We start from the raw sequence: 40,818 nt of genomic DNA, 5'->3' as shown, positions 1-40,818 counted from the left end.
GTCAACGCATACAACGACAGAGCCGAGCCCTTCGTCTGGACCAAGAAAAAGGTCCGTCAACGCCGTTTCAAAGGCCGCCGTATCACTCAGCTCTGATTCCGGGTACTAGTTCGGCCGCACCGACATTTCCGGCATCGGCTGGATCAGCGCTTCGCCGAGCAGGCTCTGCTCGGCTTTCGGGATCGAGAAGCGCACCTTGAAGCCGTCCTCGGTCTGAAGCGTGATGATGCGCTGGGTCGTATCGGTCGCCTGCTCGATCGCCCAGGACGCCAGCGGATAGGCGTAGCGCAGGCTCTGGTCGCCGTAGCGGGTCTTCAGCGCCGCCTCGAGCAGCCCGGGCAGCGTCATGATGAGGGCGCCGACCTGGTTGAGCGAGACGCTGACCGCGGCGGGGTTGCCCGCCAGATCCTCGAAGCCCAGCGAGATCGCACCGCCGTCGGACGCCACCTCGCAGGTCGTGAGCTGCCTCACCTTGATTTCCATCGTCAGTCCCGGAACACGGTTCGCTATATTCATAACGATATATCGATATGTCCACCCACGTCCAGCCCTGCTTTTCTGGAATTGATCGAACCGGCCGCCATGGTCGGCCCGGCGAAGTCGTGATATATAGTTCGATATAACGAGGCCCCGAACGGCCCGTTTCTGCAAGGGAGCGCAAAGCCAATGAGTGACTACAATCTTCTCATCGACGGCAAGATGGTGCCCGGCGACCAGACCATGCCGGTTCTCAATCCCGCGACCGAAGAGGTGCTGGCGCAGTGTCCGCGTGCCTCGAAGGCGCAGCTTGATGCCGCCGTCGCCGCGGCGAAGGCCGCCTTCCCGGCCTGGGCCGCGACCCCGATGGCGGAACGCCGCAAGCTCGTGAACAGGATGGCCGACGTCATCGAGGCGAATTCGGGCGAGCTCGCCCACATCCTCACCAGCGAGCAAGGCAAGCCGCTTGGCGACGCCACCGGCGAGGTCCTCGGCATGGCCGCGTTCTTCCGCTACCTCAGCTCGCTCGAACTGCCGATGAAGGTGATCGAGGATTCCGGTGACCGCAAGGTGGAAGCCTATCGCCGCCCGCTCGGCGTCGTCGGCGCCATCATTCCCTGGAACTATCCGCTGCTGATCCTCAGCTTCAAGCTGCCGTCGGCCCTGCTCGCCGGCAACACGCTGGTGGTGAAGCCGGCGCCGACCACGCCGCTCGCGACGCTGCGCTTCGCCGAGCTGATCAAGGATGTCCTGCCGAAGGGCGTTCTCAACTTCATCACCGACGCCAACGATCTCGGCGGCGAGATGACCAAGCATCCCGATATCCGCAAGATCTCCTTCACCGGCTCCTCCGCCACGGGGCAGAAGGTGATGGCGAGCGCGGCGCAGACGCTCAAGCGCATCACGCTGGAGCTCGGCGGCAACGACGCCGGTATCGTGCTCGACGATGTTGACCCGAAGAAGGTCGCTCCCGGCATCTTCGAAGGCGCGTTCCAGAACTCCGGCCAGGTCTGCCTCGCCATCAAGCGACTCTACGTCCACGAGTCCGTCTATGACGAGCTCTGCAACGAGCTGGTCGCGATCGCCAAGAGCACGGTGGTGGACGACGGCGCCAAGCAGGGCACCAAGCTCGGGCCGCTGCAGAACAGGATGCAGTACGAGAAGGTGAAGACGTTCCTCGAAGACGCGCGCAAGAACGGCAAGGTGGTCGCCGGCGGTTCGGCGATGGACCGTCCCGGCTATTTCATCGAGCCGACCATCGTGCGCGACATCCAGGAAGGCTCCAAGCTGGTCGACGAGGAGCAGTTCGGCCCCGTGCTGCCGCTGATCAAGTACTCCGACAAGAACGACGCGATCCGCCGCGCCAACGCCACCACCTACGGCCTCGGCGCGTCGGTCTGGTCGTCCGACATCAAGCGCGCACACGAGGTCGCAACGCAGCTCGAGTCCGGCACGGTCTGGATCAACAAGCACCTCGACATGGCTCCGCACATCCCGTTCGGCGGCGCCAAGCAGTCGGGCATCGGCACCGAATTCGCCGAGGAAGGTCTCGCCGAGTTCACCCAGCTGCAGATCATCAACGGCCCGCCGGCGGCCTGATCGGAAAACCGGGGCCGCGGCGGAAGCGTCGCGGCCCCAATCCTCTGCCGTCAAACGGAGGCGGACCATGTTCGATGCGCAATGCGACCTCGCCGCCCTCGTCTACGAGGCGCATCAGGACCCCGACGCGGTCCTGCGCAGCTTCGCGGCGGATCTGAATGCGCGTGGCTGTCGCGTCGTCGGCATGGTTCAGGCCGGCCAATGCGCGGATTCGAGCCTGTCGGCGGTGCTGCTTCACAGCGGCGAGACGCTTCTGCTCGCGCAGGATTTCGATCCGGCCGCGCGCGGCTGCCGTCTCGATCTCGCGCGGCTGCAAAATGCGGGGATGCGGATCGCGGACGCCCTCTCGCATGGTGCCGATCTCGTCATCATCAATCGCTTCGGCAAGCGCGAGCGCGATGGCAAGGGCCTGTCCCATCTGATCGGACGCGCGCTCGACGCCGACATTCCCCTGGTGATCGCGGTCGGCAAGGACCATTTCGCCGACTGGATCAAGTTCGCCGGCGGCATGAGCGTCAGGCTCGGCTGCGAGCGCAACGCGTTGGAAGCGTGGTGGCAGGGCATCTCCACAAGTAACGCGCGGCTTGACGACGGATCACATCCTACGGTGTGCGAAATTCTGAAGTGAACGATCTGAGCCTGCCGGACTCGCGTACTTCGCCGCCGTGCAGGCAGTAGTTTACCGGAATATGGCCGACGGTCGGGCCTCTGATACGCTCGTGCGGATTAAACCCCCTCACCCCGACATGCCCTGGGTTCCCGAAATGCCGGTCCGTCGGCTAAAACCATCGCGCGTCCTCGGCGTCGAGCGCTTCTCGGATTTCGACGAATTTCGCGCCAACGAGGTGCTCGGTCTCGGCACCAGCACGCCGCTCCGTCCGCGGGAATTCTCGCTGTCTCGCGCCATCCTGCCGCTCCGCGACGGGCTCTTCGTGCTCCAGCGCTCCTTTGCACGGCGGTATGAGGCCGAGATCGGTACGGACAACGGCGTCGGCCTCGTTGTTCCCCTCACCTTTCACTCCATCGCCAATGGCCGCGAGGTCGATAGTTCGATGATCGCCGTCATGCGCGGCAAAGCCCCCGTTCTGATGCTGCGCTTCAACTCGGACATGCGCCATCGCGGCTGGGCGGATTTCGACACCGTCCTCTCCTATGTGCGCACGCAGGACGATCCGATGGCGCGCCTGCGCGCGGCCATCGTGGAGATGTTCTCGCTGGCGTCGGCATGCAACGATCCCCGGCAACTCGAGGCGCTCTACCGCCCGATCCAGGAAACGCTGCTCGCCGGCCTCGACGCCACCCTGCTGCCGGCAGGCGCACGCACCGCCCGCCCCGGTTCATTCGACAAGCACCGCAAGCTGATCGCGCATCTCGACGACGTCGTTGCGCTGTTCGGCAGCAAGCCGCTCTACAGCGACGACCTCGCCGCCGCGCTCGGCGTGTCCGTGCGTACGCTCCAGGTCGCGACGCACGCGGTGCACGGCGTGAGCCTGCACCATTATCTGCGCCTCAAGCGGTTGTGGGCCGTTCGCGTTCAGCTCATGACCGGGGGCGATGGCTTGACCGTCAAGGCCGCCGCGCTCGGCAACGGCTTCTGGCACCTGGGCGACTTCTCAAGGAGCTACAGACTGGTCTTCGGCGAAGCGCCGTCCGAGACGCTGGCGCGCGGACGGCGTCCGTTGCATCTGGCCATCGACGCCTGAGAGAGCGGATCGCCCCTCAGGCGTGACCATTCTCCTTGCGGTGCCCGCTGTCGCTGAGCCGGTCGACCCATGCGATACCGACCGCGGAAATGATGAAGGTCAGGTGGATCAGGACCTGCCACATCACCCCGGACTCGGTGAAATTGCTGCGCGTGGTGCCGAGATTGCCGGCCTCGATGAAGGTCCTGAGCAGCGAGATCGAGGAAATGCCGATGATCGCCATCGCGAGCTTGATCTTCAGCACGCTGGCATTGACGTGGCTCAGCCATTCCGGCTCGTCCGGATGGCCGTTCAGGTTCAGGCGCGAGACGAAGGTCTCGTAGCCGCCGACGATCACCATCACCAGCAGGTTCGAGATCATGACGACGTCGATCAGTCCGAGCACGACCAGCATGATCTGCTGCTCGCTGGCGTCGAACGAGTGCGCGACCAGGTGCCAGAGCTCTTTCAGGAACAGGAGCACATAGACGCCCTGCGCGACGATGAGGCCGACATAGAGCGGCACCTGCAGCCAGCGCGAGCCGAAGATGAGTTGGGCGAACGGGCCGATTTTCGGTCGCGGCCCGGCGTGCGCCGAAGGTGCTTTGCGTTCAGACGTCATGGATCACTCCGGATTGCAGGCAGGAATTGTCGCCTCAGAGACTCGCGATGACCGGCGCGAGCTCGAGCGAACCGCGATAGATCATCTCGAAGGCGACGTAAACGATGATGGCGAGACCGACATAGGCGATCCAGCGCTGCTTCTGCAACACCCGGCCGAGTAGATCGGCGGCGACGCCCATCATCGCGACCGACAGCAACAGTCCGAACGCGAGGATGTAGGGATGCTCGCGCGCGGCACCTGCGACCGCGAGCACGTTGTCGAGCGACATCGAGACGTCGGCGGCGACGATCTGCAACGCCGCCTGCCCGAAGGTCTTGCGCGGCACCGCTACGCTGCCCGCGCTGCCGCCATGGCTTAACGAGAGCTCGGTGTGCGCGGACTGCTCGCGCAGCTCGCGCCACATCTTCCAGCACACCCACAGCAGCAGCACGCCGCCGGCGAGCAGCAGGCCGATCACCTGCAGGAGCTGGGTCGCGACGCCGGCGAAGACGATACGCAAGGCTGTCGCGGCGACGATGCCGACGACAATGGCGCGGCGGCGCTGCTCGGCCGGCAGGCCGGCGGCGGCAAGGCCGATGACGACGGCATTGTCGCCGGCGAGCACGAGGTCGATCAGGATGACCTGGAGCAGCGCGGTCAGCGCGTCGGCGGTGATGAATTCAGTCATGATTGATCATTTTCGATGCAGACGGATCGAGCCATTGCGGCTTCTTCCGCTCGACCCAATCCAGGACCTTGGAGCGCGAGGCGCGCAACGCCGGGACGTCTTCGGCGAGCAGTGCGAGGCCGAGCGGCAGCATCCAGACTCCGAGCACCGGCAGGAAGGAGAGCACGCCGCCAACGATGAGCAGCGCGCCCGACGGGATCCTCACCCAGCGGCTGGACGGTTTCAGCAGATAGGCGACGGTATCGCCCATGCGCGGCGGCAGGCGGCGGACGAGCTTGTCGAGACGCGGGTCGCCACCGGCCATCTGGCCGGTGGTGACCAGGTTCCCTGTCGTACGCTCGTCCGATGCTGTGCTCATGCTCACTCCTGCGTGGCGGCGCGCCGTTCAGTGCCTGCGCTGCCCGGCGCCACCGGCTTTGCGCGCGGCAGCACCAGCGTCAGCAGGCGCAACAGCTTGATCGCCTGCACCTCATGGGGATCCACGTCCTCGTCCGCAGCCGCGACGCGCTCCGACAATTCCATCAAATGGGCCGACAGCGGCAGGTCCGAGACCGGACGCAACGTGTCGATCACCACATTGGCAAAGTCGGGCTCCTCGAGTCGTTCCGCCAGTTCGTCGAATATCGCAAACAGCCGGTCGTCGCTCATGTGCGGCGCCAGTCCGCGATCCCTGATGAAGCGGATCACCTCGTCGCGCTCGACCGGCGAAACGCGCCGATCGGCGACGGCGACGAGCGCACCGGCAATGACCAACGCGACCGCGGCCTGCTCGTTCAGCCTGGACGGTTCCGTGATCTCGATTTCGATCGGATTGGAAGTGGCGGCGTCAGACATCGTAGCTCCCTTACGTTGCGAAATGACCGCGCGGAGCTGCGATGGGGACGATTGGTCGGAGAGAACTCGAGAAGGCCCGACGATCGGCCGATCCATCGCATTCGCGCGGGACAGGTCATCCGACATCGCGAGGTTTTGCCGACAACGTCAGCGTCCTCGCCAGAGGGGCCCGGATTCTTGTTCGCTCCAGACATAAAGATGGGTGGGCCGGAATCAAGGCGAACGGAGTGCGACCAGCCGCCGCATCGGGTTCCGTGTTGCTGAATGTGGCTAAGCAGCTGTGCGGGCTACGCGCCTGCGATTATCCTCGCTGTCATCGCCCGCGCAGGCGGGCGATCCAGTACTCCGAGACGTCCGTGGTTCATCGAGAAGCCGCGGCGTACTGGATTCCCCGCCTTCGCGGGGAATGACAGCGGAGTGTGGAGCGCGCAACTCACCTCACGACCTCCACCAGATGCGCGCGCGACGGCGCCGGATCGAACCTCTCACCGAAATATTGCGTCTCCTGCGCCACCAGTCCTTCGCGAAATTCCATGATGCTGACGACATAGGACGGCACCCCGTCATAGGTCAGCACGAACTCGCTCACCCAGAGATCGCCGCCGCCGACGATCCGGCGGACCGTGAAGCGCTTCTTGTTGGGCTGCACGAACCGGCTTTCCTGAATCGTCCTGCGGCCCCGGATGCGCTCACCGGACTGCGGATAGTCGAGCACGGCGTCCTCGCGATAGATGTCATGCTCAGCCTCGAAATCATTCGCGTCCGACGCAGCCCAATGGCGCTGAAGGGCCGCCAGTATCGCCTGATCATCCATCGCGCTCTCCCGTCTTGCGGTGTCTGCTCCCCAGATCGGGGCGCAGACAGCCGGCGACAAGACGGGCTAGCAACGTCTAACAACGACTAACGGGCCAAAAATCCGACAAGGATGCAGATTGGCATTGCAGCGACCTGGAATCCGCCAGAGCCGCGCCTGTCACGCCGGGGAACCCCCATGACCCGCTTGCTCTCCCTCAATGTCGGCCTGCCACGCGACATCGCGTGGCAAGGCAGGACCGTGCATACCGGAATCTGGAAGGCACCCGTCAGTGGTCCGCGCAGGGTGCGCCGGCTCAACATCGACGGCGATGGCCAGGGCGATACCGCCGGTCATGGCGGCGAGCAGCGCGCTGTCTACGTCTACCAGCAGGACTCCTATCAATATTGGCAGGAGCATCTCGGTCGAGCGAACCTCGTCCACGGTCAATTCGGCGAGAATTTTACCGTCGAGGGCCTCGCCGACAAGGACGTCCGCATCGGAGACCGTTACAAGATCGGCACTGCGCTGTTCGAGGTGACGCAGCCGCGCGTCACCTGCTACCGGCTGGGCATTCGCATGGAGGAGCCGGACATGGCCGCGCTGCTCGTCAGGCACGGCCGGCCCGGCTTCTATTTTCGTGTAATCGAGGAAGGCGACGTCGAGGCCGGCGACGAGATCGTCCGGGTCGCTGATGGCCCCGAACACATGAGCGTGTCCGAGATCAATGCGCTGCTCTATCTGCCCCCTCACCCGCGCGACCGCCTGGAGCGCGCGCTGAAAATTCCGGCGCTGAGTGGCGGCTGGCGTCATTCCTTCGAGGCGCTGCTCGAGCAGCACCGCAAGGACACGGCGGCGGGAAACGCCGGGCTCGGCCCGGCGTCGAGCCCGCCTCCGGCCTGGCGCGGCTTCCGGCCGTTTCGCGTCGCGCGCAAGATCGCCGAGAGCGGCAACGTGACGTCGCTGATCCTCGAACCCACGGACGGACATCCCGTCGCCGCCGCCTTGCCCGGGCAGTTCGTCATCGTGCGGCTCGGCGCCTCCACGGCACCGGCGATGACGCGCAGCTATTCGCTGTCCAGCTGCTCCGATGCCGCGTCCTGGCGCATCAGCATCAAGCGGGAAACCCACGGCGCGGCGAGCCAATATGTCGCCGACGAGGTCAAGATTGGTGACGCCGTGCAGATCGGCGCGCCACGCGGAAGTTTCACGCTGCGGCAATATCCACGGCCCGTCGTCTTGCTGAGTGCCGGCATCGGCGTGACGCCGGTGCTTGCGATGCTGCACGCGCTCGCTGCGGAAGCATCGACGCGAGAGGTCTGGTGGCTGCACGGCGCTCGCAACGGTCGCGAACATGCGTTCGCCGCCGAGGTGCGCGGGCTGTTGGCTGGGCTGGCCCACCATCACAGCCATGTCTGCTACAGCGCGCCCGACCCGGGCGATCGTCTCGACGTGGATTTCGACTCGATCGGACATCTGGACCTCCGGGTGCTTCAAACCCTCGGCGTCCCATCGGACGGCGATTTCTATCTGTGCGGGCCGGCACCGTTCATGACCGATCTCTCGCGCGGGCTTACCGCATTCGGTGTCGCACCGGATCGCGTTCACACCGAGATGTTCGGCGCCGGACCGCCCCTGACACCCGGCATAGCGGCCTCCCCACAGACGCGGGCGCATTTGCCGGCCGGCACAACCGGCCCGGGCCCGATGGTCTCGTTCGCCCGCAGCGGCCTCAATGTCTGCTGGGGACCGTCATATGCCAGCCTGCTCGAGCTGGCCGAAGCCTGCGACGTTCCCGTGCGCTGGTCGTGCCGCACTGGGGTCTGCCACAACTGCGAGAGCGGGCTCGTGGCCGGATCTGTCAGCTACGCGCCGGACCCACTCGACGCACCCGCGGACGGCAATGTCCTGATCTGCTGTTCAAGGCCCCAGGGCGACGTCGTGATCGATCTGTGAGTGTCGGCACCCACGCCGGACATGCGAGAGTTCGAAGACATGGGAGAGTTCAATGCGACCTGACATGATGCCGGGAGTAACCTTCCCCGATTACGAGCTCAGGGACCACACCGGCAAGCACCGAAAGCTCTCCGAGCTGCAGGGTGGCGATCCGATGGTGCTCGTTCTCGGCCGCGGCGGCTTCTGCCCGAAGGATCGCCGCCAGGCCGAAGGCCTGCTGCAACTCCATCGCGAGATGGAGGTCGGCTATTGCCGGCTGGTCACGATCACCACCGACAACATCACCCAGACCAGCGAATATCGCAGCGGCGTCGGGGCGCACTGGCCTTTCCTGTCGGATTCGCGGCGGATCGTTCAGAAGGATCTCGACATCGCCGAATACACCGATCCCGTCCACAATCCGATGATCCCGCACGTCATCGTGCTGGAGCCCGGCCTGCGCGTTCACAAGATCTATAACGGCTACTGGTTCTTCGGACGCCCGACCGTCGAAGAGCTGCGCCAGGATCTCCGGGCCGTCAGCATGAATTGCCGTCCGGACTGGGACATCACCGCGCCTGGGCTGAAGGCCCTCTGGGATCAGGGCCACAAGGAGCATTTTTACCCCTACGGCAAGGCTTACGTCGAAACTCTCGGCGAACGGGATTAGAACCACATTCCGGCATCATCCGTTCGGACGAATGCCGAGCCAGGAATGTGGATGATCCAGATGAAGACGACTCCCGGCGATCGCGCCGGCCGCATGGGTGCGCGCCAGATCTACGAAGCCCTGAGGGATCAAATTCTGACGCCGGTCTACGGCATCGACGGCCTGCTGCCGTCGTCGCGGGCGCTTGCCGGCGAGATGGGCGTGGCGCGCTCGACCGTGACCGTCGCCTATGAGCAGCTCGCTGCCGAAGGTTTCATCGAGACTCGCCATGGCGCGCGGCCGCGCGTTGCCCGCGCCGTCGTCGAACGCGGACGCGCGCGCGCCGCATCGCGACCCTCGGCGCGCAAGCCGCTTCTGTCGGCCTTCGGCGAGCGGCTGCGGTCGGACCCGCCGCGCTGGAACGAGCCGCCGCGGGGGCTCATCGCCAACTTCCGCTATGGCGAGCTCTCGCCGTCGGATTTCCCGGTGCTGGCATGGAAGAAGGCCGTGACGGCGGCGATGGCGCGCAAGCCCGAGCGGCTGGCCTATGACGACCCCTGCGGCGCGCTGCGGCTGCGGACCGCGCTTCAGGGCTATCTGTGGCGATCGCGAAGCGTCCGCTGCGAGGTCGATCAGATCGTTGTCGTGAACGGCTCGCAGCAGGGCCTCGACATCTGCGCGCGCCTCCTGCTCGACGCCGGCGACCGCTTCGTGATGGAGGATCCCGGCTACCAGATGGCGCGGCACACGCTCGCGGCGACGGGCGCCGAAACGGTGCCGATCCCCGTTGACGCGGACGGACTGGAGACAGCGCGGCTCGACGGCATCGAGGCCCGGCTCGCCTATGTGACGCCGTCGCATCAATATCCGCTCGGCGGCGTCATGCCGATCGGACGCCGGCACCAATTGCTTGCCTGGGCACGCAAGCACGACGCCTACGTGATCGAGGATGACTACGACAGCGAGTATCGCTACGACACCAAGCCGATCCCGCCGCTGCATGCGCTGGAGGGCAGCGACAACGTGATCTATCTCGGCACCGTCTCCAAGACGCTCTCCCCGACCTTACGGATCGGCTACCTGGTCGTGCCCGCCGGGCTGCGATCCCTGTTCGCCGCCGCCAAGCAGATCATGGACCGGCACACGCCGCTGATCGAACAGCACGCGCTCGCTTCGATGCTCGAAAGCGGCGCCTATGACAGCCACGTCAGGCGCGTGCGCCGGCGCAACGCCGAGCGCCAGCAGGCACTGATCGGCGCGTTGCGCCGCCGGTTCGGAGATCGTGTCCGGATCGAGGGCACGGCTGCGGGCCTGCACGTGGTGGCGTGGCTCGACGATCTGCCGCAGAAGCACGAGGACGCATTGATCCGGGCGGCGCGCGCGAAAGGCGTCGGCATCTATCCCGTCTCGGCGTTGTTGGTCGGCCCAATCCGGACGCCGAGCCGGACGCGGAAGACCGTCGGTCTCGTCATGGGCTATTCGGCGCTGGAGATCGCGCAGATCGAGAGAGGCTGCAAGCTCCTCGCCCAGGCCGCCGCCGAACTGGACTGATCAATTCACGTGAAACTGGCCGTTTCGTACAGGCCAGATTCCGGCTATCTCCGCATCGAGAACGGAGACACGCCATGTACATCCCGCCCGCCTTCAAGGACGAAGACATCGAGAGCATCCGCGCGACCATCCGCGGTGCGCGCCTCGCCAGCCTGGTGACGGCCACCGCCGAGGGCCCGGTCGCCACGCCCCTGCCGCTCTTCCTCGACGAGAGCGAAGGCGAGCACGGCGTGCTCTATGGGCATGTCGCCAGGGCCAACCCGCAATGGAAGCTGCCGCCGATCGGCGATGCGCTCGCCATCTTCAACGGCCCCGACGCCTATGTGACGCCGTCCTGGTACGCGACCAAGCAGGAGACCGGCAAGGTGGTGCCGACCTGGAATTACGTCACCGTGCATGCCTACGGCCCGGTCGAATTCTTCCAGGAGCCGGAGCGCCTGCTCGACGCCGTGACGCGGCTGACCAACAGGCACGAAGGCGCGCGCGCCAAGCCGTGGGTCGTCAGCGATGCCCCCGCCGATTTCATCGCCGCGCAGTTGCGAGGGATCGTCGGCGTGCGCATTCCCGTGGTGCGGTTCGAGGGCAAGCGCAAGATGAGCCAGAACCGCCCTGAAGCTGATCGGGTCGGCGTCGCGCAAGGGCTTGCGGCAAGCGTGGACGCGCATGATCGCGAGGTCGCGGCGCTGATCCCGCTGCCAACCTGAGTCAGCTTGCGCAGGAATGCGCGACGACGCGCTCGCCCCTCACAACGGCTTCCGCCAGTTTGCGCCCGACGTCACCGAAATCTGATAGGGCAAGATAGCCTTGCGCGTAGGCTTCCTGGGTCAGGCGTTCGAAGCGCTTGTCGTCTCCGGTCGACCATTGCTTGGTGATGTAGTCTGCCCCGGCTTTCCCGAAAATCTTGGGGTAGTGTTCCATGTCGTTCTGACGTCGATAATAGTAGTAGTCGATATGGGCGACGAATTGCTTCCGCCCCTCTCCCACGCAACGCGATCCATAAGGGCGCTCGAACGCCAGAGCGGTCTCGCGGCGTAAGCCTGCGCGACCGTTCACGAAGATCTCTTCGTTGGAGCCATAACCCGGACCATCGACCGGTGCTGCTGGTTGCTGGGCTGTCTTCTGCGGAGCGAATGCCCAGGCGGCGACCTGCCAGATGACAAGCGCCCAGACGATGAACCAGGCGCGGCTCATTTGAAGCTCGCCGACGCCTGCTGCCGTGGCAGGCATACCGGAGACGGATCAAACAACATACCAGGCCCGCTGAACCAGAGAACGACGTCGCGGATATCCTCCGGGAAGTCTTCCTTGACGATGCCCTTTTGTTTGAACGCCTCGGCCAGTTGCGCCTTGACGCGAACGTCCAGCGGCGTGGAATACGCGGCGTTCGCCCGATCGCGCTTCTCTTCACTGCAGAACATGCCCATTCTCGGATTTGGGCATTCGTAGATCTTCACCCAGCCCCGCGCATAGGCCTCCGTAGCTGCCCTCAGGTTCGCCTTCATGGTGTCGTCGCACGGCGACATCGCGTAAGCGGTGCTTGCCTGCAATGCGTCCATCCGCAGTGCGTCTTGCTTAGGGTCCTTGTCGCTTTGCAGGGTGTGCTCCGCTTCCCAATCCTTCCGCTGCTTGGCCTTTGAATGCTCATCGCCGAACGAGGAACTGAGCGTGGGCCTCAATTCACCGACCGGCGAAACGTGCGACACCGGAAATCCGCGCATCGCCCAGGAGACGCCCACGAACGTGGAGACGAACGCCATGCAGGTGAAAAGAACAAATCGGCTCATGATGCGCACTCAAAATTCGCGCGCAACCTAACCGTGTCGGCGTTAAGAGATGTATTAATGCGCTGGTTCCCGCAATGCAGGGTAAATGAACGTCTAAAACACGCCGCAGAAATGATCCGGACTTTGCAGAACACATCGCCGGGAACCCAACACAGGCGATCTTGTTGGTGAACCTTACGCCACATCCTCACAGGAAGGCCGCATGTGCCGCTGGATCGCATACCGGGGCGAGACGACCTCGTTCGAACCTTATGTCACCGAGCCCGAGCATTCGCTGATCGCGCAAAGCATCCGCTCGCTGCAGTCGACGGCCGGCTCGAACGGCGACGGCTTTGGACTCGGCTGGTATGGCGAGCATCCGGAACCCGGCCTTTACCGCGAGACCCGTCCGGCCTGGTCCGACGAAAACCTGCGCTACCTCTGCCGCCATCTGCGCTCGCATCTGTTCTTCGCCCATGTGCGTGCCGCTACCGGCACGGCGGTGACGCGGCAGAATTGTCATCCGTTCGCCTGCGGCCAGTGGATGTTCATGCACAACGGCTTCGTCGGCAGCTGGAATCGCCTGCGGCGCAGGATCGAGGCGCTGATCCCCGATGCCTACTATCCCTCGCGGCTGGGCACGACCGATTCGGAAGCCGTGTTCCTCGCCATGATGGGCGCGGGTCTCGACGGCGATCCACTTGGCGCAACGCGAGCCGTGCTGCAATCGCTGGTCGGCCTGGTCAACGAGGGCGAGCTTCGTGAGCGCCTGCGCTTCACCAGCGCGATCGCAAACGGCCGGGATCTCTATGCATTTCGCGTCGCGGCCAACGATGCCGCCAACACGCTCTATTATCGCGAGGCCGGCGGCGGCCAGGTCGTCGTCGTGTCCGAGCCATTCGATAAGGAAACGGACTGGACGGAAGTTCCCCCGAACCACGCGCTGGTCGCGCGTGCGTCCGAAACCGTGAAGATTGTTCCGTTCGACCTTGCAATTTCCGGTGAGGCCGACGCGGAACCGGCCCGCGTCAGGCGGATTATTGCCCGCAGGTAGTACCACTGCCGGGTGGCCCTATGACATTTGCTTCAGACGTTTTGAAACTGCTGCGCCTCGATTCCTCCGATGACAGGCAGCACCTCGTCATCCGCGCTGCCGGCGGACGGGGCAAGGCGGCTGAATATTCCTTCGGCATCGAGGAGGAATACTTCCTCGCCGATCGCCGCAGCCTCGAGGTCGCGATCGAAACCCCCAATGCGCTGTTCGAGTCAGTGAACTGGTCCACCGGCGGCCAGGCGATGCGGGAGATGCTGCAATCCCAGCTCGAGGTTGCCACCAACGTTCACGTCGATGTCAATGACGCCCGGGAAGAGCTGCGATTCCTCCGCCGCGAGGTCGCCAACGTCGCCGCGCAATACGGCTTCGTCATCATGGCCTGCGGCACGCATCCGACCGCGGTCTGGCGCATGTCGCAGCCGAGTCCGAAGCCGCGCTACGAGGAGATGATCGAGGATCTGCGCAGCATCGGTCACCGCAACATGATGTGCGGCATGCATGTGCACGTCCAGCTGCCCGATCCCGAGAAGCGGATGGCGGTGATGCGGGCGATGCTGCCGCATCTGCCGCTGTTCATCGCGCTGTCGGCCTCCTCCCCGTTCTGGAATTCCCACAAGACCGGGCTGAAGGGCTACCGGCTTGCCGCCTATTCCGAGCTGCCGCGCACCGGCTTGCCCGAACTGTTCGAAACCAGGCACGACTACGACGAATATGTCGGCGCGCTGCAACGCTCCGGCGTGATTCCCGACCAGAGCCATATCTGGTGGGCGATGCGGCCGTCCATGAGGCATCCGACCCTCGAGCTTCGCGCGCCCGACACCTGCACCTTCATCGACGACGCCGTTGCCATCGCCTCGCTCTATCGCTGCCTGACGCGCCATCTTTATCTGCGGCCGCATCGGTCGAAGGAGGTCACGGTGGTCGAGCGCGCGATTGCGGTCGAGAACAAATGGCGGGCCCAGCGCTACGGCACCGATTGCATCTTTGCCTCGAAGGACGGGCCGGTCACCATCTCGGAGCTGCTCGCCCGAATCATCGACGACGTCGCCGGGGACGCAGCCGCGCTGAACTGCGCCGCCGAGGTCGAGCACTGCCGGACCATCGTGGAGCGTGGCAGCTCGGCGGAATTCCAGCTTCGCGCCTATCGCGAGAATGCGGAGGACATCGGAGCGGTCTCGCGCTGGATCGCAGCCTCGACGATCTCGGGCGCGAGCGCGCCGATCGGAAGCGTTCGTGCGCCTTCATAGCGCCCGCACAAGCTTGGCGAACGACAATGTCGCTCCTGAATTCGGTGATCGTGGAGGAACGCGTGAATCGCGTCACGTCTTGCGCTGGCTGCGGCCACGGACTTGTACCGCTGCTTTCGGCCAAGGGCCGCGCGGAGCTCAGCTGCCTCTGGTGCGAAGGCATCGACGCGCGAACGGTGGACATGGCGAAGTGGGCGGACAGCCCGATCGGCAAGCCCGAGCGGATCACCCGTCAATCGTTCGAATGAGCGGTTTCGCATGCCCGGCCGCCGGCCTTTGCTGATCGACGCAACCTGCGCGGCTGCACGCCCGCGCCGGGGCTTGCCGACAAATTAGACAAACCGCACCCCGTCGTCGGGGGTGCGGGCTCGGCGATGAGGCCCAGGCAAGCCAGCCTGACGTGCCGCCTAACCTCAGGTGCAATCTCGATTTTTCATCGCGCCGCGCGGGGCCGCAGAGCCCGCGCATCGTGCTGCATCCCGACTGGCCCAAAATTCGCAAGGCAGCGTCAGGGCTGATTCCCTGCTCCCACGAATTGGCGCAGCAAGATGCGTGCGCCCGGAGACCGGATGAGCGGCAAAGATCGGAGAGTGCCATGAACGTGCATGCCGCCGGCGATCTCAAATTTACCGGCCTCACCCATCCGAACGGCTCGCCACTACGCCTCAACGCTCAGGATTTCGTGGCGGTCGATCGCGACAGGAATGCCAGGTTCGAAGCAACGTACCGGCCGCAGGCCCTCTACAACCGCGCGAACGAGGGCTTCCACGCCAACAACGAAACCTTCCTCCTGCACGAAGTCGCGACGAACCTGCCGATCTACCGCCCGGACACCGGCCCCACCGATTTCCATCTTCATCTCCCGCCGGGCGGCTTTCAGCTCGTGCTGGTCACCTCGGGCGCTTTCACCTTCGACTACGACGGGCGCTTCTACAATGTCGGCCCCGGCGCGGTGATGTTGCAAAGCGCGATCGTCCACCGCCAGCTGTTCTACACCTGGTCGGGACTGTCGACCGAAGAGAACCTGAACACGCCGCAGACCGTGGTGCCCGACCCGATCTCGATGGGCTATTCCGGCAAATTCCTAGAAGCCTTCGTGACCGATCCGACGACCTTTCCGAACCCGACCATTGTCGGTCCGGACCAGATCAACGAGGCCGAGACGCCGCGCGTGGCCTGGAGCCACCCGCTGCACAACCGGCCTGCCGACGCGGGCTTCTGGCTTCAGGATCCACTCGCGCTGGATGCGCTGTTCAAGCCGCTCGTCGACAGTCCGATCAAATCGGCCATGCCGGTGTACGTGCGTGACATCGGGATCGAGATTCCCAGCGGCCATCTCGTCACCGGCCACATCATCGCAACCGACCCGCGTGGCCAGTCACTCCTGTCGAAGAGCACATCGACGGCAGCAGACGCCAGCTGCTTCGCCAAAGGCGAGGTCGCAATCTACCGCGTCATTCGCGGCACGACCGAGTTCAAGAAAAAGTCCGGCGAGGTGATTGAACTCTCCGCCGGCGATGTGGTGACAGCAGGCAAGGAGTCGATCAGCCTCATTGGCGTCGGCGACAACACCCAGGTCCTGAGGCTCGGCCTTCTCAAGGGCATGAACGAGCTTCGCGGCTGGACGCCGACGCAGCGCGACGAGATCGACGGCCTCGCCGGCCAGATCATCACGCACAAGGACGTCCGCCCCCTGCGCACCGAAGGCAAGCCCGTTGGGTATTTGTACGGCTAGAAGGTTCTCAGCTAGGCGCCGGAGGTGTTCTTCCTTCTCCCCTTGTGGGAGAAGGTGGCGCGAAGCGCCGGATGAGGGGTCTCTCTCAGCGAACTCGGTTCGGAGTGTGAGGAGCGAGACCCCTCACCCGTCTCGCCGCTGTGCGGCGAGCCACCCTCTCCCACAGGGGGGAGAGGGTCATCGTGCACCAATTTAGCAAAAACTCATTCGCTTGAGAGCCGCTCGTGCGGCTCCTACTCTGCCGCCTGCCGTACATGCCGCGCCGTCGGCGTGCGCATGGTGACGAGCTCTTCGGCCGCGGTCGGATGCAGCGCGATCGTCGCGTCGAAATCGGCCTTGGTCGCCTTCATCTTCACTGCAATCGCGACCACCTGGGTGACCTCGGCGGCACAATCGCCGACGATGTGGCAGCCGAGCACGCGGTCCGTCGAGCCATCGACGACGAGCTTCATCAGCACGCGGGTGTCACGGCCGGACATGGTTGCCTTGATCGGCCGGAACGTCGTCTTGTAGATGTCGACGTGACTGAATTGCGCACGCGCCTCGGTCTCCGTCAGACCAACCGTGCCGACCTCCGGCTGCGAGAACACCGCGGTCGGGATGTAGGAATGATCGACTTGCACCTCGCGCTTGCCGAACACGGTGTCGGCAAACGCATGCCCCTCGCGGATCGCAACCGGCGTCAGGTTGTGCCGGTGAGTGACGTCGCCGATCGCATAGATGTTGTCGACCGAGCTCTTCGAGAAATGGTCCACCGCGATGCCGCCATTGTCAGGGTTGATGGCGACGCCGGCCTTCTCCAGACCGAGATTGGCGACCGACGGATGGCGGCCGATCGCGAACATCACCTGGTCGGAAGCGAGGCTCGAGCCGTTCGACAGATGCGTGGTGAATTCCTCGCCGTGCCGATCGACCTTCGCCACCGTGCAGCCGGTGAGAATGGTGATGCCCTGCTTCTCCATCTCGCTGCGGACGTGGGCGCGAACGTCCTCATCGAAACCACGCAGGATGTTGTCGCCGCGATAGATCACGGTGACGTCGGAGCCGTAGCCGGCGAAGATGCCGGCGAATTCCAGCGCGATGTAGCCGCCGCCCTGGATCACGATGCGCCTCGGCAGCTTCTTCAGATGGAACGCCTCGTTGGAGGAGATCACGTGCTCGATGCCGGGGATCGAGGCGCCGTGGTTGGGCGCGCCGCCGGTGGCGATCAGGATGTATTTTGCGGTGATCTTCCGGTCGTCCGCGAGCAGGCGGACGGTGTGCTTGTCCTCGATCACCGCGCGGCTCTTGACGACCTGCGCGCCCGACTTCTCGACATTCGTCGTGTAGGCCGCTTCCAGCCGCGCGATCTCCTTGTCCTTGTTGGCGATCAGCGTCGGCCAATCGAAGGTCGCGGGCGGAATGGTCCAGCCGAAACCGGCGGCATCTTCCAGCTCGTGGCGGACATGCGAGCCGATCACGAACAGCTTCTTCGGCACGCAGCCGCGGATCACGCAGGTCCCGCCCATGCGGTACTCTTCCGCGATCATCACGCGCGCACCGTGACCGGCCGCGATGCGGGCGGCACGCACGCCGCCCGAGCCGCCACCGATGACAAAGAGGTCGACGTCGAATTCAGCCATTGTCCACTCCGACCTCTTCTTTCAGCGCATGATCCGGAAAGTGTGCAGCGGTTCTCCGATAGGATCATGCGCAAAATAACAGCCTAAAGCGCGATGACGCGCTTTAGGGATTTCTGATCAGATAGGTACTGTCAGATTTCCTTGCCACGCTTGCGCATCTCGGCGCGGAAGGCACCCATCACGGTCTCGGAGAAGTCCTGAGCCCAGGAGTTCATGAAGGCCATGCTCAGGCCGATGGCGCGCGGCTCGGCGTCGATCAGCTTCTTGCCCAGCGGCGACTTGTAGAAGACGACGAGATCCTTCAGTTCCTGCTCGGTGAACTCGCTGGCATAGATCTGCGCCATGCCTTCGCCGATCTCGTTCTGGCGCCCGTTGAGCTGCTGGGCGACGACCTGGGCAACCTCGTTGAGGTCCTTCTGGTAGTTCAGGTTCTGCTGGATCAGCGCGATCTTGGTCTTCTCGACCATGCCAGGCACGGCGCCTTGATACATCACGGTGGCGTTCTTGATCTGCAGGATCTCCTTGGCCGCCGCGATCGCCGCAGGCGAGGCTTTCGGCGGGGCCGGCGCGGGAGCAGCCTTCTGGGCCGGCGCAGCCTGCTGCGCGATCGCCGGGACCGTCAAGACGGCCAGTCCAGCAGCAAGCGTCGCGGCCGGCAAGAATCTCAATACGCTCTTCATTCCTAGTCTCCTTTCGGCTTACGCCGTTCAATCACGCGAATTCCCTCGCCGCCCGCCAAAACGGCCGAGCTGGCCAAGCCGATAAACAAGCCATGCTCGACCACGCCGGGGATCGAGCTCAACGCCTTGGCGAGGCCAGGCGGATCCACGATACGTCCGAGCTGGGCATCGAGAATCCAGTGGCCGCCATCGGTGACGAAAACGTGGCCATCCTTGTCGCCGCCTTTGGCCTTGCGGACCGCCATTTGCCCGGAAACGCCGCATTCGGCAAATGCCTTCTCGATCGCGCGGCGCGTCGCGCCAAGCCCGAACGGGATGACCTCGATCGGCAGCGGAAAGCGGCCGAGCGTCGGCACCCATTTGCTGTCGTCGGCAATCACGATCATGCGATCCGAGGCGGCCGCCACGATCTTCTCGCGCAGCAGCGCGCCGCCGCCGCCCTTGATCAGGTTGAAGTCGGGATCGATCTCGTCGGCGCCGTCGACGGTGAGGTCGAGATGATCGATCTCGTCCAGCGTCGTCAGCTTCACACCGCAGCGCTCGGCATCGAGGCGCGTCGCCTCCGAGGTCGGCACGCCGATCACTTTCAACCCGGCCTGCACGCGCTCGCCGAGCAGCTCGACGAAATGCTTGGCGGTCGAGCCGGTGCCGAGCCCGAGCTGCATGCCGTCACGCACCTCCTCGAGGGCGCGCGCCGCAGCCTGCCGCTTCAACTGGTCCATGTTCACGATGCGCCCGCCCCTGAATTTTAGAGTGTGCCGCCGATAGGTTGCTTGCGGCGGCCTATGTAGCCTCGTTTTTCCCGCCGGAACAGGCCTCCAGGCCGATCTTATAAGGTGAACTTATGGCTTCGGCCCTTGCGCCGATCCGGCCGGCCCGATAGCGCTGGGACCATGACCTCCCCATACACCCTCGTCTTCGATCTCGACGGCACGCTTGTGGATACGGCGCCCGACCTGATCACCGCGCTGAATTTCGTGCTCGACCGCGAAGGGCTGCCGCCCGTGCCGATGGCCTCGGCCCGCAACATGATCGGCGCCGGCGCCCGCAAGCTGATCGAACGGGGGCTGGAGGCCGAGGGCCGCACGGTCACGCCGGCGGACATGGACCGGATGACGGCGGATTTCATCGCCTATTATGCCGACCATATCGCGGTCGAATCCCGTCCGTTCGAGGGGCTCGAGGCCGCACTCGACCAGTTTGCCGCCCAAGGCCACCGGCTGGCGGTCTGCACCAACAAGCTGGAATGGCTGTCGAAGCGGCTTTTGGACCAGCTCGACCTCACCCGCCGCTTTGCCGCGATCTGCGGCGCGGACACCTTTGGTGTCCAGAAGCCTGATCCGACCATTTTCCGCGAGACCGTGGCGCGCGCCGGCGGAGCGGTCAAAGCCAGCATCATGGTCGGCGATGCCGGAACCGACGTCGGCGTCGCCCGGCGCGCCGGGGTGCCCGTGATCGGGGTCAGCTTCGGCTATACGGACGTGCCGATCGCCGAGCTGAAGCCGGACCGGCTGATCCATCACATGCGCGACCTGCCGGCCGCAGCCCACAGCCTGATGACCGCCTAGGAACCACAAGCCTCTGAGATAACTGGCATATTCTACGGAACCCCGCGTTAACCATCTATCAACTATGCGCAGCGCGCCGGTTGCTTGCTTGGGACGACGCCCGTAGGTTCGCCCGGGGATGTGGCGGTTCGTCGCAGTTAGAAGTGGGTGGTCATGCGTCGTGTCATCGCGATTGCGGTAGCGGGAGCGAGCCTTGGTGGCTGCTCCTCGATGTCTTGGGACATGTTCAAATCGGCGCCGCCGACCGTCCAGGTCCGGCTCGAATCCAATCCTCCGGGGGCTGACGCCACGACCTCGCTCGGCGCGGGCTGCAAGACCCCCTGCTCCGTCTCGGTTCCCGCCCCCGACGCGCCGTTCACCGTCGCTTTCGCGCTGCCGAAATATCAGCCGGCCAGCGTGCCGGTGAACGTGATCAAGAATCCCGGGGATTTCACCACGCCCGCCTCGGTCACCACCGATCCGAATCCGGTGTTTGCGGAACTCCAGCCGGCAGTGCCGCCCAAGCCTGTGAAGAAGCCGCACCGGCCGAAGAAGCCGAAGCCGGCCGCAGCCGCCGCGGCCCCTGCGGATGCCGCACCCGCTGCGGCCCCTGCGGATGCTGCACCTGCTGCGGTGGCGGCCTCGCCGTTTCCCGATCCGAACGCAGGAAAGCGCTGATCCAGGCGCTGATTACGTATACCACCCGATTGTCCTAGCCGCGTCCGATGCTTAGATTGCTTCCAGAGCACCACTGAAGCAGAGGTGCGCCCGTCGCCGTAAGTGACAAGGCAATTGGTATGAACGGATCTTCTGCGAGCCCCCTCGCCCCGGCGCGCCCCTGCGACGCGCTGTCGAGCGCGATGACCGATCCGTTCGGGCGGACCATCTCGTATTTGCGCGTATCCGTCACCGACCGCTGCGATCTGCGCTGCTTCTATTGCATGTCGGAAGACATGACATTCCTGCCCAAGGCGGACCTGCTGACGCTGGAGGAGCTCGACCGGCTCTGCACGGCCTTCATCGCCAAGGGCGTGAAGAAGCTGCGGCTCACCGGCGGCGAGCCGCTGGTCCGCCGCAACGTGATGACGCTGGTGCGCTCGCTGTCCCGCCACCTTTCGAGCGGTGCCCTGAGCGAGCTGACCCTGACCACCAACGGCACCCAGCTTGCGAAACACGCCCGGGAGCTCGCCGATTGCGGCGTCCGCCGCATCAACGTCTCGCTCGACACGCTCGATCCCAGGAAGTTTCGCGAGATCACCCGCTGGGGCGAGATCGACAAGGTGCTGGAGGGCATCGAAGCCGCGCGCGCCGCAGGGCTTGGCGTGAAGATCAACGCGGTGGCGCTGAAGAACCTCAACGAGGACGAGCTTCCCGACCTGATGCGCTGGGCGCACGGCAAGGGCATGGGCCTGACGCTGATCGAGGTCATGCCGATGGGCGAGATTGGCTCGGGCCGTATCGACCAGTACCTGCCGCTGTCGCTGGTGCGCGCGCGACTCGCCCAGCAATTCACGTTGACCGATCTGGCCGAGAGCACCGGCGGGCCGGCGCGCTATGTCAGCGTTGCCGAGACCAGCGGCAAGCTCGGCTTCATCACGCCGATGACCCATAATTTCTGCGAATCCTGCAACCGGGTGCGCATCACCTGCACGGGCACGCTGCACACCTGCCTCGGCCACGAGGATGCTTCAGATTTGCGCAAACCTCTGCGTGCATCTGACGACGACATGCTGCTTGCGGATGCGATCGACCGCGCCATCGGGCTGAAGCCCAAGGGCCACGATTTCATCATCGACCGCCGCCACGACCGCCCCAGTGTCTCCAGGCACATGAGCGTCACCGGCGGCTGAGGGATTCGCGCCCTCTCCGCCATAAGCTTTTGACTCGGCGTCAATTTGCCCATTTTCCGATTGACGGCGCACAAGCCCGCTGGTTTGGTGCAGCCGCCTTTGCTTGCCCGGCAGCAATAAGCCGGCCGCGCCCCTTTGGCGGTCGCGGTCAAGACGGCAAGGCACGAGGGGAGGACTGACGCCGCAATCGCTCGGAATTTCATCCGTACGGTCGCGTGCTGTTCGCACGCCGGCCAGGCGATGCGTGCTGAAGCCTCCCGTAAAGTGTTGGCCGCGACGGCGACGGAGAGAAAGTAAGATGCGTCCATTGCTGGCGGTGAGCAACGCCATCGACGCCCTCAATGAAAAGATTGGGTACGTCTGTAACATCCTGGTGCTGCTGGCGTGCCTGGTCAGCGCGGCCAATGCCATGATCCGCTATGCCTTCAGCAACTCCTCGAACGGCTGGCTGGAGCTGCAATGGTACATGTTCGCCATCCTGGTGATGTTCGGCGCGTCCTACACCTTCAAGCGCAACGAGCATGTCCGCGTCGAGATCTTCTACCTCACGCTCTCGGAACGCGGCCAGCTCTGGCTCGACATGATCGGCACGCTCTGCTTCCTGATCCCCTCCTGCCTCCTGCTCGCCTATCTGTCCTGGCCGTTCTTCATGCAGGCCTATAACGTCGGCGAGATGTCGGGCAATGCCGGCGGCCTGATCCGCTGGCCCATCAAGTTCGTGATCCCCGCCGGCTTCGTGTTGCTGGCGCTCCAGGGTGTTTCCGAAGTCATCAAGCGTATCGCGGCTCTCCAGGGCTATGTGACGATCGACGCCAAGTACGAGAGGCCGACCCAATGATTACGCTGGAAATGATGCCGCCGCTGATGTTCGGCGGCCTGGTTCTGGCGATGCTGATCGGCTTCCCCGTCGCGTTCACGCTCGCGGCGGTCGGCCTCTCCTTCGGCTTCCTCGCCATCCATCTCGGATTCTTCGACCTCAACTTCCTCCAGGCGATTCCCGGCCGCGTGTTCGGCAGCGTGCTTTCCAACGAGCTGCTGCTCGCGATCCCGTTCTTCACCTTCATGGGCGCCATATTGGAGAGATGTGGACTAGCCGAAGACATGCTGGACTCGATGGGCCAGCTGTTCGGCCCGGTCCGCGGCGGCCTCGGCTATTCCGTGATCATCGTCGGCTTCATCCTCGGCGCCATCACCGGCACGGTGGCGGCGCAGGTCATCGCCATGGCGCTGATCTCGATGCCGGTGATGATCCGCTACGGCTACAACATGCGCTACATCACCGGCGTGCTCGCGGCCTCCGGCACGATCACGCAGCTGGTGCCGCCCTCGCTGGTGCTGATCGTGCTCGCCGACCAGCTCGGCAAGTCGGTCGGCGACATGTATCTCGGCGCCTGGGGCCCGTCGGTGTTCCAGATCATGCTGTTCGCCGGCTACACCTTCATCCTCGGCCTGATCAAGCCGAGCCACGTGCCGCCGGTGCCGAAGGAAGCGCGCACGCTGACCGGCTGGGCGCTGTGGAAAAAATGCCTGATGGGCATCATCCCCTCGGCCGTGCTGATCTTCGTCGTGCTCGGCACCATGATGATGGGTCTTGCGACCCCGACCGAAGCCGGCGCCATGGGCGCGGTCGGCGCCATCGTGCTCGCCGCGATCCATCACAAGGACTTCTCCTCGAATGACCGCAAGATCCTGATCATCGGCGTGATCGCCGCCGGCGTCGGCACGATCGTCGCGATGCTGTTCACCGAGAATCTGGTCTTCAGGCTCTCGTTCGCCGTCACCTATCTCGCCGTGGCGTGGATCTGCATCCAGGCCGCCCGCATCCCGGACCTGCGTGACCTGATCAAGCAGGGCTACGAGTCCACCATGCGCCTCACCTGCATGGTCACCTTCATCCTGATCGGCTCGACCTGCTTCTCGGTGGTGTTCCTCGGCGTCTCCGGCGGCGTCTGGCTCGAGCATCTGCTGACCTCGCTGCCCGGCGGCGTGTGGGGCTTCCTGATCTTCATCAACCTCTTCATCTTCTTCCTGGCGTTCTTCCTCGACTTCTTCGAGATCGCCTTCATCATCCTGCCGATGATCGCGCCGATCGCGCAGAAGGTCCTCGCGCCGGTGGTGGGACCGGACGCGGCGCTGATCTGGTTCGGCGTGATGCTGTGCGTGAACATGCAGACCTCGTTCCTGCATCCGCCGTTCGGCTTCGCGCTGTTCTATCTGCGCGGCGTGGCGCCGAAGGAAGTGAAGAGCTCCGACATCTATTGGGGCGCGATCCCCTGGATCGGCCTGCAGATGATCATGGTGCTGCTCGTGATCATCTTCCCGGTCACGGTGACGGGCCTGCTCGACAAGCCGCTCAACGTCGATCTCGACAAGGTCAAGATCGAAGTGCCGCAGATCGACCTGCCGCCGCTGGATCTCGGACCGCCGCAGAAGTAGCGGCCGCGCTTTCTTCCTTCTCCCCTGATGTCCGCCGAAGCCTTGGCGAAGGCGGATGCGGGAGAAGACGTTTTTGGCAACCCCGCTAAGGGGCTGCTCAACGTCCGCCAGGCCTCGCCAGCGACCAAGCTCCGTAGCGCAGCGAGATGACGCGATGGGCTATCAGACCGAAGTCGCTGCGTGAGAAATGGCGAGCCCGTTGTTACCAACTGTAGCGGATCGTGCCGGTGCCAGCGTAGGTGGATGAGTGCGAGGCGAAGCCGCCGTCGAACTTGGCGAGCAGGCTGATGCCGTTGACGAACCGAAGCTCTGCACCCACCGACGTCAGCGCGGAATCTTTCGGGGGGATCGCCCCGTTGACGATGAAGCTCGCCCCCGGCAGCGCCTGGAACACCGGCATGAGGGTGGGATCACTCACCCAGTCATGCGCCCACGCGAGCCGGCCGCGCAACGTCAGCACGGCGTTGGAATAGAGCGCCAGCGACCGGTCGAAGCGCGCACCAAGCTCACTCCTGGTGTCGGTCGCATCGCGCGAACCGAACGCGAGGGCAAAACCATTGGGAACGGTGCCGATTTCGCCGTAGCCCGGCGTGTGGAAGCTCTGCGCCTGAATCGCCGCATAGGGCGCAACTCCGACATACGGCGTCTCGAAGTGATAGCCGCCTTCCAGCCGCCCGCCGTAGCTCTGCGCGTTGAAGTCAGCCGTCAGATGGTCGCCGCCAAAGGCGAAGCGGTCGGTTGACATCCAGTGATTGGTGAAGGCGAAGTCCGCGGCGAGATAGGCCGCGCCCCAGCGGGTCGCTCCGTAAATGCCAGCCTGGACGGCATCGCTTCTACCACCGCCGAGCCCCTGCGATAGGCTCCAATTGGTGCCGCCACCGGCGATTGCAAAGCCCACCACGGAATTGGGCGCAAGGCGGTAGTCGAACCCGCCCGCGAAACCCGCGGTGCGTGCCGAAAGATCATGGCTGCCGATCACGGGATCGCCGCTGGTCTTGTTGCCCCCGCCATAGCCGCCACCCCACACCGTCCAGCGCGGCTCATAGATCGGCGCTGGCGCCGGGGGTGCCTTGGTGTACATCGAGGCATAGGCGAGAGCTGGTCCCGACGGCCGAGGCTCGCAGTCGGGCCTGAAGCCGAGCGCTGGATAGTCAGTGCGGCCAACACCGCATCGACCATCGACGAACGGATCGAGCATCAGGTTGAGAAACTGGCTGCCGAGCTGGAAAGCGGCTGTCTGTGCACCGGTCGCAGCCTCCCCGGAGATCTGATCGAGGGCAGTGGTGAGATTGCTGCCGGCGAGGCCAAAGAGCGGCACGAAGGCCGGCGGCAGCGCACCGCCGTTGTTGAAGAAGTTGTCGATGGCACGGCCGACGTTGAGCTGGTTGTCGGTGAAGACCTGCGGGGGCGGCAAAGGAGACGGCAGCCCCGGTATCGGCGGTCCTGAGGTATTGGCGGCTGGTCGGGCGGGATAGGTTCGGGAACGAGCTGTGCCCTAAGGTTAAGTATTGCGCTGTTGCCGACGTAGGCCAGTCGCGTCCCGAAGCCGGCCGGCAAGCCGACGTTGACGTGCGCGTCGAAGGTGCCGGTGATACCGAACGCTGCCGTCAAAATGGTGTATTGGCGCGAGACGTAACTGCCTGGCGCGAAGTTGGCCACTACGGTGCCGGCAAGCGACGCCGCGCCGAACACATTGGTGGTCGAGGCCGTCGTGGGATTGACCTGCACGACGTAGAACGCGCCGGACTGGAACGCGAGATTGCCGATGAAACGCATCGCGTCGGGCGTTCCCCCTTGACCGGCGACGATCCCCTGACCGGGAACGAGGAAGCCGCCGGCGTTGATCTGGGTCAGGGTCGATGTCACGGAGCCGTTGCCAATCAGCGCTCCGCGGAAACCGCCGCCCCCGCCCACGGTGATAAGCCCCCCACCCGGGGTGCCGGACGGCGTGTCGTTGACAGAGCCACCGTCCGCGACCGTGAGTGTGCCGATGGAGTTCGGTAGAGCGCTCCCGACCTGAATGCCGCCGTTGACGTTTGTCCAATTCGAGCCTGCGCCGGTCACCGTGACGTCGCCCCTGCCGAGGAAGCCGACGACACCGCCCGTGAAGGTGAGGAGCGTGCCGCCGTTCTGGATGGTGAGGTTACCCACTCCGGTCCGGCCAACGACAAGGCGCTGCGCTACCGCGCCAGGGACCCCAACCACCGTCGCATTCGGCAACGTGACGTTAATGTTTGCATCGCTCCCCCCAAGTACAGGGACGCCAGCCGTCCAGTTAGCGGCGGTAAACCAGTCGTTGGATGTCGCACCGGTCCAGTTGGTCTGGGCGCGCGTCGATACTGTGGACGCGGAAAGCAACGCCATCACCGCTGTGGTTGTCAGCAAAGGTGTGCGCACCGATGGCTCCGGCAAAACACGCTGGGCACTTCGAACAAGCCCATCGAAATGGTGAGAGCGCAAATCACCGCAATTGTGGCGAACAACAAACGCAATTACAGTTTGTGGCTGGCTGTTGTGAATTTGTCACGGGGCGGCCAGTGAGGCTGACCAATTCTGCACTCATAAGGTCGAGTACGTCGGCTCGCGGTCTCTTATGTGCAATCTCGCCGCATTCGGCGCAGCGATCGTGGGGGCCGGCGTCAACGGTCACGCTGATCAGTTCCGTGAGAATGTCACCACGTTCGGCGCAATGTATGGGGCCTCCATCTTCTTTTTGCAGTTGGCGTAAACTTCGCTAAAGCGACGTTCTGAGTTGCACGACCTTTCCAGCTTATGAACGAACAGCGTCACGGCGTCATCGTGCCAGATCACCTCTGTCGATGGCGCACTGGCTGTTCGGCACGAACCGTCGCGCATTGCCGGGAAGCAGCAGAGGGATTGCCGCCGGATCCGCGCGCGTGACAAGCGCCGGAAACACGGGCATACCGGGCCATCCTCCAACTGATGGACCGCCGCGCATGTCCCGATCGCTCCCTGCTCCGTCGCTCGCGCCCTTGATCGCATCGCTCTGGCTGGCATGTGCCGCAACGTTTGCGCATGCGGAACCGATGAGCGATGTCCATGCGCTGGCGCAAAAGGAGCAACAGCCGCTGCTCGACACGCTGCGCGATCTCGTCAGCATCGAATCCGGCAGCAAGGACGTCGAAGGCTTGAACCAGATCGCCGAGCGCGTTGCCGGCCAGCTCAAGCAGCTCGGCGGCACGGTGGAGATCTTGCACCCCACCGACGTCTATCGCCTCGACGACACGCCCGAGACAATCGGCCCGGCCGTGCACGCCGTCTTCAAGGGCACCGGCAGCAAGAAGATCATGCTGATCGCCCACATGGACACGGTGTACCTGAAGGGCATGCTGAAGGACCAGCCGTTCCGCGTCGACGGCGACAAGGCCTACGGCCTCGGCATTGCCGACGACAAGCAGGGCGTCGCGCTCATTCTCCATACCGTGGCGATGCTCCAGAAACTCAATTTCAAGGATTACGGCACGCTCACGGTGCTCACCAATGGCGACGAGGAGATCTCCTCGCCCGGTTGGCGCAGCACCATCACCAAATTCGCCGCGGATCAGGACGTGGTGTTGTCGTTCGAGGGCGGCGGCACCGACGGCACGCTGCGCCTTGCCACCAGCGGCATCGGCTCGGCCTATCTCACGGTGCACGGCAAGTCCTCGCACGCCGGCGCGCGGCCCGAGGGCGGCGTCAACGCGCTGTACGAGCTCTCGCACCAGGTGCTGCAGATGAAGGACCTGTCCAAGCCCGAGCAGGGCCTGAAGCTGAACTGGACGGTCTCGAAGGCCGGCACCAACCGCAACGTCATCCCGGCCGACGCCTCGGCCCAGGCCGATGCGCGTGCGCTCAAGGTCGCCGATTTCGACGAGCTGCAGAAGGCGCTGCAGGAGAAGATCAGGAATCGCCTGCTGCCCGACTCCAGGGTCGAGCTGAAATTCGAGGTGCGTCGCCCGCCGCTGGAGGCCAACGACGCCTCGCGCCGCGTCGCAGCCTACGGCAAGACGATCTATGGGGAGATCGGACTGTCCCTCAAGGTCGACGAGAAGGCGACCGGCGGCGGCACCGACGCCGCGTTTGCCGCGCTCAAAACCAGCGGCGCCGTGGTGGAAGGCATGGGCCTGTCGGGCTTCGGCGCGCACTCCAACGATGCCGAATATGTGCAGATCAACAGCATCGTGCCGCGGCTCTATCTGGCCACGCGCATGATCATGGACCTGTCCACGGGCAAGCTGAAATAGCGGTCTGTTTTCTTCCCTTCTCCCCTTGTGGGAGAAGGTGGCGCGAAGCGCCGGATGAGGGGTTCTCTCCTCGCATTCAACGCGCAGCTGGACTCGCGGAGAGACCCCCTCACCCGTCTCGCCGCTGTCGCGGCGAGCCACCCTCTCCCACAAGGGGAGAGGGCAAAGAAGCAGTCTTCTCCGCCAGCCGAAACCGCAGCGTGAACTCCGCGCCGCCGCCCGGAAGATTCTCCACCGCCACCGTCGCGGCATGATCGTCCGCGACCCCGCGCACGATCGAGAGCCCGAGGCCCGCGCCGTCGCTGCGCTGGCGGTCGGCGCGCCAGAAGCGCTGGAAGATCAGCTCGCGCTCGGCTTCCGCGATGCCGGGGCCGCAATCGCGCACGCGCACCGAACCATCGTCCCGCACCTCGACATCGACCGAGGTATCCTTCGCCGTGAACTTGATGGCGTTTTCGGCGAGGTTGAAGATCGCGCGCTGGAGCATCTCCGCATTGCCGTGGATCAGCACCGGCGCGTCGGCGCCCTTCAGCGCGATGTCCTTGTGCTGCGCGATCGCTAACGGCGCGATGGAGCCGACCACCTCGGCGCAGACGGCGCGCAGGTCCGCGGTCTCGCCGGGATCGAGCACCAGGGTGTCGAGCTCGGCGATCTCCAGCAGCTGGGCGACGATGCGGCTCATGCCTTCGATGTCGTCGTGCAGCGCCTGCCTTGCGGCGCCATCGCCCAGCGTCTCGATCCGCGTGCGCAGGATCGTGAGCGGCGTGCGCAATTGATGCGCGGCATCCGCCGTGAACTGCCGCTGCACCCGAAAACCGTCCTCGAGCCGGTCGAGCGCCTGGTTGACGGCGGTGACGAGCGGCATGATCTCGCGCGGGATCTGTTCCGTCGGCAGCCGGATGTCGGTGCGCGCCGGCCCGATATTGCTGGCCTCCTCCGACGCCTTCCACAATGGCGCGATGGCGCGGCGGAAGATGATGATGTCGGCGGCGAGCAGGATCAGCAGGATCGGAATGGTGATCCACCCGACCCGGCGGAAGAAGTTCGAGATGATGTCGTCGATGATGACGTCGCGATGCGCCAGATCCTCGGCCACGCGGATGCGCACGATCTTGCCGTCGATGATGCGGGTGACGCCGGCGCCGGAAATCGTCTCGGAAAGAGTCGGAGGCGCCGACGCTGCCGCTCCCGTCTTGCGGCGGGACGAAAACAGCAGACGGCCGTCGGCATCGCGGATGTCGTAGAGATAACGGCCGTAGGCTTCCGAATAGAGGCCCCGCAGGCTGTCGGGCAGGTTGAACGTCAGCAGGCCGTCCGGCGCGGCGACAATGCGCTCGGCCAGCACCTCGGCCTGCGCGCGCATGGCTTCGCGGTGCAGCTGGTCGACTTCGGAGTTGAGCAGCCAGAACAGTACCAGCGGCAGGAAGATCGCGACAACCGCGACCGCCACGATGTGCATGAACACCATGCGCCAGATCAACGATTTGAATGTCGGCGATCTGCCATAGGCCCCGGCGGCCGCCACGCTATTTCTCCTCGGACATGAGATAGCCGACGCCGCGGATGGTGTGGATCACGACCTTGGCGCCGTGCTCGGTGAGCTGCTTGCGCAGCCGCGAGACGTAGACCTCGACCGCGTTGGAGGCGACCTCGCCTTCGAGCCCGAAGATGTGGTCCTCGACGTTCTTCTTCGGCACCACCCGCCCCTGCCGGCGCAGCAAAATCTCCAGCACCGAGGTCTCGCGCGCGGAGATGATCCGCGGCTGGTCGTCGACGAAGATCTGGCGGCTTTCGGTGTCGTAGACGAGATTGGCGAGGCGCAGCGAGCGGCCGAGCAGCTGGCCGGGCCGGCGCAGGATCGCCTCCAGCCGCGCCACCAGCTCCTCCATGGCGAACGGCTTTGCGAGATAGTCGTCGGCGCCGCTGCGCAGGCCGCTGACGCGATCCTGCAGGCCGCCGCGCGCGGTCAGCACCAGCACCGGCAGCGGCTCCATCTGCCGGCGCAGCTCGCGCAGCACCGACAGGCCGTCGCCGTCGGGCAAGCCGAGGTCGAGGATCATCGCAGCGTAGCTGACGCTGCTGACCGCCTCGCGTGCCTCGGCCGCGGTGCTCACGATGTCGCTCTGGTAGCCCGCGGCCGACAGCCCGGCGGCAACGAGCCGCGACAGCTCGACATTGTCCTCGACGATCAGAAGGCGCATCGCAGTCCCGCCGGATGTTCCGGTGCAATCACGGCTCGCGCCGCATCTTCGCTCTCTTCCACCATTCCGGCCGCCTCGGCCAGCGAAAAAGCGCGTGGCAGGCCGGCTCGCGCCCCCTGTCAGGTTCGTGTAAGCCGACCTCGGCGCGTTCCCATGATGGTTTACTCGATCACCTCGTCGGCGCCGGCAATGACTGCTGCGGAGAACGGATGGCCGAGCAGTTTCGCTGCCTTCAAATTGACAACGAGCTCCACCTTCGTGACGAGTTGAACTGGAAGATCAGAAGGCTTCTCGCCCGACAGAATGCGTCCGGCATAGATACCCGCGCGACGGTGCGACTGCATGAAGTCTCCTCCGTAGCTCATCAAGCCTCCGGCCACGGGAAAGTCTCGGGTCTGCGTGATTGCGGGCAATTGATATTTCATCGCGAGAGCCGCCAGCCGGACACTGCGAAATGCAAAATAGGGGTCGGAGGTAAACACAACTCCGCCTGGCCCGTCCCTGGCCACGGCGGCGAACACGGATTCAAATTCATCCTCCTTGCTTGCGCTATAGATCTGCAATTGAACCCGCAAGGCTTCTGCAGCCGCCTGAAGCTTCTGCAATTGTGATGGTGCGGTCGGACTTGTCGGGTTGGCGACCACCGCCAATCTGGTCGCCGTGGGCAACAGGTCGCGCATCAGCTCAAGCCGCTTTGGCGACACATCGACGCTCAGGCTCGATACCCCCGTGATATTTCCGCCGGGCCGCGACAGGCTGTCCACCACGCGCAGCTGAACGGGGTCGCCGCCCATCTCGAACACGATGGTCTTGGTCGTACCCGTACCCTTCGCGGCAAGTGCCACGGGAGCCCCGCCAGGAGCCACGATCACGTCTACATTTCTGGCGACCAATTCGGCAGCCAGGGCAGGCAATCGAGAATATTGTCCGTTGGCCCACTGAAAGTCGATCGCCACATTGCGACCCTCGACGAAGCCGGCCTCCTCCAGTCCCTGTCGGAAAGCCTCAAGTCGACTGCCAAAGAGCTCGGGTGACTCCGGGCAAAGATAGCCAATGACCGGCATGGAGGGCTTCTGCCCATACGAGACGGTCGTCCACGTCGCGGCGCCTGCCATCCAAAGAAGAAAATCACGCCGTCGAGGGCGTCCGCGTAGCGTTGCTGCTTCAGGGTTGGCGCACCTCATGCCTACGGACCCGCTGCCGTCAGCCGTTTGCCGGAGCATAGCCCCGGATACGCGAACAGTCTCTAGCGGATTGTGCCAGGCATCCTGCGGCCACTCGGCTGGAGAGCCTCGAAGGATATTCCGAAGACTGGAATAGCTTCGTCAAATCCTTTGATTTCGCGGCCCCCGAGATCCTCGACGGGCCGCCTGCCCTTGACGTCGGCGGCGACTTTGGCGTCGATCAGGATTTCCTTGTCCGCGGCAGATGCGCACAGCCGGGCCGCAAGATTCACGACGCTCCCAATGGCGGTGTAGTCGAGCCGGTCCTCGTATCCGATCCGGCCGACAGTCGCCGGCCCGCTGGCAAGGCCGATTCCGAAACCAATGTGGTAGCCACGCGATCGCCAGCCGGCGATGAGGGCTTGCACGTTCGTCTGCATGTCGACGGCCAGATCGATGGCTCTCAATGCAGGCTCTTCGACCGGGACAGGTGCGTTCACCAGCACCATCAGTCCGTCGCCGGAGAAATTGATCAGCGTTGCCTCGAATTTCGTGATGACCCTGCCGAGGCTTTCATAATATTCCGACAATACGCTCATGACGTCCTCGGGCGCGGCGCCTGCTGAAAACGCGGTGAACCCCCTCAAATCGCAGAAGACAACGACGACTTCCGTACGGCGGCCGTCCAGCACGCTGTCATCGCCGGCTCGATCGACGAGATCGGCCACCTGGGGAGCAAGGAACCGCTTTAGCTTGGCGATGCGCTCCTGGTGCTGCTGCGCCAGCGCGAGCTCGGAAGCCATTCTGTTGAAACTGTTTGCAAGACGCTGGAACTCGTCCCCGGTGTGGATTGAGATGCGGTGGTCAAAGGACCCGGCACCAATCCTCTCCGTGCCCTCCTCGAGCAGCTTGATCGGCTCCGTCATCCGGTGCGCCAATGCATAGGCAAGTATCCCGGCGAGCATGGTGCTGATTGCGAGGAGCATTGCCGTCCGCCACAGGGCGGAATAGATCGGCGCATAAGCTTCGGATAGCGGCTGCACGACCACGACTGTCCAGTCGGGGCCCTGTACGGGAGCAGCGCTGGCAGCAACATACTGTCCTTGTGCATCGCGGCTCGTTGCGAAGCCCGCTTTCGGCCCTATCGCGTCCCGCACAGCCCGAAATGGTTTGGAGGTTGCTTCCTCCGCCCCGCGGAGCACGAGGCTGATGTCGGGATGGGCGATCAACCGACCCGATCGGTCCAGGACGAAGGCGGAGCCGGTCCTTCCGACCTTGATCGCCGAGATCACGTCCCAAATCAGCTTGAGGTTCACTTCGACTATGACTGCGCCGACCGCCGGTCGGTTGCCGGTAATCCCAACCGTCAAGTACGGTTCGGAGCCTCGATGGTAGCTGACGTCGCTGAACGAGATCTGAGCTGTGCGGGCACCAACCAAGGCAGGATCAGCTGATCGGTCCGTACGGCTCTCGATACGATTGAGGCCGATCCGCGAGATGTAGAGACGCTCCAGGCCATTGCCGTCGAGGAGTGTGAGACTGACGATGGCGGGCGCTTGTCGAAGCAGGCGCAACGCGTCGGTCCGCCGGCGTTCGTCGAACTCGTCACTCCATGGAAGCTGAACCAGCCAGCCAAGCTGACTTGTGATGCCGTAGATGAAATCGTGTATTTCGGCGGCCGCGGATGCGGACTGGAGGCTAAGCCACTGGTCGAGCCTCGCGCGCTGATCGCGATAGCCGAACCACGCTTCAATAACGCCGTTGAATGCAAGTGGGATCGCGACAGCCACGAAAAGCGCGAGCAGATATTTATGAAAAAGGCCGCGAAACCGATCCTGAGGAATCATGATCCGGTCTCCTGATAATCACATAAATACAATGGCCCAGAATAACATGTCGCTCAGCCGTCGGGTGGAGTTCATTCGAATCCCGAGCGTATCGGTACACCCTTCGCGCCGTTAAGGCGGACCAGTCACGCGGTCTGGCGACAAATTGGCGCTATGGCTGAATTGTCGGCCGATGTCAGCCTCCGGCTGACTGGCCTTCGCGCCGCAAGGCGGCTTTTGACCACCCTGAACGGACGTTGCTGCCGGGCAGACCTAGCATGCGCCGCAGCCACGTTGATCTAGGTCAAGCATCACCCCCTCCTTTGGCCTCACGTCCTGTTCAGCTCCATTTGAGGCGGCGACGTCGCCTTTCAGTTCGCTGGCGCCCAGCAACTTCCAGCTCGGCGTCGCATTCTTCCGGTAGCCTCCTCTCGTCGACGAGGACCTTGCTCATGATAACAATTCCAGAACTGACGTCCCAGGCGCTCGGTGCGTTCCTCATCGCGGAGACAAAAGGCCGCTTCGGCTCATCGCATGCCAGCTTGCCCGAATTGCTCCCCTACGCGGCGAAGCTGGCCCTGGAATGTATCGGTAATAGCGATGCATTGTATCACAACGTGGAGCACACCCTGTTGGTCACGCTGGTGGGGCACGACATCCTGATCGGCCGCTCACTTCTGAGGCAAACCACGGCCAGCGATTATGCTCACTTCATCCTGGCCTGTCTGATCCACGACATCGGCTACGTTCGAGGCGTCATCTACGGAGACCAGGAGGGCGCCTATGTTGTTGACGGTACCGGCCGAACGGTTGAGTTACCGATCGGCTCCTCCGATGCAGCGCTTGCGCCCTATCACGTCGACCGCTCAAAATTGTTCGCGGTGGAGCGTCTCGACGCAGTCGACCAGATCGACGCCGCGCGCGTTGCCCAGGCCATCGAATATACCCGCGTTCCCTATGCAGACACACCAACGAGCGAACCTAGGGATGATCTGGACCAGGAGGAAGGCTTGTTGCTGCGTGCCGCTGATCTGATCGGCCAGCTCGGCGATCCGAACTACATGAAGAAATCAAATGCTCTCTTCTATGAATTCGAAGAGATAGGGCTCAACAAATCGCTCGGATACGCCACACCCGCGGACGTGGTGCACAAATATCCGCAGTTCTACTGGACCAAGGTCGCACCCCAAGTCCAGACGGCGATCCGTTATCTGAACGTAACCTCGAGCGGAAGACAATGGATCAGCAACCTGTATGGCAATGTCTTCCGCGCCGAGCGAGAGGTTAGACTATCTGGCCCGCAGTTGTAGATCGGTGGTCTTGAACGGTGATTTCCGGCGCGACCAACACGCGCGCGGGTCCGGCTCGGAGGCCACGTCCATGTGGCAGTCAAAAGCGAGCGGCCGGTTGAACGAAGGCTGGATTACACGCTAGATTGCCGAAGCCCTCTTTGACAAGGCGCCCCGTTCTGGAGTTTCACGTGCGGATCCTGATCGCGCTGCTTCTGTCGTTCGCCACCGTTGCTCATGCCGAAAACACCGGGCTCATGTCCGGCCTGATCAGTGCGCCCATAACATTGCCCGTCAGGATGTTCGGCAAGGATTTGACGCTGGACGGCTATGTCGTTCGCCCGGATCGTCCCGGCCGATTTCCGTTGGTGATCATGACTCATGGCACCCCAGGGGGATGGGATGACGCTTTCTTCCGCAACATTGCCAAGCGTACTCCGACCGCCTTCAACACGCCGGCCGTAGCTCTGGCCCAGCGTGGCTACGCGACCTTGTCCATCATGCGTCGTGGCTTCGGCCTGTCTGGAGGGAGCTACTCCGAGGAACTGCTAAGGCCGTGTGATTACCTCGCGGCCGAGCGCATTGCGGCAGATGACATCATAGTGGCGATGGCGGCCGCCCGACGTGAGCCCTGGGTCGATCCCGACCACATCCTGCTGCTCGGCCACTCAACCGGCGGGCTAACCATGCTCGCCGTCGCTGAGCGAAATCCCGCCGGCGTCGTAGGCGTTCTGAACTTCGACGGCGGTTATCATGCGATGGCCAAGCCGGACGAAGCCTGCAGCCCCGATCGTCTCGTGGGCACAGTGGCGTCACTCGGCCGAACCGCCCGCGTACCGGCGCTTTGGCTCTACGCCGAAAATGACCGGTCATATGGCCCCGAACTCGCGCATCGGATGACCGCATACACGGCCGGCGGCGCGCCGGCGCGATTGCAGATCCTGCCGCCCTTTGGAACCGACGGTCATGACCTCATCATAGGGGCAGCGGCCGAAACCTGGCTCACAGTCGCCGAGCCGTTCCTTGCCGAGCTTAAACTGCCGACCGCTGTTACGATCGATCTGCCAGAGCCTGCACCGCTTCCAACACCAACCGGTCTTTCGCCGGACTGCCAGAGGGCGTTTGCCAGCTATGTGGCCATTCGCAGCGACTTCAAGGCATTTGCCATCGACGATAAGGGAGCCTGTGGCCTGGCACCTGCCAGCCGGACGGCAACGGAAGCGCGCGACAGGTCTGTCGCGGAATGCAAAAGCAATACTTCCGGCACAGCCTGCCATGTCTATGCCGTCGGCCAGCGCACGACCGAGAACTGAACGACGCAATATGCATCGATCCCAACAAGCTGACTAGGCTGATCTAGTACGGTGCCGCAGAAAAGCGGCTCTGAGTTCGGCCAGTTGGTCGCTCGTTGCTCCCAGCTCTGCGTCGGCTCGATCTGTGAGCAAGTCGACGTAGGCAATCGGCTGATCGAACTGGCTCGCTGTGAAGTCGTACCGCCGTCCTTCGATCCGATTGTAGAAATGATCGGCCGCCGGCAGAGGCGTTTTCAGCAGCTCGCCGCCGAAGAGTTCGTGAACGAGCAGCGCCGTGACGTTGCACTGCCCTGCCGCCGGATTGTTCGCCGTCCATTGGCTGGAAGTCGACAGCGACCATGCCTTGCGCAGCGCGCGTCGAACCTCATCGGGATCGAAGCTCATCGTCACCTCACGGGATCGCCACCGAAGCGCCAATTTTCGGATTATACGATTCTAGCCTTTTGCCACTGTTTTGCCCGACGTGTCAAACGGGTTCGTTGCTGGGCTGAGCCCCAACTCCATCCACCTGTCATTGCGAGCGTAGCGACTTGTCCGCCGAAGCCTCGGCGAAGGCGGAAGCAATCCAGCAACCCTCCGCGGTCACGGTCTGGATTGCTTCGTCGCAAGGGCTCCTCGCAATGACGATGCGGGAACGGACGCGCGGCAAATGACGATGTCATTCCAGATGCCGCGATCAGGCGAACCGCCGCGTTGGCCCCGGCTGTGCGACGATTGCCCCTTCCTGCTGATTTGCCCCGACGCGTCAAGCTGCTGGCAGCATCCAGAGGGCAACCTGCCCTCACCCCGCTTCTACTGTGCATGGGGTTGTTTTTCATATTTTTGTTTGGCGGCCGCTGGCGGCAAAGAAAAAGCCCGGCCTCGCGAACGAGGCCGGGCTCTGTCGTCTTGCGACGTTTCGAAAGATCAGCCGCGGGTGCGCGAGCGGATCATGAAGCTGTCGTAGGTGTATTCGGCGACCTGCCACCACAGATATTCGTCGGAGCGGTAGGCCTGCATGGCGTCGATCGACTTCTTGAAGTCGGGGTTCTTGGCCGAGATCTCGCCCCACAGCTCGTTGGTCGACTTGAGGCAGGCTTCGAGCACTTCGTTGGTGAAGGGACGAAGCTGGGTGCCGCCGGCGACCAGACGCTTCAGCGCCGCCGGGTTCTGCATGTCGTAGCGCGCGGCCATCCAGCTGTTGGCGTTGGCCATCGCGTTGGTGAGGATCGCCTGGTAGTTCTTCGGCAGCGAATTCCACTTGTCCAAATTGGTGAAGGCGTGGACGGTCGGACCGCCTTCCCAGAAGCCGGGATAGTAGTAGTACTTGGCGACCTTGGCGAAGCCGAGCTTCTCGTCATCGTAGGGGCCGACCCACTCGGCGGCGTCGATGGTGCCCTTCTCCAGCGCCGGATAGATGTCGCCGCCGGCGAGCTGCTGCGGCACGACGCCGACCTTCTGGAGCACCTGGCCGGCGATGCCGCCGATGCGCATCTTGAGGCCGGAGAGGTCCGCAACGGTCTTGATCTCCTTGCGGAACCAGCCGCCCATCTGGGTGCCGGTGTTGCCGCAGGGCTGACCGATCACGTTCGACTTCTTGAAGAACTCGTTGCCGAGTTGCTCGCCGCCGCCCTGGTACCACCAGGAGTTCTGCTGGCGCGCGTTGAGGCCGAACGGCACCGAGGCGTAGATCGCCCAGGTCGGGTCCTTGCCGACATAGTAGTAGGAGACGGTGTGGCACATCTCGACCGTGCCGTTCGAGGTCGCGTCGAGCGCCTGGAGGCCGGGGACGATTTCGCCGGCGGCGAACACCTGGATCTGGAATTTGTTGTCGGTCATCTCGGCGACGTACTTCGCCAGCTGCTCGCCACCGCCATAGATGGTATCGAGCGACTTCGGGAAGCTCGACGTCAGGCGCCACTTGATCTCGGGCATGGACTGCGCGATTGCCGGCGAGGCCACCGCGGCGGTCGCCGCCGCGCCTGCTGCCGACACTTTCAGGAAATCACGACGCTTCATCTTCAGGTCTCTCCTTGTTGGGGCGTTTCCCCTAAACTTCCTCGTTGTCGCCGCTCGTTCCGGCGACGCGTTCTAAGTCGCGTCGAACCGAAGGGGCTTGACTGCCGTGGCCTTTAACACGGAAGCCCCGCTTTCGGAACGCGACAATGGCATGACGGGGCTCTACGAAAGTCGCATGCCCCCAAAAGACCGGCTCAGGCCGCAGCGATAGCGCCTTTGAGCTGGTCCCGGACCTGCCCCGCAATGGCGCGATAGATCGCCGCATGAGGGCCGTCCGGCTCGCTGTCGACCACGGGATTGCCGGCATCCGAGCTGGCGCGAATCGCCATGTGCAGGGGGATCTCGCCCAGGAACGGTACCCCGAGCTTCTCGGCCTCGTGGCGCGCGCCGCCATGGCCGAAAATGTCCGATTGCGTGCCGCAATGCGGGCACTGGAAGTAGCTCATGTTCTCGACGATGCCGAGCACGGGCACGTTGACCTTCCTGAACATCGCAAGCCCCCGCCGCGCATCGATCAGGGACAGGTCCTGCGGGGTCGAGACGATCACGGCGCCCTTGAGCGGCACGTTCTGCGCCAGCGTGAGCTGGGCATCGCCGGTACCCGGCGGCATGTCGACGACGAGCACGTCGAGGCTCCCCCATGCGACGTCGCGCAGCATCTGCGTCACCGCCGACATCACCATCGGACCGCGCCAGATCATCGCGGTCTCTTCCTCCACCAGGAAGCCGATCGACATGATGGCGAGGCCGAAACGCTTGAGCGGAATCATCTTGCGCTCGCCGTCCAGCGCCGGCTTCTCGTGCAGGCCCGTCAACCGCGGCACCGAGGGGCCGTAGATGTCGGCATCGAGCAGCCCGACCTTGAGGCCGAGGTCGCGCAGGCCCAGCGCCAGGTTGAGCGCGGTGGTCGACTTGCCGACGCCGCCCTTGCCCGAGGCGACCGCGATCACGGCGGCGACACCCGGAATCTCGGACTGCCGCGCCATCGGCGATTGGGCGCCGCCCTGCGGCGGTGGCTTGTGGGCGTGGACCGGCTGCACGCCCGGCGTGCCGCGGCTCGGCGTTGGCGGCGGAGGCGGTGCGGCACCCGGCTTGCGCTCGGCGGTCAGCGCCACCATCACGGTGGTGACGCCGGGAATGGCGCGCACCGCGGCCTCAGCCTCGGCCCGGACGGATTCCCAGGCCCGCGCCTCGGCGGCATCGACGTTGATCGAGAAGAACACCTTGCCGTCGGCCGCGCTGATCGCGCTCAGCACATTGGCATTGGTGAGCGCGACCCCGCGGGGCGACTTGATCCTGGCGAGGCTGTCTAGAACCTGTTGCTGCGTCACGCTCAAAGCGCATCTCCTGAACAGAGCATGATCCGGAAAAGTGTGGAGCGGCTTTCCGATCAGATCATGCTCAAGGCTTGAGGATGCCCCATTAGAGCGGAAACGGGCAAAAGGCTACTGCCTGCCGATATCGTCAGCCATCTCCGCGGGGGCAGCCCCCTGCTCCGCAGCGGCCTCGTAATTGAGCTCGATCATGACCCCGTTGGGGTCGTGGACGAAGATCTGCCAGAGGTCGCCGCCGGGCACCTGGCGGGAGTCGAATTTCATGCCCTTGGACGTCAGCCGCTGCTTCATGCCGTCGAAACCGCGGCTGACGAAGGCGACGTGGTGGACAACGCCGGAATCCGGCTTTTGTGGCTCCGAGGTCGGGGAAATATCGACGAGGTGCACCACCGCCTTGCCCTCGCTGTACATCCAGGCCCCCGGGAAGGCGAAATCGGGCCGGGCGCCCTTTTCCAGGCCCAGCACGTCCTCATAGAAGCGGACCGTCTCGGCCAGATTCCGGGTCCGGATGTTGAAATGATCGAGGACACCAACGCTCACGTCGCCCATGCTTTCGCTCCCTTTTTTTATGTAGGACCTTAAGTCCCGCCATCCTAGCCCGTCCTATTCGTGAGAGTGCGTTTTTCTAGTCCGATTGATGTGGCCGCACATCTGCTCTGACGAGGCGCACAGGATTGCCTTCGGCTTTTCACCGCCTGACGACC

40 protein-coding genes are annotated in these 40,818 nt (G+C 64.2%); 19 read left to right on the top strand and 21 right to left on the bottom strand.

The genetic code is table 11. From position 1 onward, the window contains the following. Positions 1-105 precede the first annotated feature (105 nt). The gene (locus QJT78_RS31185; RefSeq protein WP_028146722.1) at positions 106-483 is read right to left on the bottom strand and encodes a hypothetical protein; all 378 of its coding nucleotides are present in this window, start codon (positions 481-483) and stop codon (positions 106-108) included. A 183-nt stretch (positions 484-666) separates the two neighbouring features. Here QJT78_RS31185 and QJT78_RS31180 point away from each other — a divergent pair, with 183 nt between their 5' ends. The 3 genes from QJT78_RS31180 (at position 667) to QJT78_RS31170 (ending at position 3,779) form a co-directional block, all read left to right on the top strand. Continuing rightward, positions 667-2,076 carry an aldehyde dehydrogenase family protein gene (locus QJT78_RS31180; protein ID WP_028146723.1) on the top strand — a complete coding sequence of 470 codons (1,410 nt, stop codon included), beginning with the start codon at positions 667-669 and terminating at the stop codon, positions 2,074-2,076. A 67-nt stretch (positions 2,077-2,143) separates the two neighbouring features. Then, positions 2,144-2,704, top strand: a complete 561-nt coding sequence (locus QJT78_RS31175; RefSeq protein WP_028146724.1) for a DUF2478 domain-containing protein — start codon at positions 2,144-2,146, stop codon at positions 2,702-2,704. 91 nt (positions 2,705-2,795) lie between these two features. Next, complete coding sequence (locus tag QJT78_RS31170; RefSeq protein ID WP_240537839.1) at positions 2,796-3,779, top strand: helix-turn-helix domain-containing protein; 984 nt, start codon at positions 2,796-2,798, stop codon at positions 3,777-3,779. A 16-nt stretch (positions 3,780-3,795) separates the two neighbouring features. Here QJT78_RS31170 and QJT78_RS31165 read toward each other — a convergent pair whose 3' ends face one another. The 5 genes from QJT78_RS31165 to QJT78_RS31145 form a co-directional block, all read right to left on the bottom strand. Continuing rightward, positions 3,796-4,380 carry a TIGR00645 family protein gene (locus QJT78_RS31165; protein ID WP_028146726.1) on the bottom strand — a complete coding sequence of 195 codons (585 nt, stop codon included), beginning with the start codon at positions 4,378-4,380 and terminating at the stop codon, positions 3,796-3,798. A 34-nt stretch (positions 4,381-4,414) separates the two neighbouring features. Continuing rightward, positions 4,415-5,050: a TerC family protein gene (locus QJT78_RS31160; RefSeq protein ID WP_028146727.1), complete on the bottom strand. Its 636-nt coding sequence runs from the start codon at positions 5,048-5,050 to the stop codon at positions 4,415-4,417. Further along, positions 5,043-5,408 carry a hypothetical protein gene (locus QJT78_RS31155; protein ID WP_038945584.1) on the bottom strand — a complete coding sequence of 122 codons (366 nt, stop codon included), beginning with the start codon at positions 5,406-5,408 and terminating at the stop codon, positions 5,043-5,045. The genes QJT78_RS31160 and QJT78_RS31155 overlap by 8 nt, the downstream gene beginning before the upstream one ends. A gap of 2 nt (positions 5,409-5,410) precedes the next feature. Further along, positions 5,411-5,884, bottom strand: coding sequence for a TerB family tellurite resistance protein (locus tag QJT78_RS31150; protein WP_038952588.1), 474 nt, complete (start codon positions 5,882-5,884; stop codon positions 5,411-5,413). 433 nt (positions 5,885-6,317) lie between these two features. Then, positions 6,318-6,698 (bottom strand): nuclear transport factor 2 family protein, encoded by a 381-nt coding sequence (locus QJT78_RS31145; protein WP_028146730.1) that lies wholly within the window; start codon positions 6,696-6,698, stop codon positions 6,318-6,320. Positions 6,699-6,875: 177 nt separating this feature from the next. Between QJT78_RS31145 and QJT78_RS31140 the strand changes: the two genes are divergently transcribed. The 4 genes from QJT78_RS31140 to QJT78_RS31125 all read left to right on the top strand — a co-directional run bounded on the left by QJT78_RS31140 (position 6,876) and on the right by QJT78_RS31125 (position 11,516). Then, a complete protein-coding gene (locus QJT78_RS31140; RefSeq protein WP_038943845.1) occupies positions 6,876-8,633 on the top strand; it encodes an MOSC and FAD-binding oxidoreductase domain-containing protein in 1,758 nt (585 codons plus the stop codon). A 52-nt stretch (positions 8,634-8,685) separates the two neighbouring features. Then, the gene (locus tag QJT78_RS31135; protein ID WP_038943846.1) at positions 8,686-9,282 is read left to right on the top strand and encodes a redoxin domain-containing protein; all 597 of its coding nucleotides are present in this window, start codon (positions 8,686-8,688) and stop codon (positions 9,280-9,282) included. A gap of 51 nt (positions 9,283-9,333) precedes the next feature. Beyond that, positions 9,334-10,812 (top strand): PLP-dependent aminotransferase family protein, encoded by a 1,479-nt coding sequence (locus QJT78_RS31130; protein ID WP_028146733.1) that lies wholly within the window; start codon positions 9,334-9,336, stop codon positions 10,810-10,812. Between the two features lie 74 nt (positions 10,813-10,886). After that, a complete protein-coding gene (locus QJT78_RS31125; RefSeq protein ID WP_028146734.1) occupies positions 10,887-11,516 on the top strand; it encodes an FMN-binding negative transcriptional regulator in 630 nt (209 codons plus the stop codon). A gap of 1 nt (position 11,517) precedes the next feature. Here the strand turns inward: QJT78_RS31125 and QJT78_RS31120 are convergent, their stop codons facing one another. After that, entirely contained in the window at positions 11,518-12,003 is a 486-nt protein-coding gene (locus QJT78_RS31120; protein WP_028146735.1) for a hypothetical protein, read from the bottom strand. Then, positions 12,000-12,596, bottom strand: coding sequence for a hypothetical protein (locus tag QJT78_RS31115; RefSeq protein ID WP_240537639.1), 597 nt, complete (start codon positions 12,594-12,596; stop codon positions 12,000-12,002). The genes QJT78_RS31120 and QJT78_RS31115 overlap by 4 nt, the downstream gene beginning before the upstream one ends. Before the next feature lie 202 nt (positions 12,597-12,798). Between QJT78_RS31115 and QJT78_RS31110 the strand changes: the two genes are divergently transcribed. The 4 genes from QJT78_RS31110 (at position 12,799) to QJT78_RS31095 (ending at position 16,611) form a co-directional block, all read left to right on the top strand. Beyond that, a complete protein-coding gene (locus QJT78_RS31110; RefSeq protein WP_028146737.1) occupies positions 12,799-13,629 on the top strand; it encodes a class II glutamine amidotransferase in 831 nt (276 codons plus the stop codon). Positions 13,630-13,649: 20 nt separating this feature from the next. After that, on the top strand, positions 13,650-14,876 hold the full coding sequence (locus QJT78_RS31105; RefSeq protein ID WP_038943847.1) for a carboxylate-amine ligase: 1,227 nt from the start codon (positions 13,650-13,652) through the stop codon (positions 14,874-14,876). Between the two features lie 26 nt (positions 14,877-14,902). Then, positions 14,903-15,124: a hypothetical protein gene (locus QJT78_RS31100; protein WP_240537640.1), complete on the top strand. Its 222-nt coding sequence runs from the start codon at positions 14,903-14,905 to the stop codon at positions 15,122-15,124. Between the two features lie 347 nt (positions 15,125-15,471). After that, positions 15,472-16,611, top strand: a complete 1,140-nt coding sequence (locus QJT78_RS31095; RefSeq protein ID WP_028146739.1) for a hypothetical protein — start codon at positions 15,472-15,474, stop codon at positions 16,609-16,611. A 233-nt stretch (positions 16,612-16,844) separates the two neighbouring features. Here QJT78_RS31095 and gor read toward each other — a convergent pair whose 3' ends face one another. From gor to rpiA, 3 genes are all read right to left on the bottom strand, one after another. Next, the gene (gene gor, locus QJT78_RS31090) at positions 16,845-18,233 is read right to left on the bottom strand and encodes a glutathione-disulfide reductase (RefSeq protein WP_028146740.1); all 1,389 of its coding nucleotides are present in this window, start codon (positions 18,231-18,233) and stop codon (positions 16,845-16,847) included. Between the two features lie 131 nt (positions 18,234-18,364). Next, positions 18,365-18,913 carry a DUF2059 domain-containing protein gene (locus QJT78_RS31085; protein ID WP_028146741.1) on the bottom strand — a complete coding sequence of 183 codons (549 nt, stop codon included), beginning with the start codon at positions 18,911-18,913 and terminating at the stop codon, positions 18,365-18,367. A gap of 2 nt (positions 18,914-18,915) precedes the next feature. Beyond that, positions 18,916-19,641 carry a ribose-5-phosphate isomerase RpiA gene (gene rpiA, locus QJT78_RS31080; RefSeq protein WP_028146742.1) on the bottom strand — a complete coding sequence of 242 codons (726 nt, stop codon included), beginning with the start codon at positions 19,639-19,641 and terminating at the stop codon, positions 18,916-18,918. A 165-nt stretch (positions 19,642-19,806) separates the two neighbouring features. Here rpiA and QJT78_RS31075 point away from each other — a divergent pair, with 165 nt between their 5' ends. The 5 genes from QJT78_RS31075 to QJT78_RS31055 all read left to right on the top strand — a co-directional run bounded on the left by QJT78_RS31075 (position 19,807) and on the right by QJT78_RS31055 (position 24,746). Next, positions 19,807-20,481, top strand: a complete 675-nt coding sequence (locus QJT78_RS31075; protein WP_014496192.1) for an HAD family hydrolase — start codon at positions 19,807-19,809, stop codon at positions 20,479-20,481. Positions 20,482-20,634: 153 nt separating this feature from the next. Further along, positions 20,635-21,138, top strand: a complete 504-nt coding sequence (locus QJT78_RS31070) for a hypothetical protein (RefSeq protein WP_038943848.1) — start codon at positions 20,635-20,637, stop codon at positions 21,136-21,138. Between the two features lie 119 nt (positions 21,139-21,257). Further along, entirely contained in the window at positions 21,258-22,310 is a 1,053-nt protein-coding gene (moaA, locus tag QJT78_RS31065) for a GTP 3',8-cyclase MoaA (protein WP_028146745.1), read from the top strand. Positions 22,311-22,608: 298 nt separating this feature from the next. Next, positions 22,609-23,148: a TRAP transporter small permease subunit gene (locus QJT78_RS31060; RefSeq protein WP_014496195.1), complete on the top strand. Its 540-nt coding sequence runs from the start codon at positions 22,609-22,611 to the stop codon at positions 23,146-23,148. Continuing rightward, positions 23,145-24,746 (top strand): TRAP transporter large permease subunit, encoded by a 1,602-nt coding sequence (locus QJT78_RS31055; protein ID WP_028146746.1) that lies wholly within the window; start codon positions 23,145-23,147, stop codon positions 24,744-24,746. Before QJT78_RS31060 ends, QJT78_RS31055 begins: the two co-directional genes overlap by 4 nt. Before the next feature lie 202 nt (positions 24,747-24,948). Here the strand turns inward: QJT78_RS31055 and QJT78_RS31050 are convergent, their stop codons facing one another. Together QJT78_RS31050 and QJT78_RS31045 are read right to left on the bottom strand one after the other, a co-directional pair. Next, a complete protein-coding gene (locus QJT78_RS31050) occupies positions 24,949-25,827 on the bottom strand; it encodes an autotransporter outer membrane beta-barrel domain-containing protein (RefSeq protein ID WP_240537642.1) in 879 nt (292 codons plus the stop codon). Between the two features lie 116 nt (positions 25,828-25,943). Continuing rightward, complete coding sequence (locus QJT78_RS31045; RefSeq protein WP_155257692.1) at positions 25,944-27,143, bottom strand: hypothetical protein; 1,200 nt, start codon at positions 27,141-27,143, stop codon at positions 25,944-25,946. 560 nt (positions 27,144-27,703) lie between these two features. Here QJT78_RS31045 and QJT78_RS31040 point away from each other — a divergent pair. Next, entirely contained in the window at positions 27,704-28,990 is a 1,287-nt protein-coding gene (locus QJT78_RS31040) for a M20/M25/M40 family metallo-hydrolase (protein WP_049807736.1), read from the top strand. A 109-nt stretch (positions 28,991-29,099) separates the two neighbouring features. On the opposite strand, the gene QJT78_RS31035 is transcribed toward QJT78_RS31040, so the two are convergent. The 4 genes from QJT78_RS31035 to QJT78_RS31020 all read right to left on the bottom strand — a co-directional run bounded on the left by QJT78_RS31035 (position 29,100) and on the right by QJT78_RS31020 (position 34,201). After that, positions 29,100-30,515, bottom strand: a complete 1,416-nt coding sequence (locus tag QJT78_RS31035; RefSeq protein WP_038943852.1) for an ATP-binding protein — start codon at positions 30,513-30,515, stop codon at positions 29,100-29,102. A 1-nt stretch (position 30,516) separates the two neighbouring features. Beyond that, the gene (locus tag QJT78_RS31030; RefSeq protein WP_028146749.1) at positions 30,517-31,191 is read right to left on the bottom strand and encodes a response regulator transcription factor; all 675 of its coding nucleotides are present in this window, start codon (positions 31,189-31,191) and stop codon (positions 30,517-30,519) included. A gap of 161 nt (positions 31,192-31,352) precedes the next feature. Beyond that, positions 31,353-32,255: an ABC transporter substrate-binding protein gene (locus QJT78_RS31025; RefSeq protein ID WP_240537641.1), complete on the bottom strand. Its 903-nt coding sequence runs from the start codon at positions 32,253-32,255 to the stop codon at positions 31,353-31,355. Positions 32,256-32,437: 182 nt separating this feature from the next. Beyond that, on the bottom strand, positions 32,438-34,201 hold the full coding sequence (locus QJT78_RS31020) for an adenylate/guanylate cyclase domain-containing protein (RefSeq protein ID WP_028146751.1): 1,764 nt from the start codon (positions 34,199-34,201) through the stop codon (positions 32,438-32,440). A 431-nt stretch (positions 34,202-34,632) separates the two neighbouring features. Here QJT78_RS31020 and QJT78_RS31015 point away from each other — a divergent pair, with 431 nt between their 5' ends. After that, complete coding sequence (locus QJT78_RS31015; RefSeq protein WP_028146752.1) at positions 34,633-35,490, top strand: hypothetical protein; 858 nt, start codon at positions 34,633-34,635, stop codon at positions 35,488-35,490. A gap of 170 nt (positions 35,491-35,660) precedes the next feature. Further along, complete coding sequence (locus QJT78_RS31010) at positions 35,661-36,782, top strand: alpha/beta hydrolase (RefSeq protein ID WP_038943853.1); 1,122 nt, start codon at positions 35,661-35,663, stop codon at positions 36,780-36,782. Between the two features lie 33 nt (positions 36,783-36,815). Here QJT78_RS31010 and QJT78_RS31005 read toward each other — a convergent pair whose 3' ends face one another. From QJT78_RS31005 to QJT78_RS30990, 4 genes are all read right to left on the bottom strand, one after another. Next, complete coding sequence (locus QJT78_RS31005; protein ID WP_028146754.1) at positions 36,816-37,166, bottom strand: hypothetical protein; 351 nt, start codon at positions 37,164-37,166, stop codon at positions 36,816-36,818. Between the two features lie 522 nt (positions 37,167-37,688). Further along, complete coding sequence (locus QJT78_RS31000; RefSeq protein ID WP_014496209.1) at positions 37,689-38,780, bottom strand: TRAP transporter substrate-binding protein DctP; 1,092 nt, start codon at positions 38,778-38,780, stop codon at positions 37,689-37,691. 194 nt (positions 38,781-38,974) lie between these two features. Then, the gene (locus QJT78_RS30995) at positions 38,975-40,117 is read right to left on the bottom strand and encodes an Mrp/NBP35 family ATP-binding protein (protein ID WP_028146755.1); all 1,143 of its coding nucleotides are present in this window, start codon (positions 40,115-40,117) and stop codon (positions 38,975-38,977) included. 108 nt (positions 40,118-40,225) lie between these two features. Further along, positions 40,226-40,663, bottom strand: coding sequence for a VOC family protein (locus QJT78_RS30990; RefSeq protein WP_028146756.1), 438 nt, complete (start codon positions 40,661-40,663; stop codon positions 40,226-40,228). Positions 40,664-40,818 lie beyond the last annotated feature (155 nt).

Source organism: Bradyrhizobium sp. Mp27, assembly GCF_029953005.1.
Taxonomy (GTDB): Bacteria; Pseudomonadota; Alphaproteobacteria; order Rhizobiales; family Xanthobacteraceae; genus Bradyrhizobium; species Bradyrhizobium barranii.
The sequence above is the reverse complement of the archived record's forward strand: the minus strand, read 5'-3'. Positions and strand labels throughout refer to the sequence as shown.

Bases quoted from the DNA above. Each gene is read 5' to 3' on its own strand.
- QJT78_RS31185 (WP_028146722.1), bottom strand. From the start codon at position 483: ATGGAAATCAAGGTGAGGCAGCTCACGACCTGCGAGGTGGCGTCCGAC.
- QJT78_RS31180 (WP_028146723.1), top strand. From the start codon at position 667: ATGAGTGACTACAATCTTCTCATCGACGGCAAGATGGTGCCCGGCGAC.
- QJT78_RS31175 (WP_028146724.1), top strand. From the start codon at position 2,144: ATGTTCGATGCGCAATGCGACCTCGCCGCCCTCGTCTACGAGGCGCAT.
- QJT78_RS31165 (WP_028146726.1), bottom strand. From the start codon at position 4,380: ATGACGTCTGAACGCAAAGCACCTTCGGCGCACGCCGGGCCGCGACCG.
- QJT78_RS31160 (WP_028146727.1), bottom strand. From the start codon at position 5,050: ATGACTGAATTCATCACCGCCGACGCGCTGACCGCGCTGCTCCAGGTC.
- QJT78_RS31155 (WP_038945584.1), bottom strand. From the start codon at position 5,408: ATGAGCACAGCATCGGACGAGCGTACGACAGGGAACCTGGTCACCACC.
- QJT78_RS31150 (WP_038952588.1), bottom strand. From the start codon at position 5,884: ATGTCTGACGCCGCCACTTCCAATCCGATCGAAATCGAGATCACGGAA.
- QJT78_RS31145 (WP_028146730.1), bottom strand. From the start codon at position 6,698: ATGGATGATCAGGCGATACTGGCGGCCCTTCAGCGCCATTGGGCTGCG.
- QJT78_RS31140 (WP_038943845.1), top strand. From the start codon at position 6,876: ATGACCCGCTTGCTCTCCCTCAATGTCGGCCTGCCACGCGACATCGCG.
- QJT78_RS31135 (WP_038943846.1), top strand. From the start codon at position 8,686: ATGCGACCTGACATGATGCCGGGAGTAACCTTCCCCGATTACGAGCTC.
- QJT78_RS31130 (WP_028146733.1), top strand. From the start codon at position 9,334: ATGATCCAGATGAAGACGACTCCCGGCGATCGCGCCGGCCGCATGGGT.
- QJT78_RS31125 (WP_028146734.1), top strand. From the start codon at position 10,887: ATGTACATCCCGCCCGCCTTCAAGGACGAAGACATCGAGAGCATCCGC.
- QJT78_RS31120 (WP_028146735.1), bottom strand. From the start codon at position 12,003: ATGAGCCGCGCCTGGTTCATCGTCTGGGCGCTTGTCATCTGGCAGGTC.
- QJT78_RS31115 (WP_240537639.1), bottom strand. From the start codon at position 12,596: ATGAGCCGATTTGTTCTTTTCACCTGCATGGCGTTCGTCTCCACGTTC.
- QJT78_RS31110 (WP_028146737.1), top strand. From the start codon at position 12,799: ATGTGCCGCTGGATCGCATACCGGGGCGAGACGACCTCGTTCGAACCT.
- QJT78_RS31105 (WP_038943847.1), top strand. From the start codon at position 13,650: ATGACATTTGCTTCAGACGTTTTGAAACTGCTGCGCCTCGATTCCTCC.
- QJT78_RS31100 (WP_240537640.1), top strand. From the start codon at position 14,903: ATGTCGCTCCTGAATTCGGTGATCGTGGAGGAACGCGTGAATCGCGTC.
- QJT78_RS31095 (WP_028146739.1), top strand. From the start codon at position 15,472: ATGAACGTGCATGCCGCCGGCGATCTCAAATTTACCGGCCTCACCCAT.
- gor (WP_028146740.1), bottom strand. From the start codon at position 18,233: ATGGCTGAATTCGACGTCGACCTCTTTGTCATCGGTGGCGGCTCGGGC.
- QJT78_RS31085 (WP_028146741.1), bottom strand. From the start codon at position 18,913: ATGAAGAGCGTATTGAGATTCTTGCCGGCCGCGACGCTTGCTGCTGGA.
- QJT78_RS31075 (WP_014496192.1), top strand. From the start codon at position 19,807: ATGACCTCCCCATACACCCTCGTCTTCGATCTCGACGGCACGCTTGTG.
- QJT78_RS31070 (WP_038943848.1), top strand. From the start codon at position 20,635: ATGCGTCGTGTCATCGCGATTGCGGTAGCGGGAGCGAGCCTTGGTGGC.
- moaA (WP_028146745.1), top strand. From the start codon at position 21,258: ATGAACGGATCTTCTGCGAGCCCCCTCGCCCCGGCGCGCCCCTGCGAC.
- QJT78_RS31060 (WP_014496195.1), top strand. From the start codon at position 22,609: ATGCGTCCATTGCTGGCGGTGAGCAACGCCATCGACGCCCTCAATGAA.
- QJT78_RS31055 (WP_028146746.1), top strand. From the start codon at position 23,145: ATGATTACGCTGGAAATGATGCCGCCGCTGATGTTCGGCGGCCTGGTT.
- QJT78_RS31050 (WP_240537642.1), bottom strand. From the start codon at position 25,827: ATGTACACCAAGGCACCCCCGGCGCCAGCGCCGATCTATGAGCCGCGC.
- QJT78_RS31040 (WP_049807736.1), top strand. From the start codon at position 27,704: ATGTCCCGATCGCTCCCTGCTCCGTCGCTCGCGCCCTTGATCGCATCG.
- QJT78_RS31030 (WP_028146749.1), bottom strand. From the start codon at position 31,191: ATGCGCCTTCTGATCGTCGAGGACAATGTCGAGCTGTCGCGGCTCGTT.
- QJT78_RS31025 (WP_240537641.1), bottom strand. From the start codon at position 32,255: ATGCCGGTCATTGGCTATCTTTGCCCGGAGTCACCCGAGCTCTTTGGC.
- QJT78_RS31020 (WP_028146751.1), bottom strand. From the start codon at position 34,201: ATGATTCCTCAGGATCGGTTTCGCGGCCTTTTTCATAAATATCTGCTC.
- QJT78_RS31015 (WP_028146752.1), top strand. From the start codon at position 34,633: ATGATAACAATTCCAGAACTGACGTCCCAGGCGCTCGGTGCGTTCCTC.
- QJT78_RS31005 (WP_028146754.1), bottom strand. From the start codon at position 37,166: ATGAGCTTCGATCCCGATGAGGTTCGACGCGCGCTGCGCAAGGCATGG.
- QJT78_RS31000 (WP_014496209.1), bottom strand. From the start codon at position 38,780: ATGAAGCGTCGTGATTTCCTGAAAGTGTCGGCAGCAGGCGCGGCGGCG.
- QJT78_RS30990 (WP_028146756.1), bottom strand. From the start codon at position 40,663: ATGGGCGACGTGAGCGTTGGTGTCCTCGATCATTTCAACATCCGGACC.